Annotated in this window: 62 protein-coding genes, 2 pseudogenes and 1 other annotated feature (2 of these 65 only partly in view); of the genes and pseudogenes, 43 read left to right on the forward strand and 21 right to left on the reverse strand. The window is 37.0% G+C overall.

Annotation, left to right across the window (positions count from 1 at the left end):
- A protein-coding gene (locus ILT06_RS00955; RefSeq protein ID WP_000558876.1) for a BaiN/RdsA family NAD(P)/FAD-dependent oxidoreductase crosses the window boundary here: on the reverse strand, window positions 1-767 show its 5' portion. The gene continues 505 nt to the left of window position 1, outside the view; 767 of the gene's 1,272 nt are visible here — the first part of the coding sequence; its start codon is at window positions 765-767; its stop codon lies off the left edge, out of view.
- A gap of 265 nt (window positions 768-1,032) precedes the next feature.
- Between ILT06_RS00955 and ILT06_RS00960 the strand changes: the two genes are divergently transcribed.
- Window positions 1,033-2,685: a putative polysaccharide biosynthesis protein gene (locus ILT06_RS00960; RefSeq protein WP_222654767.1), complete on the forward strand. Its 1,653-nt coding sequence runs from the start codon at window positions 1,033-1,035 to the stop codon at window positions 2,683-2,685.
- A gap of 41 nt (window positions 2,686-2,726) precedes the next feature.
- On the forward strand, window positions 2,727-3,455 hold the full coding sequence (locus ILT06_RS00965) for a pseudouridine synthase (protein ID WP_001234944.1): 729 nt from the start codon (window positions 2,727-2,729) through the stop codon (window positions 3,453-3,455).
- Between the two features lie 81 nt (window positions 3,456-3,536).
- Here the strand turns inward: ILT06_RS00965 and ILT06_RS00970 are convergent, their stop codons facing one another.
- Complete coding sequence (locus tag ILT06_RS00970; protein WP_000805512.1) at window positions 3,537-3,758, reverse strand: DeoR family transcriptional regulator; 222 nt, start codon at window positions 3,756-3,758, stop codon at window positions 3,537-3,539.
- Between the two features lie 357 nt (window positions 3,759-4,115).
- Between ILT06_RS00970 and pepV the strand changes: the two genes are divergently transcribed.
- The 4 genes from pepV (at window position 4,116) to ILT06_RS00990 (ending at window position 9,591) form a co-directional block, all read left to right on the forward strand.
- Complete coding sequence (gene pepV, locus ILT06_RS00975; protein ID WP_064474539.1) at window positions 4,116-5,522, forward strand: dipeptidase PepV; 1,407 nt, start codon at window positions 4,116-4,118, stop codon at window positions 5,520-5,522.
- A 219-nt stretch (window positions 5,523-5,741) separates the two neighbouring features.
- Window positions 5,742-6,287, forward strand: a complete 546-nt coding sequence (thpR, locus tag ILT06_RS00980) for an RNA 2',3'-cyclic phosphodiesterase (RefSeq protein ID WP_064474540.1) — start codon at window positions 5,742-5,744, stop codon at window positions 6,285-6,287.
- A gap of 137 nt (window positions 6,288-6,424) precedes the next feature.
- Window positions 6,425-8,566 (forward strand): type I pullulanase, encoded by a 2,142-nt coding sequence (gene pulA, locus ILT06_RS00985; RefSeq protein WP_064474541.1) that lies wholly within the window; start codon window positions 6,425-6,427, stop codon window positions 8,564-8,566.
- 227 nt (window positions 8,567-8,793) lie between these two features.
- Entirely contained in the window at window positions 8,794-9,591 is a 798-nt protein-coding gene (locus ILT06_RS00990) for a phosphotransferase family protein (protein ID WP_002008769.1), read from the forward strand.
- A 3-nt stretch (window positions 9,592-9,594) separates the two neighbouring features.
- On the opposite strand, the gene ILT06_RS00995 is transcribed toward ILT06_RS00990, so the two are convergent.
- Window positions 9,595-9,873: a YtzH-like family protein gene (locus tag ILT06_RS00995; protein WP_001122236.1), complete on the reverse strand. Its 279-nt coding sequence runs from the start codon at window positions 9,871-9,873 to the stop codon at window positions 9,595-9,597.
- Between the two features lie 228 nt (window positions 9,874-10,101).
- On the opposite strand from ILT06_RS00995, the gene trmB reads away from it, so the two are divergent.
- Both trmB and ILT06_RS01005 read left to right on the forward strand, forming a co-directional pair.
- Window positions 10,102-10,755: a tRNA (guanosine(46)-N7)-methyltransferase TrmB gene (gene trmB / locus ILT06_RS01000; RefSeq protein WP_063262108.1), complete on the forward strand. Its 654-nt coding sequence runs from the start codon at window positions 10,102-10,104 to the stop codon at window positions 10,753-10,755.
- A gap of 69 nt (window positions 10,756-10,824) precedes the next feature.
- Window positions 10,825-11,679 carry a YtnP family quorum-quenching lactonase gene (locus ILT06_RS01005; RefSeq protein ID WP_088047657.1) on the forward strand — a complete coding sequence of 285 codons (855 nt, stop codon included), beginning with the start codon at window positions 10,825-10,827 and terminating at the stop codon, window positions 11,677-11,679.
- 149 nt (window positions 11,680-11,828) lie between these two features.
- Here ILT06_RS01005 and ILT06_RS01010 read toward each other — a convergent pair whose 3' ends face one another.
- Window positions 11,829-12,140: a PepSY domain-containing protein gene (locus ILT06_RS01010; RefSeq protein ID WP_000118541.1), complete on the reverse strand. Its 312-nt coding sequence runs from the start codon at window positions 12,138-12,140 to the stop codon at window positions 11,829-11,831.
- 148 nt (window positions 12,141-12,288) lie between these two features.
- Here ILT06_RS01010 and ILT06_RS01015 point away from each other — a divergent pair, with 148 nt between their 5' ends.
- The 10 genes from ILT06_RS01015 (at window position 12,289) to murC (ending at window position 24,266) form a co-directional block, all read left to right on the forward strand.
- Window positions 12,289-13,362, forward strand: a complete 1,074-nt coding sequence (locus tag ILT06_RS01015; RefSeq protein WP_064475080.1) for a M42 family metallopeptidase — start codon at window positions 12,289-12,291, stop codon at window positions 13,360-13,362.
- A gap of 115 nt (window positions 13,363-13,477) precedes the next feature.
- Window positions 13,478-13,987: a DUF84 family protein gene (locus tag ILT06_RS01020; RefSeq protein ID WP_088047656.1), complete on the forward strand. Its 510-nt coding sequence runs from the start codon at window positions 13,478-13,480 to the stop codon at window positions 13,985-13,987.
- Window positions 13,988-14,070: 83 nt separating this feature from the next.
- Window positions 14,071-14,385 carry a thioredoxin family protein gene (locus tag ILT06_RS01025; protein WP_000838193.1) on the forward strand — a complete coding sequence of 105 codons (315 nt, stop codon included), beginning with the start codon at window positions 14,071-14,073 and terminating at the stop codon, window positions 14,383-14,385.
- Between the two features lie 78 nt (window positions 14,386-14,463).
- Window positions 14,464-15,276 (forward strand): DUF1444 domain-containing protein, encoded by an 813-nt coding sequence (locus ILT06_RS01030; protein ID WP_000784602.1) that lies wholly within the window; start codon window positions 14,464-14,466, stop codon window positions 15,274-15,276.
- Complete coding sequence (gene ytpR / locus ILT06_RS01035; RefSeq protein ID WP_001006767.1) at window positions 15,273-15,887, forward strand: YtpR family tRNA-binding protein; 615 nt, start codon at window positions 15,273-15,275, stop codon at window positions 15,885-15,887. The genes ILT06_RS01030 and ytpR overlap by 4 nt, the downstream gene beginning before the upstream one ends.
- A gap of 173 nt (window positions 15,888-16,060) precedes the next feature.
- A complete protein-coding gene (locus tag ILT06_RS01040) occupies window positions 16,061-16,405 on the forward strand; it encodes a thiamine transporter (protein ID WP_088047655.1) in 345 nt (114 codons plus the stop codon).
- Between the two features lie 40 nt (window positions 16,406-16,445).
- Complete coding sequence (locus ILT06_RS01045; protein WP_222654768.1) at window positions 16,446-17,402, forward strand: N-acetylmuramoyl-L-alanine amidase; 957 nt, start codon at window positions 16,446-16,448, stop codon at window positions 17,400-17,402.
- Between the two features lie 155 nt (window positions 17,403-17,557).
- A complete protein-coding gene (locus tag ILT06_RS01050) occupies window positions 17,558-21,523 on the forward strand; it encodes a DNA translocase FtsK (RefSeq protein WP_222654769.1) in 3,966 nt (1,321 codons plus the stop codon).
- A 61-nt stretch (window positions 21,524-21,584) separates the two neighbouring features.
- Window positions 21,585-22,703 carry a nicotinate phosphoribosyltransferase gene (locus ILT06_RS01055; protein ID WP_000658382.1) on the forward strand — a complete coding sequence of 373 codons (1,119 nt, stop codon included), beginning with the start codon at window positions 21,585-21,587 and terminating at the stop codon, window positions 22,701-22,703.
- Between the two features lie 252 nt (window positions 22,704-22,955).
- The gene (gene murC, locus ILT06_RS01060) at window positions 22,956-24,266 is read left to right on the forward strand and encodes a UDP-N-acetylmuramate--L-alanine ligase (protein WP_000219461.1); all 1,311 of its coding nucleotides are present in this window, start codon (window positions 22,956-22,958) and stop codon (window positions 24,264-24,266) included.
- A 54-nt stretch (window positions 24,267-24,320) separates the two neighbouring features.
- Here murC and ILT06_RS01065 read toward each other — a convergent pair whose 3' ends face one another.
- Window positions 24,321-24,983 carry a hypothetical protein gene (locus tag ILT06_RS01065; RefSeq protein ID WP_098101992.1) on the reverse strand — a complete coding sequence of 221 codons (663 nt, stop codon included), beginning with the start codon at window positions 24,981-24,983 and terminating at the stop codon, window positions 24,321-24,323.
- Window positions 24,980-25,324 (reverse strand): PadR family transcriptional regulator, encoded by a 345-nt coding sequence (locus ILT06_RS01070; RefSeq protein WP_064474551.1) that lies wholly within the window; start codon window positions 25,322-25,324, stop codon window positions 24,980-24,982. The genes ILT06_RS01065 and ILT06_RS01070 overlap by 4 nt, the downstream gene beginning before the upstream one ends.
- A 142-nt stretch (window positions 25,325-25,466) precedes the next feature.
- Between ILT06_RS01070 and ILT06_RS01075 the strand changes: the two genes are divergently transcribed.
- The 4 genes from ILT06_RS01075 (at window position 25,467) to ILT06_RS01090 (ending at window position 27,601) form a co-directional block, all read left to right on the forward strand.
- Window positions 25,467-26,015, forward strand: coding sequence for a GNAT family N-acetyltransferase (locus tag ILT06_RS01075; RefSeq protein WP_064474552.1), 549 nt, complete (start codon window positions 25,467-25,469; stop codon window positions 26,013-26,015).
- Window positions 26,012-26,503: a GNAT family N-acetyltransferase gene (locus tag ILT06_RS01080; protein ID WP_064474553.1), complete on the forward strand. Its 492-nt coding sequence runs from the start codon at window positions 26,012-26,014 to the stop codon at window positions 26,501-26,503. Before ILT06_RS01075 ends, ILT06_RS01080 begins: the two co-directional genes overlap by 4 nt.
- A 76-nt stretch (window positions 26,504-26,579) precedes the next feature.
- Window positions 26,580-26,984 (forward strand): PH domain-containing protein, encoded by a 405-nt coding sequence (locus ILT06_RS01085; protein WP_064474554.1) that lies wholly within the window; start codon window positions 26,580-26,582, stop codon window positions 26,982-26,984.
- Window positions 26,985-27,166: 182 nt separating this feature from the next.
- Window positions 27,167-27,601, forward strand: a complete 435-nt coding sequence (locus tag ILT06_RS01090; RefSeq protein WP_098111458.1) for a hypothetical protein — start codon at window positions 27,167-27,169, stop codon at window positions 27,599-27,601.
- 39 nt (window positions 27,602-27,640) lie between these two features.
- Here ILT06_RS01090 and ILT06_RS01095 read toward each other — a convergent pair whose 3' ends face one another.
- On the reverse strand, window positions 27,641-28,756 hold the full coding sequence (locus ILT06_RS01095; protein WP_000654739.1) for an aminopeptidase: 1,116 nt from the start codon (window positions 28,754-28,756) through the stop codon (window positions 27,641-27,643).
- A 187-nt stretch (window positions 28,757-28,943) separates the two neighbouring features.
- Here ILT06_RS01095 and ILT06_RS01100 point away from each other — a divergent pair, with 187 nt between their 5' ends.
- The 5 genes and pseudogenes from ILT06_RS01100 (at window position 28,944) to ccpA (ending at window position 32,534) form a co-directional block, all read left to right on the forward strand.
- Complete coding sequence (locus ILT06_RS01100; protein ID WP_081257212.1) at window positions 28,944-29,456, forward strand: DUF948 domain-containing protein; 513 nt, start codon at window positions 28,944-28,946, stop codon at window positions 29,454-29,456.
- A complete protein-coding gene (gene ytxJ, locus ILT06_RS01105) occupies window positions 29,456-29,782 on the forward strand; it encodes a bacillithiol system redox-active protein YtxJ (protein WP_046956174.1) in 327 nt (108 codons plus the stop codon). Before ILT06_RS01100 ends, ytxJ begins: the two co-directional genes overlap by 1 nt.
- 117 nt (window positions 29,783-29,899) lie before the next feature.
- Window positions 29,900-30,916, forward strand: coding sequence for a CamS family sex pheromone protein (locus ILT06_RS01110; protein ID WP_064474557.1), 1,017 nt, complete (start codon window positions 29,900-29,902; stop codon window positions 30,914-30,916).
- 60 nt (window positions 30,917-30,976) lie between these two features.
- Window positions 30,977-31,077 (forward strand): annotated as a pseudogene (locus ILT06_RS32365) (hypothetical protein); the annotation flags it as partial.
- A gap of 458 nt (window positions 31,078-31,535) precedes the next feature.
- Entirely contained in the window at window positions 31,536-32,534 is a 999-nt protein-coding gene (ccpA, locus tag ILT06_RS01115; protein WP_064474558.1) for a catabolite control protein A, read from the forward strand.
- A 34-nt stretch (window positions 32,535-32,568) separates the two neighbouring features.
- Here the strand turns inward: ccpA and ILT06_RS01120 are convergent, their stop codons facing one another.
- The 3 genes and pseudogenes from ILT06_RS01120 to dhp61 all read right to left on the reverse strand — a co-directional run bounded on the left by ILT06_RS01120 (window position 32,569) and on the right by dhp61 (window position 33,528).
- Window positions 32,569-32,931, reverse strand: coding sequence for a DUF4288 domain-containing protein (locus tag ILT06_RS01120; protein ID WP_064475081.1), 363 nt, complete (start codon window positions 32,929-32,931; stop codon window positions 32,569-32,571).
- Window position 32,932: 1 nt separating this feature from the next.
- Window positions 32,933-33,169, reverse strand: coding sequence for a DUF3949 domain-containing protein (locus ILT06_RS01125; protein ID WP_064474559.1), 237 nt, complete (start codon window positions 33,167-33,169; stop codon window positions 32,933-32,935).
- A 79-nt stretch (window positions 33,170-33,248) separates the two neighbouring features.
- Window positions 33,249-33,528 (reverse strand): annotated as a pseudogene (gene dhp61, locus ILT06_RS01130) (protein Dhp61).
- A gap of 149 nt (window positions 33,529-33,677) precedes the next feature.
- On the opposite strand from dhp61, the gene ILT06_RS01135 reads away from it, so the two are divergent.
- Window positions 33,678-33,950, forward strand: coding sequence for a DUF3917 domain-containing protein (locus tag ILT06_RS01135; RefSeq protein WP_000636592.1), 273 nt, complete (start codon window positions 33,678-33,680; stop codon window positions 33,948-33,950).
- Between the two features lie 48 nt (window positions 33,951-33,998).
- On the opposite strand, the gene mscL is transcribed toward ILT06_RS01135, so the two are convergent.
- The 3 genes from mscL to ILT06_RS01150 form a co-directional block, all read right to left on the reverse strand.
- The gene (gene mscL / locus ILT06_RS01140; RefSeq protein ID WP_064474560.1) at window positions 33,999-34,400 is read right to left on the reverse strand and encodes a large-conductance mechanosensitive channel protein MscL; all 402 of its coding nucleotides are present in this window, start codon (window positions 34,398-34,400) and stop codon (window positions 33,999-34,001) included.
- Window positions 34,401-34,528: 128 nt separating this feature from the next.
- A complete protein-coding gene (locus ILT06_RS01145; RefSeq protein WP_088047992.1) occupies window positions 34,529-35,455 on the reverse strand; it encodes a Gfo/Idh/MocA family protein in 927 nt (308 codons plus the stop codon).
- 136 nt (window positions 35,456-35,591) lie between these two features.
- Window positions 35,592-36,272, reverse strand: coding sequence for an ankyrin repeat domain-containing protein (locus ILT06_RS01150; protein WP_088047993.1), 681 nt, complete (start codon window positions 36,270-36,272; stop codon window positions 35,592-35,594).
- Between the two features lie 315 nt (window positions 36,273-36,587).
- On the opposite strand from ILT06_RS01150, the gene ILT06_RS01155 reads away from it, so the two are divergent.
- From ILT06_RS01155 to ILT06_RS01165, 3 genes are all read left to right on the forward strand, one after another.
- The gene (locus ILT06_RS01155) at window positions 36,588-38,042 is read left to right on the forward strand and encodes a sensor histidine kinase (RefSeq protein ID WP_088047994.1); all 1,455 of its coding nucleotides are present in this window, start codon (window positions 36,588-36,590) and stop codon (window positions 38,040-38,042) included.
- 1 nt (window position 38,043) lies between these two features.
- Window positions 38,044-38,733, forward strand: a complete 690-nt coding sequence (locus ILT06_RS01160; protein WP_064474563.1) for a response regulator transcription factor — start codon at window positions 38,044-38,046, stop codon at window positions 38,731-38,733.
- A 124-nt stretch (window positions 38,734-38,857) separates the two neighbouring features.
- Window positions 38,858-39,127 carry a hypothetical protein gene (locus tag ILT06_RS01165; protein ID WP_088047995.1) on the forward strand — a complete coding sequence of 90 codons (270 nt, stop codon included), beginning with the start codon at window positions 38,858-38,860 and terminating at the stop codon, window positions 39,125-39,127.
- A gap of 66 nt (window positions 39,128-39,193) precedes the next feature.
- Here ILT06_RS01165 and ILT06_RS01170 read toward each other — a convergent pair whose 3' ends face one another.
- From ILT06_RS01170 to acuA, 4 genes are all read right to left on the reverse strand, one after another.
- Window positions 39,194-40,054 carry an alpha/beta fold hydrolase gene (locus ILT06_RS01170; RefSeq protein WP_222654770.1) on the reverse strand — a complete coding sequence of 287 codons (861 nt, stop codon included), beginning with the start codon at window positions 40,052-40,054 and terminating at the stop codon, window positions 39,194-39,196.
- A gap of 121 nt (window positions 40,055-40,175) precedes the next feature.
- A complete protein-coding gene (gene acuC, locus ILT06_RS01175) occupies window positions 40,176-41,342 on the reverse strand; it encodes an acetoin utilization protein AcuC (protein ID WP_081257162.1) in 1,167 nt (388 codons plus the stop codon).
- The gene (locus ILT06_RS01180; RefSeq protein WP_000634568.1) at window positions 41,339-41,983 is read right to left on the reverse strand and encodes an acetoin utilization AcuB family protein; all 645 of its coding nucleotides are present in this window, start codon (window positions 41,981-41,983) and stop codon (window positions 41,339-41,341) included. The genes acuC and ILT06_RS01180 overlap by 4 nt, the downstream gene beginning before the upstream one ends.
- A gap of 17 nt (window positions 41,984-42,000) precedes the next feature.
- Window positions 42,001-42,633 carry an acetoin utilization protein acetyltransferase AcuA gene (gene acuA / locus ILT06_RS01185; protein WP_063222474.1) on the reverse strand — a complete coding sequence of 211 codons (633 nt, stop codon included), beginning with the start codon at window positions 42,631-42,633 and terminating at the stop codon, window positions 42,001-42,003.
- Window positions 42,634-42,809: 176 nt separating this feature from the next.
- Here acuA and acsA point away from each other — a divergent pair, with 176 nt between their 5' ends.
- The 6 genes from acsA to tyrS all read left to right on the forward strand — a co-directional run bounded on the left by acsA (window position 42,810) and on the right by tyrS (window position 48,080).
- Window positions 42,810-44,528, forward strand: a complete 1,719-nt coding sequence (acsA, locus tag ILT06_RS01190) for an acetate--CoA ligase (RefSeq protein WP_154131656.1) — start codon at window positions 42,810-42,812, stop codon at window positions 44,526-44,528.
- An 85-nt stretch (window positions 44,529-44,613) separates the two neighbouring features.
- On the forward strand, window positions 44,614-45,171 hold the full coding sequence (locus ILT06_RS01195) for a maltose acetyltransferase domain-containing protein (protein ID WP_088047999.1): 558 nt from the start codon (window positions 44,614-44,616) through the stop codon (window positions 45,169-45,171).
- A gap of 66 nt (window positions 45,172-45,237) precedes the next feature.
- The gene (locus ILT06_RS01200; RefSeq protein WP_064474569.1) at window positions 45,238-45,693 is read left to right on the forward strand and encodes a hypothetical protein; all 456 of its coding nucleotides are present in this window, start codon (window positions 45,238-45,240) and stop codon (window positions 45,691-45,693) included.
- Entirely contained in the window at window positions 45,674-46,219 is a 546-nt protein-coding gene (locus tag ILT06_RS01205; RefSeq protein ID WP_098101986.1) for an RNA polymerase sigma factor, read from the forward strand. The genes ILT06_RS01200 and ILT06_RS01205 overlap by 20 nt, the downstream gene beginning before the upstream one ends.
- Window positions 46,200-46,445: a hypothetical protein gene (locus ILT06_RS01210; RefSeq protein WP_088048001.1), complete on the forward strand. Its 246-nt coding sequence runs from the start codon at window positions 46,200-46,202 to the stop codon at window positions 46,443-46,445. The genes ILT06_RS01205 and ILT06_RS01210 overlap by 20 nt, the downstream gene beginning before the upstream one ends.
- 77 nt (window positions 46,446-46,522) lie before the next feature.
- Window positions 46,523-46,752 (forward strand) — a binding site (T-box leader).
- A gap of 71 nt (window positions 46,753-46,823) precedes the next feature.
- Window positions 46,824-48,080 (forward strand): tyrosine--tRNA ligase, encoded by a 1,257-nt coding sequence (tyrS, locus tag ILT06_RS01215; protein ID WP_000512075.1) that lies wholly within the window; start codon window positions 46,824-46,826, stop codon window positions 48,078-48,080.
- A 79-nt stretch (window positions 48,081-48,159) separates the two neighbouring features.
- On the opposite strand, the gene ILT06_RS01220 is transcribed toward tyrS, so the two are convergent.
- The gene (locus tag ILT06_RS01220; protein ID WP_088048002.1) at window positions 48,160-48,462 is read right to left on the reverse strand and encodes a YjdJ family protein; all 303 of its coding nucleotides are present in this window, start codon (window positions 48,460-48,462) and stop codon (window positions 48,160-48,162) included.
- 150 nt (window positions 48,463-48,612) lie between these two features.
- Between ILT06_RS01220 and ILT06_RS01225 the strand changes: the two genes are divergently transcribed.
- The gene (locus tag ILT06_RS01225) at window positions 48,613-48,741 is read left to right on the forward strand and encodes a hypothetical protein (protein ID WP_000050944.1); all 129 of its coding nucleotides are present in this window, start codon (window positions 48,613-48,615) and stop codon (window positions 48,739-48,741) included.
- 54 nt (window positions 48,742-48,795) lie between these two features.
- On the opposite strand, the gene rpsD is transcribed toward ILT06_RS01225, so the two are convergent.
- On the reverse strand, window positions 48,796-49,398 hold the full coding sequence (gene rpsD / locus ILT06_RS01230; RefSeq protein WP_000135322.1) for a 30S ribosomal protein S4: 603 nt from the start codon (window positions 49,396-49,398) through the stop codon (window positions 48,796-48,798).
- Between the two features lie 399 nt (window positions 49,399-49,797).
- Between rpsD and megL the strand changes: the two genes are divergently transcribed.
- Complete coding sequence (gene megL / locus ILT06_RS01235; RefSeq protein WP_222654771.1) at window positions 49,798-50,976, forward strand: methionine gamma-lyase; 1,179 nt, start codon at window positions 49,798-49,800, stop codon at window positions 50,974-50,976.
- A gap of 62 nt (window positions 50,977-51,038) precedes the next feature.
- Here megL and ILT06_RS01240 read toward each other — a convergent pair whose 3' ends face one another.
- Entirely contained in the window at window positions 51,039-51,518 is a 480-nt protein-coding gene (locus ILT06_RS01240; protein ID WP_098101984.1) for a GAF domain-containing protein, read from the reverse strand.
- Window positions 51,519-51,665: 147 nt separating this feature from the next.
- On the opposite strand from ILT06_RS01240, the gene refZ reads away from it, so the two are divergent.
- Window positions 51,666-52,304 (forward strand): forespore capture DNA-binding protein RefZ, encoded by a 639-nt coding sequence (gene refZ, locus ILT06_RS01245; protein WP_000814940.1) that lies wholly within the window; start codon window positions 51,666-51,668, stop codon window positions 52,302-52,304.
- An 11-nt stretch (window positions 52,305-52,315) separates the two neighbouring features.
- Here the strand turns inward: refZ and ILT06_RS01250 are convergent, their stop codons facing one another.
- Window positions 52,316-53,260 carry a DMT family transporter gene (locus ILT06_RS01250; RefSeq protein WP_000358804.1) on the reverse strand — a complete coding sequence of 315 codons (945 nt, stop codon included), beginning with the start codon at window positions 53,258-53,260 and terminating at the stop codon, window positions 52,316-52,318.
- A 124-nt stretch (window positions 53,261-53,384) separates the two neighbouring features.
- On the opposite strand from ILT06_RS01250, the gene ILT06_RS01255 reads away from it, so the two are divergent.
- From ILT06_RS01255 to ILT06_RS01265, 3 genes are all read left to right on the forward strand, one after another.
- Window positions 53,385-54,227 carry a LysR family transcriptional regulator gene (locus ILT06_RS01255; RefSeq protein WP_064474574.1) on the forward strand — a complete coding sequence of 281 codons (843 nt, stop codon included), beginning with the start codon at window positions 53,385-53,387 and terminating at the stop codon, window positions 54,225-54,227.
- 207 nt (window positions 54,228-54,434) lie between these two features.
- Window positions 54,435-56,147, forward strand: a complete 1,713-nt coding sequence (gene ezrA, locus ILT06_RS01260) for a septation ring formation regulator EzrA (protein WP_064474575.1) — start codon at window positions 54,435-54,437, stop codon at window positions 56,145-56,147.
- Window positions 56,148-56,375: 228 nt separating this feature from the next.
- On the forward strand, window positions 56,376-57,061 hold the 5' portion of the coding sequence (locus ILT06_RS01265; RefSeq protein WP_098101983.1) for a cysteine desulfurase family protein. Its footprint extends 457 nt past the window's final position; 686 of the gene's 1,143 nt are visible here — the first part of the coding sequence; the start codon lies at window positions 56,376-56,378; its stop codon lies off the right edge, out of view.

The following is a 57,061-nucleotide window of genomic DNA, read 5'->3' on the forward strand; positions in this document are numbered from 1 at the left end:
ACGAATTGGCTACAACGAAGAGCGGCAGGACCGGATAGGCCGAAATGAGTGAAGAGCATGTCCATTTTGTGAGAAATGATAGCTTTTCCTTTCGGGTTTAATACGCTTAAGTTTACATCGCGTAAAGCAAGACCTTGTAAGGAGCGGTCACGAATAAATGGTTCGTTTGAAAGGATTGGTACTTCTGTTGGGAATAGTTCTGTAATTGTGTGACCAGCTTTTTCAGCCCAAGCATATCCATCTCCAGTAGAACCAGTTTGAGGAACAGATTTTCCGCCAACAGCGATAACGACGTGATTCGTTTCTAACACTTCACCAGTTTGTAGTACGACTGCTTTCGTTTGACCGTTCTCATATTCAATCGTTTCAACAGGTGTATTTGTACGGATTTTTACACCTAAGTCTTTTAATCGTGTTAAAAGTGCGTCTACTACTGATTGTGCTTTATTTGATACAGGGAACATGCGACCATGATCTTCTTCTTTTAGTTGCACGCCAAGCTTTTCGAAGAATGTAATAATATCTTCATTATTGAAAATAGAAAAAGCGCTGTATAAGAAGCGACCGTTTCCTGGTATATGTTTAACGATTTCATCAAGTGGTAGACGGTTCGTTACGTTACAACGACCACCACCAGAAATCGCAAGTTTACGTCCTAGTTTATTTCCTTTATCAAGAAGTAAGACACTTGCGCCTTCTTCTGCAGCACCGATTGCAGCCATTAGCCCAGAAGGCCCGCCGCCGATGACAATAACATCATAATGCATAATATATCGACCCCATTTTCTACATTTCCTGCCTAAAAGAATAGCATGTTTTCCCTTAAAAGAAAAATAGAGTGAAGTACTGCTTAAGGAGAGAATTGTGGTACAATACAAAAGTTAGAGTTCAGCACTATCCTGCTATTTGTGGGCAATAAGACTAAAACCTTAAGATATAAGAGAAATAAAAAGGGTATTTGGTAGCCTGTAAATACTCGAATAGTTCAACTAATTATAGTTTCACTTTATGTAGATGTAGGAGGATTTTTGTATGTCCGATTCGAAATTTCTGCGCGGAACGCTTATTGTTACGTTAGGGACATTTTTAGTAAAGTTCTTAGGCATGATTTACGTCTTTCCGTTTCATGCATTAGTAGGTACAGAAGGCGGAACGCTCTATACATATGGATACATTCCATATACGATCTTTTTAAGTATTGCAACGGCAGGGGTGCCGCTTGCTGTTTCCAAATTTGTTTCCAAATATAATGCGCTTGGCGATTATAAAACGAGCCGGAGAATGTTCCGCTCGGGAATGGTTATGATGATAGTAACAGGAATTCTTTCGTTCCTAGTTCTATACATGACAGCGCCACTGTTTGCAGAAGCAATGCTTGGTAAACAAAGTATACACAGTAATGTAGAAGAAGTTACGACGATTATTCGTCTTGTAAGTTTTGCACTTATTGTTGTACCAGCAGCGAGTTTAATTCGTGGTTATTTCCAAGGTCACCAATCGATGGGACCGACTACTGTTTCGCAAATTATTGAACAAATTATTCGTATTGTCTTTTTATTAGCGGGTAGTTTTATCGTTATTAAAGTACTTGGCGGTACAGTTGCAACAGCAGTTGGGGTAGCGACATTTGCTGCGTTCGTTTCAGCAGTTGGAGCGCTCGGTGTACTCATTTGGTACTGGTTAAAACGTAAAAAACATTTGGATCAATATTTAATTGAACAAACTGTACCAGAATCGACAGTGAGTACGGTTCAGTTATTTAAAGAATTATTTGCATATGCGATTCCTTACGTTGTAATTGGGTTAACAATTCCTTTATATCAACAAATTGATACATTGACATTTAACTCAATTATGCAAGCGATTGGCCAAGGTGATATCGCAGAGCGAGCGCTTGGTATTTTCACAATGTGGACGCATAAATTAATTATGATTCCTGTATCGCTTGCAACAGCGTTTAGTTTAACGCTTGTACCAGCGATTACAAAATCATTTACTGAAAAACAATACCGTTATTTAAAGTTACAAATTACACAAACATTCCAGGCAAATATGTTCTTAACATTGCCAGCAGTTGTCGGTATTTCAACACTTGCATATCCAATCTATACTGCGTTCTATGACTCAGATCCACTAGGTGGACAAGTATTAATGTGGTATGCACCGGTTGCGTTGTTATTCGCTTTATTTACAGTAACAGCAGCAATTCTGCAAGGAATCAATCAACAAAAACATGCGATTGTCGCGCTTATTATGGGTGTTATTTTGAAATTCGTATGTAACGTAATCTTTATTCGTTATTTCGGTACGGTTGGAGCGATTTTAGCAACAGCGGTCGGATTCTTAGCTTCCGTATGGTATACGAATCGACAAATCAAAAAACATGTACACTATTCGTTTGGTGTTGTATATAAGAGAACTTTCCAAATTGCAGTATTAACACTTGTAATGGTCATTGCTGTAAAGTTATCACAATGGATTCTGTCCTTCATGATCTCGTCTGATGGCCGAATGGGTGCTCTTATTACAGTTGTGGTTTGTGCAGGTATTGGTGGTCTTGTGTACGGATTGTTAGCAATTCGCACAGGAGTACTTGAACGAGTGTTTGGCGGAGAAGCGTTAGAGAAAATCCAACGTAAACTTGGCAATAGATTCAAAATAAAGATGAAATCAAAAGGGGCGTAATTACGTCCCCTTTTCTATGATAAATAAAGAAGGTGAAAAACGTGAGATTAGATAAATTATTAGCAAATATGGGATATGGAAGTAGAAAAGAAGTAAAGAAATTATTGAAAGACGGCGTTGTAAAAATTGACGGAACGCCAGTGAAAGATGCGAAGGTTCATGTAAATGTAGAAGAGCAAGAAGTTATGATTCACGGAGAAGTTGTGGAATATAAAGAGTTTGTTTATTTAATGTTGCATAAACCACAAGGCGTTATTTCAGCGACGGAAGATGATAATCATGAAACGGTAATAGATTTATTAGAGTTAGAAGATGCAATCTTTGATCCGTTCCCAGTTGGACGACTTGATATTGATACGGAAGGTTTCTTATTAATAACAAATGACGGGAAGTTATCACATCAATTGTTATCTCCGAAAAAGCATGTGCCGAAAAAATATTATGCACACGTTGCAGGAGTAGTAACAGAAGAGGATGTAAAAGAGTTTGCTAAAGGTGTTATTTTAGATGATGGCTATGAAACAAAGCCAGGTGCACTTACAATATTAAAAAGCGATGAGATTTCTGAAATCGAGCTTGTGATTACAGAAGGAAAGTTCCATCAAGTGAAGCGTATGTTTGAAGCGGTAGGGAAAAAAGTAGTCTACCTAAAGAGAACAGAGATGGGACCATTAGTATTAGATGAAGAGCTAGAACTTGGACAATACCGAGAGCTATCAGATGAAGAAGTAGAAATGTTAAAAACATATCAAGTAGATACTGAGAAATAGTGCTGTTTTTGGCGCAGAAAAGACCCCTTTCTAATGAGTTAGAAAGGGGTATGTATTTATTTACATACAATTATTTTTTCATTATGAGGTCATTCTCACTTTCTTTCCTGTTGTTGTCCACTTACCGCGGCAAGGGCTATACACGAGTTCATTAAACTGCAACACATTTAGATCACGTTGTATCGTTCGCGGTGTGATCCCGAACTCATCTACAAGGTCTTTCGTCGTTACCGTTCCGTTTTCATTGATGTACATATAAATTGATTTAATGCGTGTTAGCATACGAGTAGTTGTAGGTTTCAAGAGAAAACCACTCCTCTACTAGTTTTTTTGACCCCATTCAGGAAAGAAGGTCGTTACTACCATTGTACTCTACATGATAAAATTCATGCTTTAATCTACTTAAATTTTACAAAAGTTTAACAAATATTCATATAGAAAAATATTGGTAGTTGACATTGTATATATGGTCAGTCAACTAAATCATAAAATTCTACGTAAAACGCCAAATTCCTGCAAATTTTTTTGAAAAAATAAAAGAAAAACTAATGAGAAATATCTGAAATATTACAATTGTTCGGTATTTAGTTTTCGTGTATGGCATAAGAGATTTCGGTTTGTTATGATGAAAGAAACAATATAGTGAAGGATGGATGCGTGATGTCAGCGATTAATTGGACAGAAGAAGTTGCAAAACGAAAAGATGATTTAATTCGTGATACGCAACAATTTTTACAAATTAAAAGTGTATGGGAAGAAGAATCGGCGAAAGAGGGCGCACCATTCGGTGAAGGTGTAGAAAAAGCTTTATCTTTCATGTTACATAAAGGGGAAACTGAAGGTTTTACTTCTAAAAATTTAGAAGGATATGCAGGTCATCTTGAAATGGGACAAGGAGAAGATTTACTAGGTATTCTTTGTCACGTTGACGTTGTACCAGAAGGAGATGGCTGGACGACTCCTGCATACAGTGCAGATATTCGCGATGGAAAGATTTTTGCACGTGGTGCAATTGACGATAAAGGCCCAACGATGGCAGCTTATTATGCGATGAAGATTGTGAAAGAATTAGGTTTACCTCTTTCAAAACGCGTTCGTATGATTTTAGGAACAGATGAGGAAAGCAATTGGAAATGTGTAGATCACTACTTTAAAAACGAAGAAATGCCAACAATCGGTTTTGCGCCAGACGCAGACTTTCCAATTATTAATGCAGAAAAAGGAATTTCTGATATACAAGTTGTGCAAAGTGGTAGTGAAGAGAAGAAAGGTACATATGAACTTGTTTCATTTGAATCAGGTCGCCGTTTAAATATGGTTCCTGATTTTGCAGAAGCGATTATTACAGGAGAAGATGTAAATGCTCTTACAGTAGCATATGAAGAGTATTTACAAACTGCTAAAAAAATAGGTGAAGCAATTGTAGAAGGTAATACGGTGACGTTGCAAATTAAAGGGGTTTCAGCTCACGGATCTACTCCGGAGAAGGGCGAGAATGCAGGTTTATTACTGGCAAACTTCTTAACGAAAGTCGCTCTTGATGGAAAAGGTGCTTCGTTTGCATCGTTTGTAACAGAAACATTTACAGGAGATATTTTAGGAGAGAACGCTGGTATTTCTTATAAAGACGATATTAGCGGACCATTAACAGTGAATGTTGGTCGACTTTCTTATACGAAAGAAAAGGGTGGTAATTTAGGATTAAATGTACGTTATCCAGTTACGACTAACTTTGAAGAAATGATCACGAAGTTAAAAGGATATGTTGGTATTCATGGATTTGCAGTAGCAGACTATTCGAACTCTCGCCCGCATCACGTTGATAAAGACCACGTATTAATTCGTACGTTGCAGCGCGTATACGAAGAACAAACAGGTGAAAAAGCAGAGCTATTAGCGATTGGCGGCGGTACTTACGCTCGTTCATTGAAAGCTGGCGTTGCATTTGGTCCGTTGTTCCCTGGAAAAGAAGAACTTGCACATCAAAAAGACGAGTACATTGAAATTGAAGACTTATTAAAAGCGACAGCAATTTACGCGCAAGCAATTCATGAATTAGCGAAGTAATGGATATATAAATAAGAAGAGGCCGTCCCAATACATGTTTTGGGACGGTTTTCTGTTACGCATCGTTTGTTGTTAAGTCGATATTCCTTGTCGAAATGTCGATATAATTTCATTTATTAACGCGACCTTAACTTGGTTAGACTTTTAGAGAAGTTTGATTCTTTTTAATTGAATGAGATAAGAAAGAAAAGCAACAATAGAAAGAAGGAGAAGATGTACATGGAGCTGCATTATTTTGTCGCGATTAAGTTACCAAATCATATAAAAGAAGTGCTGTCTAACTATAAAGAAGAAATGCAGGAGGAATTACCATTTCGTTCATGGGTACATAAAGAAGACTATCATATTACCCTTTCATTTTTAGGTAGTGCGACAGAGGAACAATTAGAAGGAATAAAGAATGGATTACAAACACTTACAGAAACGAAAGAACTATCGTTCACATTACAAGGATTTTCAACGTTCGGTATGGAAGATAGGCCACGTATTTTTTGGTCGAAGGTAAGCGAGAATCCCGATTTGTTCCAGTTACAAAAACAAGTACATGCTATTTGTGAAGAGAATGGATTTTCTTTAGAAACGCGCCCGTATCATCCACATATTACTGTTGCTCGCAAATGGGTAGGAGAAGAGAAGTTTGATTTAGAACATATAAAGGAAGTGCCTGAAATATCATTTCAAGCGGATACGATTACTTTATACGAATCTCACGTAAAGGAGACACCGAAGTATAAAGCGATTGCTGAAATAAAATTACAAAAATAGAATGTATGAAAACGTTTTTTATACAGGTGAATATACTATAGAGAATAATGTGTTACTGTATAGAGCCTTACTGATAAGAAAAGCCTTATCATTTGCAGCTCGTTTCATTTAACTTTAAGAATGATGGTGATTTTTTTATGTTGAAAGTAAAACGTCCATTTGATGCCTATTTAGATGAAATGAATAAAATTACAATTTTGCTCCCACATGCGTATGGAACAAGCCGGACATTTCGTTTGCAAGAAGGAAGTAACGTGAAAGATTTACCGATTTCTCATACAATTGCGCTTCCGGATGCAACGAAGTATGAGTGCTTTATAGAAGAGCCGCTAGATGTGGGGAAGTATTATACAGTACGAGATGAACGGAATGAAGAAACAGATTTACAAATAGGTGCTGTCATAAGAACAGTGATTTTCGATGAAAAGTATTATTACGAAGGTACAGATTTAGGAGCCGTGTATCAAAAAGAAGCAACGACATTTAAAGTATGGGCTCCAACTGCGAGGCTTGCGAAAGTAAGGATTTATAAAAGTGATAAAGAATATACCGATCATGAAATGCATAGAGGAGAAAATGGGGTTTGGACTCATACATTACAAGGCGATTTAGCCGGAGCAAAGTATACATTTCTTGTTTGTATTAATTTAATATGGAATGAAGCGGTGGATCCTTACGCAAAGTCAGTGACTGTAAATGGGAAGTACGGCGTTATTATTGATTTGGAAAAGATAAATGTAACAAAACGAGAGCAATTACCACCATTACAGGCAATGACAGATGCCATACTGTATGAACTGCATATTCGTGATGCTACGATTCATCAGGGCAGTGGAGTGAGTAAAAAAGGAACGTATAAGGGGCTAATGGAAGAAGGAACAACAGGGCGAAATGGGACGTTAACAGGCTTGTCCTATATAAAAGATTTGGGTGTTACACATGTTGAATTATTGCCTTTATATTGTTTCGGTGGTGTAGATGAGGCGAATCCTTCCTCTGCATATAATTGGGGTTACAATCCGTTATATTACAATGCGCCAACGGGATATTATGCTACAGACCTCTCTGATCCGTATAACAGGATAGTAGAGTGTAAAGAGTTGATTGAAACATTTCATGAGCACGGCATTAGGGTAATTATAGATGTTGTATATAATCATGTGTATGAAAGAGAGCTATCATCATTTGAAAAGCTTGTCCCAGGATATTATTTTCGTCATGGTGAAGATGGTATGCCTTCTAATGGGACTGGAGTCGGAAATGATATAGCATCTGAACGGAAAATGATGAGGAAATTTATTGTAGAGTCTATTTTATATTGGCTTACTGAATACAATGTTGATGGATTCCGATTTGACTTAATGGGAATTTTAGATGTTGATACAATGAATATAATAGAAAAAGAAGTGCGAAACATAAAGCGAGATGCATTGTTATTAGGAGAAGGGTGGGAGCTACAAACACCACTTCCTGCTGAAGAAAAAGCAACGTTAAATAATGCAAAGAAAATGCCGCATATTGCGCAATTTAATGATCAATTTCGTGATGGGATAAAAGGGAGTACCTTTCATATAAATAAGCGTGGTTTTGCATTTGGTGGGCATGTAGACTGTAATCATTTGCAGTATATAGCATCGGGAAGTCTTTTGAGTATGAAAGAAACAGGTCTGTTTCTAGAGCCTGTGCAAAGCATTAACTATGTAGAATGTCATGACAATATGACGATGTGGGATAAACTAATGCGGAGTAATGAAGAGCCAGAAGAGATTTTGAAAAAACGTCACCTTCTAGCGAGCGCAATGGTGATTCTTTCGCAAGGCATTCCTTTTTTACATGCTGGGCAAGAGTTTTATCGTACGAAGCAAGGAAATGAAAATAGTTATAATGCAAATGATGAAATTAATCAATTAGATTGGGATCAAAAAGAGGAAGAGATAGAGACCGTTAACTATATAAAAGGTTTAATTGCGATTCGCAAAGAGCACAGAGCATTCCGATTACAAAACGCAGACCTTATAAAAAAACACATGACTTTTTTGCAAACATCTCCAGAAGTACTTGCATATCACCTAGAGCATGCAGAATCATTTGGACCGTGGAAAGAGATTATAGTTTTATTTAATAGCGGTTTAGAAGCTAAAACGGTGCAACTTCCGAAAGAAGAAACGTGGCATGTGTTAGTAAACGAAAAGCAAGCGAAAATAGAGCCAATTTCTTCATTTAGAGGAAAGGAACTTAGGCTCGCTCCGATTAGCACGTATATATTGACGATAATGTGACAAATCGCTACTTGACGATGAGAATGTAATAAATGTAGAATTGACAAAGGTGACGATTTTGATAAGTTGTCATTCTATGACTGGTTTTGTAAAATAAAATAGAGAATTTTTGGCTTATGCCAAGTTTTCTTTTCATTTACAGTAAAATATATGAATCCACAACATGTGTAGAAATGTTGCGGTTTTTCTTTTCATAACTATAAAAGATAAGGATTTGTTAACGGGTAATGAATATGGAATGGTTGGAACAATTATTAGGAAAAGAGTGGAGTCTTGTACCGGCTGGTGGAGTAACGGGCGATGCGTATATTGCGCAAAACGGACAACAGAAGTTATTTTTAAAGCGGAATACATCGCCCTTTTTAGCGGTATTGTCAGCAGAAGGAATTGTTCCAAAATTACTTTGGACAAGAAGGGTAACGAACGGTGATGTAATTTCTGCTCAAAAATGGCTTCCGGGACAGAAGCTAGAGCCAGAGGATATGAAACTAGAACGTGTTGCGAAACTTTTGAAGAAAATACACTCCTCTAAAGCACTTGTACAGATGATTCAAAGACTTGGGAAGCAGCCGCTTCACGCACAAGAGTTATTACAACAACTGCAACTTGTTTTAAGAGGAGATATAAGGGATGATGAAACAATTCAGCAAGGCCTTCAATATTTAATGGATTCATTAAAAGATATTGAATACAATGAATTCGTTGTATGCCATTGTGATGTGAACCATAACAACTGGATATTGTCGGATGAAGATGAGTTGTTTTTAATTGATTGGGATGGAGCCGTAATTGCTGACCCAGCTCTAGACCTCGGTATGTTATTATATTGGTACATTCCGCGCCATGAATGGAGCGAGTGGCTCGAATATTATGATATTGAAATGGATGAATCGCTGCTTAGGCGTATGAGATGGTACGTAATAGCACAAACGATTTTGTCTATGCAATGGCACACAACAAAAAAACAGCAAGCAGAAGCTGAATATTGGCATCAATATTTACAGCAACTACTTGCTTCAGAGTAATACTTAAGAAAAATTGTCCATTCCAGCAATCCACTGAGTAAGTTGTTCTTGATTATTGGAAATGTGGTTGTCCAAATTAGAGGAAGATTTACCCGATTGACTATAAGAATATACATCGTTTAGCATTGCTTTAGCGTCACTACTTATACTATCGTTTGCGAGTAACGATTGAATGAGACGCTCTAATTGCTCGCATTCAGAAACTGTCCCGCAACAATCACTTTGGTGATTGACTAAAATATCTTTCAGCACTTCTAATTGATGTTGTTGATTAATTGGCATGAACGGATCATCCTTTCGATTGTTTTTCTCTTCAAATGTACGAGAAAAAGCTGTTTCGTCATGGAATGTTTAATGCTGTATGTAGTTTTTATCAAAATGGTACATCTTATACTTGAAAGAAACGGACCGAGTGCTCGTACGTACTTGGTTTTTTGTTTGGGAGATTGATTAAAACAGAGAGAAGGAATTATTCCTTTAAAATAGCTATGTAAAGAGAGGGAGACATCTATGCGTTTAAGACATAAACCATATGCAATGGATCGAATTAATGAGTATTCACATATCGTAATCGGAAACCCAGAGGAGCGCGCTGGTAACTGGAAAGAAGTATTTGGAAATGAACAACCAATTCATATTGAAGTAGGTACAGGTCGTGGCCGCTTTATGTATGATATGGCAAAAGCAAACCCACATATTAATTATATTGGAATTGAAAAATTCACAAGTGTTGTTGTAGATGCACTTGATAAATTAATTGAAGAAGAAGTACCGAACTTAAAGTTAATTAATAAAGATGCTGAAGATTTAACAGTTTTCTTTGCAAAAGGTGAGATTGATCGCGTTTATTTAAACTTCTCAGATCCATGGCCAAAGAAACGCCATACGAAGCGTCGTTTAACGTATAAAACGTTTTTACGCAATTATGAAGAAGTGTTAGTAGAAGGCGGAGAAATTCATTTCAAAACAGATAATCAAGGTTTATTTGAATACTCTCTAATGAGTATGGCTGAGTATGGTATGTTATTAACTTACCTGAGCCTAGATCTTCATAATAGTGATTATGAAGGAAACATTATGACAGAATACGAAGAGAAATTCTCAAGTAAAGGTCATCGTATTTACCGAGTTGAAGCAAAATATCGCACAGAGCCTATGCAGTAATGCATAGGTTTTTTGTAACTAAAATAATCGGAATTTTATGTTAATATTGAAAGGAAAGGGGGATGAAAAATGGAACAGTTACAAATTGGAGATATAAAAGTGACGTGGTTAAAAGGCGGGAACACACATTTAGATGGAGGAGCAATGTTTGGTGTTGTACCGAAAGTACTTTGGTCACGTAAATATAAACATAATGATACAAATCATATTTATTTACGAACAGATCCGTTACTTTTGCAAACGAAAGACGGTAATATGCTCATTGATTCCGGAATAGGGAATGGTAAATTGAATGAGAAGATGAAGCGAAATCAAGGTGTAACAGAAGAGTCATCGGTTTATAAATCATTAGAAAAACTAGATTTAAAACCTGAAGATATTCAGTACGTCTTAATGACACACCTGCATTTTGATCATGCATCTGGTTTAACGAAATGGGAAGGTGATCACCTTGTACCATCGTTTCCGAATGCAAAAGTGTATGTAAGCGAAACAGAATGGAATGAAATGAGGAACCCAAATATCAGGTCGCGCAATACATATTGGAAGGAAAATTGGGAGCCGATTGTAGATCAAGTTGTTACATTCCAGCAAGAAATAGAAATTACGGATGAAATAAAAATGGCGCATACAGGTGGTCATAGTGATGGACATGCAGTTATTGCTTTAGAAAGCAAAGGTGAAACGATGCTTCATTTAGCAGACCTATTGCCGACGCACGCACATCAAAATGTACTATGGGTGATGGCCTACGACGATTATCCGATGACATCGATTGAAAATAAGCAAAAGTGGATGAAGTACGGCGCTGAAAACGATGCTTGGTTTACGTTTTATCATGACGCATATTACCGTGCAGTAAAATGGAATGAGGAAGGGCATATTGTAGGAAAAATAGAGCGGAAAACGAGTGTAGAAGCATAAAAAAGGGGAGGTTGTTCCAGCAGTCTGTTGGAGCAGTCTCCTTTTCGTTTTTTGTCGGTAAGTCGATATATTCGGAAAATCGCCGATATAATTTCAATTACTATCCACAATTAAAAAATAAGAGGTTCACCTAATGGGAACCCTCCTTTTTATGCTGCTATAACCTCTAAAACAGTACCTGTTTTAGCATCAACTAAAAATTCAAATCGTTCTTGTATATCATCTAACATCGTTGTAAGACCGCCACGATAAACTTCGTATGCGACATCATATTTTTCAAATGTCTCTGGAACCATATGTACCCAAGAGCCAGTAATTTCACCTTTATGACTTAATGCTTGTTTCACCATTTTCAATGCTTTTTCTGAAGAAATATGGGATTGTTCTTGTACTTTGTTTGCAACAAGATAACCAGCTGCGAAACCAACGCCAAGACCTGCAACTAAACCTTTCCAGCTCATATATTCACCTCAATTCTATAAAATAAAAATAGTGTACCAATAATAATTATAAATCAAATACAGCTAAAAAAGAAGAAACTAGAAACATTTCGAAAATTTCGTTACAATAAAAGAGGTATTCTACTAAGGTTTGAAAGAAGGGGACTTCGTGAATAAAGAGACATTACATTTATTTCGTACGTTAACAGAATTACAAGGTGCATCAGGATTCGAACATGATGTACGCCGTTTTATGAAGCAAGAATTAAGCAAATATGCGGATGAAATTGTGCAAGACGGTTTAGGTAGCGTATTTGGTCTGAAAAAAGGGGACGAAACTGGCCCACGTGTTCTTGTAGCTGGTCATATGGATGAAGTAGGTTTCATGGTTACGCAAATTACGAAAAACGGGATGCTTCGTTTTCAAACGTTAGGCGGCTGGTGGAGTCAAGTGTTATTAGCGCAACGTGTACAAGTTATGACGAAGAATGGTCCTGTTATTGGGGTTGTTGGTTCTATTCCTCCTCATTTATTAAGTGACGCGCAACGTGCAAAACCGATGGATATAAAAAATATGTTAATTGATATAGGTGCAGATAGCTACGAAGATGCGATTGAGATTGGTGTAAAACCAGGACAACAAATCGTGCCAATCTGTCCGTTTACGCCGATGGCAAATGAAAAGAAAATTATGGCGAAAGCTTGGGACAACCGTTACGGATGTGGCCTTGCAATCGAATTATTAAAAGAATTAAAAGACGAAACATTACCAAACACATTATACTCTGGTGCGACTGTACAAGAAGAAGTTGGTCTTCGCGGTGCACAAACTGCTGCAAATATGATTCAACCAGACATTTTCTATGCGCTTGATGCAAGTCCAGCAAACGATGCATCTGGTGATAAAACACAGTTCGGTCAATTAGGAAAAGGTGCTCTTCTTCGTATTTATGATCGTACGATGGTAACGCATAGAGGAATGCGCGAATTCATTTTAGATACAGCAGAAACACACAACATTCCGTACCAATACTTTATTTCACAAGGTGGTACAGATGCGGGCCGTGTACATACAAGTAACTCAGGTATCCCATCAGCAGTAATTGGTGTTTGCGCACGTTACATTCATACACATGCTTCTATTTTACATGTTGATGATTATGCGGCAGCAAAAGAACTTATTACGAAGCTTGTAAGAGCAACGGATAAAACGACGTTAGAGACAATTAAGAATAACGCGTAGAGAAGAAGGGCTGAAGAGCCTTTCTTTTTTTTATCGATGAGTGGTGGCCGTGCTCCCATGTATAAAGAGTAATTTGATTAAGGTAAGATGATGAATGTATATAGAGGTGAACGAAATGAAAGTAGTAGTTGGATCGAAGAATAAAACGAAAGTTGGTGCTGTGGAGAAGGTTTGGAAAGATGCTACAATTACATCTCTTTCTGTTCCTTCAGGGGTAGCAAACCAGCCGTTTACAGATGAAGAGACGATGCAAGGAGCGGTTAATAGAGCGAAGCGAGCGCTACAAGAAGGAGAAGCTCAAATTGGTATTGGATTAGAAGGCGGCGTAATGAAAACGGAGCATGGTTTATTTATGTGTAACTGGGGCGCGCTAGCAACAAGTGCCGGTAAAATATTCGTTGCAGGCGGTGCACGTATTACGTTACCAGATGATTTTTTAGCACCTCTTGAAGAGGGCAAGGAGTTAAGTGAAGTGATGGAAGAGTTTGTACAGAGAAAAGATATTCGTAGTCACGAAGGTGCGATCGGTATTTTTACAGATGATTATGTCGACCGCACGGAATTATTTGTACACGTTGTTAAGTTACTTGTTGGGCAATATAAGTATGATGAAAAGCAAGCATAAACCTTGCACCATACGCGATGTATGGTAGTATAAAAGAAAGATTATAACATGAAAAAAAGCACTCGTTAGAGGAGGAAATATAGATGAAATCATTAGAAAGCATGGAGCAATTCCAACAATTGAAAAATGAAGAGAATGTAGTCTTTATGTTCTCAGCAGAATGGTGCCCAGACTGCCGTTTTGTAGATCCATTTATGCCAGAAGTAGAAGAAAAATATAGTGATTTCTCATTTTACTATGTAGATCGTGATGAGTTTATTGATCTATGTGTAAAATTAGACGTATTTGGCATTCCGAGCTTTGTAGCGTACAATAAGGGTGAAGAAACAGGTCGCTATGTAAACAAAGATCGTAAAACACAAGAACAAATCGAAGAGTTTATTGAAGGTTTAAAATAAGGCAATTTGCCAATTGAATTGTAAAACAACCTCTACCTTCGCGGGGGAGGTTATTTTTTTGGAAGGGAGGAAAAAGAGATGAAGATGACAAGTAAAAAGATGAAAGATGAGTTAATGAAGAAATTATCTCGCCCAGAATGGGACTTTCAGTATGATAGCGAGAAAGAAGTTCTACGTATAGAACAGAAAGACTCGAAAAAGGGTATTAACGTATCGCTTCCAGGAGTTGTGGCAAAATGGGAAGTGAATAAAGAAAAAGCAATTGAAGAGGTTGCCTATTACGTACAAGAAGCGTTAATTGCGATGCATAAAGAAGAAAATAGCGCAGCGAAAATTTTACCTGTTATTCGCTCTACTTCTTTCCCGAAACAAGCAGAAGAAGGAAATCCGTTTATTATGACGGATCATACGGCGGAAACACGTATTTACTACGCATTAGATTCGAATAAAACGTATCGACTCATTGATGAGCGTCTATTACAAAAATTAGAACTTACAGAGCAACAAGTGCGTGAAATGGCATTATTCAACGCTCGCTCATTAGGTTATGAATTTAAACAAGAAACAGTAGCAGGGAATACATTCTACTTTTTAAACACAAATGATGGGTATGATGCGACGCGTATTTTAAACGAATCGTTACTACAATCGATGCGTGAAAAGATTTCTGGTGACATGGTTGTTGCTGTTCCTCACCAAGATGTATTAATTATTGCTGATATCGTCAACGAAATCGGTTATGATATTATTGCACAAATGACAATGAAATTTTTTGCCGAAGGGCATGTTCCGATTACATCACTTTCATTCGTATATGAAGATGGGGACTTTGAACCAATCTTTATTTTAGCGAAAAATCGGAAGAAGACAGATGGAAAAGAGAAAGGATGAACGAAGTGAACGTTTTTTACAACCTTGAAGGAATTGGTGACACTCTAATTGTTGCCTTACAAGATATTACTTTAGAGAACCGTACTTTTGATCGCAAAGGAGATGTTGCACGCGTATACGATCGTGAAAGCAATGTAACAGCAGGGTTCAACATCTTTAATGCGTCTTCTTACTTAGAAGTAAAAGAAACAGGTAACCTAACATTAACGAAAGAATTTGTAGAAAAAATCAATGGAATTTTAGCGAAGAACGGCTTTGAAGAAACAGTAGAAGCAGATCTTTCTCCAAAATTTGTTGTAGGCTATGTAGCTGAAAAAGAGAAGCATCCAAATGCTGATAAGTTAAACATTTGTAAAGTAGAAATCGGTACAGAAACATTACAAATCGTATGTGGCGCACCGAACGTTGATGCAGGACAAAAAGTTGTCGTTGCAAAAATTGGCGCTGTAATGCCAAGTGGTATGCTAATTAAACCAGCTGAACTTCGCGGTGTTCCTTCTTCTGGAATGATTTGCTCAGCACGTGAATTAGAGCTTCCAGATGCTCCACAAGAAAAAGGTATTCTAGTATTAGAAGATAGCTTTGAAGTTGGACAAGAGTTCAAATTTTAATTGATGTAAGAAAAGAGAGGTTGTCCTTTTAGACAGCCTCTCTTTTCTGTTGAATCGTGGATATATTCAAAAAATCGTTCATATTATAAGGATGTCACCTTTTTTCTCAAAAACTATATTGTATTTTATAGACAAACTAGTTAAAATTTAGAAAAATAGAAGGGGATAGACGTATGAAACAACAACTAAAAATTGCAGAACTTCTGAAACGAATTGAAACTTCAAAACAACAAGATATCGAGTTAGGTTCCTATGAAATATATGTGTTTAGCGAAAATGAATTAGAAAAAGGACAAATCGGTTACCGATATGATAAACATAAAAATTCATTAATAAGTGAAGAAAGTGGAAAATGGAAAGAGGAATGGATTGTTATCGGATATGAAACAGATATGGGGGATCCAGTTTTCGTAAATGTAGCTGATGATGCTTATCTAGTTTATACTGCAGAGCGTGGTACAGAAACGTGGCAACCCGTTCATATTGGAAATATGGATGAGATTATAAAACAATTATAAGAAAAACTTTGAGACCGGTGCAAAGTGACGGGAGAAAAACATGAAGTATATAAAAATAATGAGCATGATTGCATTCATTGGAATGTATATGGGCGGCTGTTCGCAAGAAGAGCCGAAAAAAGAAGTAACATCTTCTATGAAGGAAACAAATAAAGATAACAAGGAAGACGCACCGGTAGAAAAGCAGCAAGAAGAACAAGAAAAGAAAAAAGAACCGCAAGCAGTTCAAACAAATGAGCAAGTGGAGCATAAACAGGAGGAAGTGCCGGCCGAGGAAAAGAAAGAGGAAGCTACGCCAGTGCAGCCAACTGAGCAACCGCGGCAAAATAATGAACAAAAAGTAGAGAGTAATGAAAAACAAGGAAAGTTTCTTGTTGTTATTGATCCAGGGCATCAACAAAAAGCAAATTTAAATTTGGAGCCGATTGGGCCAGGAGCAACGACGCAAAAATATAAAGTGACAGATGGTACAACTGGTGTTGTGACGAAAAAAAGAGAGGCTGTTCTCGTATTAGAAATGGCTTTCGTATTAAAAGAACAGTTAGAAGCAAAGGGAATCCAAGTATTAATGACGAGAACGTCACAAGATGTGGATATAAGTAATAAAGAACGCGCGACATTTGCGAATGACCATAAGGCGAATTTGTTTTTGCGTCTTCATGCAGATGGTTCTGAAAATCCGAATCAAAGTGGATTTGCTGTATTAACGCCGGCAGAAGGAAGTCCGTACACGAAAGAGATTTATGCTGAAAGTCTTCAAATCTCTCAAACGATTGTAAATAAAATAAGAGAGAATCAGCAGGTGAAAGTAAATGGAATTAAATTCAGGGAGGATCTTTCTGGATTTAATTGGGCAAAAGTTCCTGGCGTATTGTTAGAACTTGGGTTTATGTCAAACCCTGAAGAAGATAAAAAATTATCTGACCCACAGTATGTAAATTCTTTATTGCAAAGTGTAACGGATAGTGTAGAGGAATATCGGAAGAGCAAAGCTTAAACGCAGTCTTACATGTAAGGCTGCGTTTTTCTATATGAAAACACTCGTAAATTAGAATATTATGGATAAATATGACATGCTTAATTTTACCTGCACTTTTTGCCGAATGCTGATACAATAAAGGATGTTACTATTTAGTAGAAAGAGTGGTAAGCATGTTAGATTGGATGAAAAAGCTGTTTAACAAAGAGGAAGAACAAACAGCGATAAATAAAGAAGTACCAAAGCAAATCGAAAGTCAGCCGAAGATCCCTCGTGTAAACCACTACACTGAAGCAAGAGAAGCACAAATGGCAAGTCGGAATGCAGGTAAATGCCGTTTTCCATTAGTACCGGATAATGGGTTCGATGAAGAGGATGTTATAGCAACAGGGCATTTTGAAGAACAACCTGTTCAAGTTGTAACATATGAAAATCAGCCTACTCAAAGAGGGGTCAAAGTGGAAAGAAGTAGACGACAGTATGTGGAAAAGGTAGTTTCTACATATGAAGAGCCGGAAGTACAATATGAACCGGAGAGAGAGCCTGTCGTAAAGAAAGCATCTGCACCTTCGCAAGAAAGTAACCGTAGACCATTTCGTCCAACAGAAATGATCTCGCCAATTTACGGATATAATCGTCCTTCTGTAGAGAAAAAGGTAGAAAAGCAGGAGGAAAAAAAGGAAAGAGAAGATCTTGAAATATCTGTAGAGGGCAAATCAGTCGTTGATGCATGGTTAGAGAAAAAAGGATATACATTATCTGATTTCTCAGAAGGACAAGCAACGAATTCTTCCAGTCATGAAGGCATTGATCAGCGAGATCAACAAAATAAAAAGGAAGAAAAGTCAGTTGTCGATCGATGGCTAGAGAAAAACGGTTATGAAATTGAAAGCCAAGAGCCTATAGTAGAAGAAAAAGAAGTGGTTCAAGAAATTAGTGCACAGCAGGCAGTTCCAGCGGGTGAAGTACCTCATCAAACAATTGCTGAGCGTATGGAAGATGCTAAGCAAGAAAGTGATGTAGTGGCCCAAAACATTCTACAAACGGAATTAGTAGATTCTAAAGTAGAGCACGAGGATACAATATTATCAGAAGAAACTAAACGTAATACAGAAATAGAACAACCTACTATTGAAGTAGAAAAGCAAGCTCCAGAAGAATCAGTGATTGTCAAAGCAGAAGAAAAACTTGAAGAAACAATCATCGTGGAAATACCAGAAGAAGTGGAAGTAATTGCGGAAGCAGAAGAGCTAGAAGAAGTGGAAGTAATTGCGGAAGCAGAAGAGCTAGAAGAAGTGGAAGTAATTGCGGAAACAGAAGAATCAGAAGAAGTGGAAGTAATTGCGGAAGCAGAAGAGCTAGAAGAAGTGGAAGTAATTGCGGAAGCAGAAGAGCTAGAAGAAGTGGAAGTAATTGCGGAAACAGAAGAATCAGAAGAAGTGGAAGTAATTGCGGAAGCAGAAGAGCTAGAAGAAGTGGAAGTAATTGCGGAAGCAGAAGAGCTAGAAGAAGTGGAAGTAATTGCAGAAGCAGAAGAGCTAGAAGAAGTAGAAGTAATTACGGAAACGGAAGAGCCAGAAGAAGTGGAAGTAATTGTAGAAGCAGAAGAGCTAGAAGAAGTAGAAGTAATTACGGAAACGGAAGAGCTAGAAGAAGTGGAAGTAATTGCAGAAGCGCCAGAAGAAGCAGAACCTGTAGTGCTTGAGGAAACACAGCAAGAAATGGTTTTAAATGAAGCGATTGAACAAACGAATGAATTCATACATGTTGCTGAGGCTGATGAACAAACGAAAAAAGATGTTCAAAGCTTTGCAAATGTTTTAATTGCAGAAGAACAACGAGTTGTAGAAGAAGCACCGATTGCAGAAGAACAACGAGTTGTAGAAGAAGCACCGATTACAGAAGAACAACGAGTTGTAGAAGAAGCACAGATTGCAGAAGAACAACAAGTTGTAGAAGAAGCACCGATTGCAGAAGAACAACGAGTTGTAGAAGAAGCACCGATTGCAGAAGAACAACGAGTTGTAGAAGAAGCACCGATTGCAGAAGAACAACGAGTTGTAGAAGAAGCACCGATTGCGGAAGAGCAGCCAGTTGTAGAAGAAGCATCGATTGCGGAAGAGCAGTCAGTTGTAGAAGAAGCACCGATTGCGGAAGAACAACCAATTGTACAAAAAGAAGAACCAAAACGTGAGAAAAAGCGTCATGTACCATTTAATGTTGTTATGTTGAAACAAGACAGAACGCGATTAATGGAAAGACATGCGGCTAGAGCGAATGCAATGCAATCTTCTATGAGCGAACGAGTAGAGAATAAGCCTGTACAACAAGTAGAAGAAACACCAGTGCAACAAGTAGCAGTGGAACCACAAGTGGAAGAGAAACCAATGCAGCAAGTAGCAGTGGAACCACAAGTGGAAGAGAAACCAATGCAGCAAGTAGTGGTGGAACCGCAAATGGAAGAAATACCAATGCAACAAGTGGCAGTAGAACCACAAGTAGAAGAAACACCAGTGCAACAAGTAGTGGTAGAATCACAAGTGGAAGAAACACCAATGCAACAAGTGGCAGTGGACCCACAAGTGGAAGAGAAACCAATGCAGCAAGTAGTGGCAGAGCAAGTACAAAAGCCAACTTCGAGTACGGAAGTACAAGAGAAAGCATATGTTGTAAATCAAAGAGAGAACGATATGCGAAATGTATTGCAAACACCACCGACATATGCAATTCCGCCATTAACATTGTTGTCAATTCCGCAGCAGGCAGCGTTAGATAATACGGAATGGTTGGATGAACAGAAAGAATTATTAGATACAACATTTAATAATTTCCACGTTGGTGCACATGTTATTAACGTATCGCAAGGTCCAGCGGTAACTCGTTTTGAAGTGCAGCCAGACCCAGGTGTGAAAGTAAATAAAATTACAAATTTAAGTGATGATATTAAACTGAGTTTAGCAGCGAAAGATATTCGTATTGAAGCACCGATTCCAGGGAAGAGTGCGATTGGAATCGAAGTTCCAAATAAAGAAAGTAAGCCAGTATTCCTTCGTGAAATTTTACGAAGTCCTGTGTTTACAAAGAGTGAATCACCGCTTACAGTTGCGCTAGGACTTGATATTTCAGGCGATCCAATTGTAACGGATATTCGAAAAATGCCACATGGACTTATTGCGGGTGCAACGGGTTCTGGTAAAAGTGTGTGCATTAACGCAATTTTAACGAGTATTTTATATAAAGCGAAACCGCATGAAGTGAAGTTAATGTTAATCGATCCGAAGATGGTTGAGCTTGCACCATACAATTCTGTTCCACATCTTGTAGCACCTGTTATTACGGATGTAAAAGCAGCGACAGCTGCATTAAAGTGGGCGGTTGAAGAAATGGAGCGTCGTTATGAATTGTTTGCGCACGCGGGTGCTCGTGATTTAACTCGTTATAATACGATTGTAAGTGGGCGAGAAATTCCAGGAGAGACATTACCTTATATCGTTATTGTCATTGACGAGTTAGCCGACTTAATGATGGTTGCTCCTGGTGATGTTGAGGAAGCGATTTGTCGTATTGCACAAAAAGCTCGTGCTTGTGGTATTCACTTATTAGTTGCGACGCAGAGACCATCTGTAGACGTTATTACAGGTTTAATTAAATCAAACATTCCAACGCGTATTGCGTTTACAGTATCATCCCAAGTTGATTCGCGTACGATTATCGATATTGGGGGCGCGGAGAAATTACTTGGTCGTGGTGATATGTTATTCTTAGGAAACGGTACGTCTAAACCGGTTCGTGTACAAGGTGTATATGTATCGGATGATGAGATTGAGAAAACAGTTGATCATGTGAGAAAGCAAATGAAGCCGAACTACTTATTTAAGCAAGAGGATTTATTAGCGAAAACAGAACAAGCTGAGTCGGAAGACGAATTGTTCTTTGATGCATGTCAATTTGTTGTAGAACAAGGGGGAGCGTCCACATCTTCTGTACAGCGAAAATTCCGCATCGGTTATAATCGCGCGGCACGTCTCATTGAAGAGATGGAATCGCAAGGGATTATTTCTGAAGGAAGAGGAACGAAACCGAGAGATGTCCTTATTTCTGAGGATGAATTCGCTGCTATGCAGGAAACAAATGTATAGGCAACGGTTTTGCTGTATACTAATAGAAAATGTTGGATAGTAAAGTAGGGAGTAAAGCGACATGAAAGAAATTGAATTAAAATTAAAAGGTGAAATAAATAGACTAACAAATAGAACATTTAAATTTGACGAACGTGTTGGAGAAGGTTGGTTCTCTGCCGTTTACTTTTTAAAGACTAGAGAAATCATTGAAGAATTTCGCCCGAAAAGTGTTGTGACGATGCAATTTTTCCAAAAGGAAAATGCAGTTCTTTGCGGAACAGATGAAGTGATTGCATTGCTACAAACATTCGCAAAAAATCCTGAGGAACTTGAAATTAACTCTTTAAAAGATGGCGATAATATTAGTCCGTTTGAAACAGTGTTAACAATTCATGGTCCTTATGAAAATTTCGGATTTTTAGAAGGTGTCATTGATGGGATTTTAGCCCGTCGTACATCAGTTGCGACAAACGTATATAACGTTGTCCAAGCTGCACGTAGTGTAGATAAAGAAAAACCAGTTATTTTCATGGGAGATCGTGACGATCATTATACGCAACAAGCTGGTGACGGTTATGCAGCATACATCGGAGGTATGAGCGCACAAGCGACGCATGCGATGAATGAATGGTGGGGCAGAAGTGGTATGGGGACAATGCCTCACGCATTAATTCAAATGTTTAATGGTGATGTTGTGGAAGCGGCAAAAGCATATCATAAGAAATTCCCAGAAGATGAATTAGTTGTATTAATTGATTACAACAATGATGTCATTACAGATGCACTTCGCGTAGCGCGTGAATTTGGATCAACATTAAAAGGTGTACGTGTAGATACGTCGCGCACGATGATTGATCAATACTTCATTCGCCACCCAGAAGTACTTGGAACATTCGATCCACGTGGTGTAAACCCATCGCTTGTATTCGCACTTCGTAAAGCACTTGATGAAGAAGGATTCCAGCATGTAGACATCGTTGTAACTGGTGGATTTGATGAGAAGCGTATTCGTGAATTTGAAGCCCAAAACGTACCTGTTGATATATACGGAGTAGGAAGTAGCTTATTAAAAATGAATATTGGCTTTACTGGTGATAACGTAGAATTAAATGGAAAACCAGAAGCGAAAGCTGGTCGTAAATATCGTCCAAACCCACGTTTAGAGAGTGTTCAATTAGAAAAAAGAGAAGATATGTAAAAGAGAGAAAAACTGATAGGTGATTGACCCTATCAGTTTTTCTGTTATCATAGTATAGCGGCTTCTTTTTTGCTATAATGGATTTGTTATGGACATAAAAAAGAAGTACGTACGAGTTTATCCTGATAGGTGAAGGGAAGAATAACTTCACTACATCAAAAATGTATGATGATTACCAAAATAAGAAAAGATTCATATACTGTCTTATAGATAGGCCGTTGTATTAGTTCGAAATGTTGGAGGTTCTTTAAGATGACAGTTTACCATTTTGTAGGAATTAAAGGAACAGGAATGAGTTCATTAGCTCAAATTCTTCATGACATGAAGCATACTGTTCAAGGGTCTGATTATGAAAAGCGTTTCTTTACACAAACAGCGTTGGAAAAGCGTAATATCTCGATCCTTCCTTTTGATAAAAATAATGTAAAAGAAGGACAAGTGATTATTGCAGGAAATGCATTTCCTGATACGCATGAAGAAATCGTAGCAGCAAAAGAATTAAACATCCCAGTACATCGTTACCATCACTTCTTAGGTGATCTTATGAACCAATACACAAGTGTTGCTGTAACTGGTGCACATGGAAAAACATCAACAACTGGTTTGTTAGCCCATGTAATGCAAGGTGCACACCCAACATCTTACCTTATTGGAGATGGAACAGGGCATGGGGTAGAAAATAGTAAGTATTTTGTATTTGAAGCTTGTGAGTATCGTCGTCATTTCTTGTCTTACAATCCAGACTATGCAATTATGACAAACATTGATTTTGATCATCCAGATTATTTCTCAGATATCAATGATGTATTCAATGCATTCCAAGAGATGGCATTGCAAGTGAAAAAAGGCATTATTGCATGTGGAGATGATGAAGAACTTCAAAAAATTCAAGCGAAAGTACCTGTTATTTTCTATGGATTTGGAGAAGATAATGATTTCCAAGCACGTAACATTCAAAAGAGAACAGATGGTACTATTTTCGATGTATTCGTTCGTAATACGTACTATGACACGTTCAAAATTACAGGATACGGCAATCACAGCGTATTAAATGCATTAGCAGTAATCGCGCTTTGCCATTATGAAAACGTTGATGTAGAAGCAGTTAAGCATCAGCTAACAACTTTTGAAGGCGTAAAACGTCGCTTTAATGAAAAGCCAATGGGAGAGCAAGTTATTATCGATGACTACGCACACCATCCGACAGAAATTAATGCAACGATTGAAGCAGCTCGTCAAAAACACCCAGAGCGTGAAGTTGTCGCTGTATTCCAGCCACATACATTCTCACGTACAGAAAAATTCTTAGATGAGTTCGCTGAAAGTCTAAGCAAAGCTGACCAAGTATACTTATGTGATATTTTCGGATCAGCACGCGAAAACAAAGGTGAATTAACAATTGAAGATCTGCAAAAGCGTATTGACGGTGCAGAACTAATTACAGATACAACAACGGATGTATTAAAGAAACATAAAAACGGCGTTCTAATTTTCATGGGCGCAGGCGACATCCAAAAATTCGAAGCAGCTTACGTAAAAGAAGTTCAAGTTGCAGAGAAGTAAGAAAAAAGACGCATAGCTGTGGCTGTGCGTCTTTTTTGTTGTGTTCGATATATTTTAAAAAGCGTTGATATGTTGATATTGTTTATTCTTTTTGTAGAGTTGTTTTAATAAAACGATATAAATTAAACTAAAAAGTACATATCCAATTAAATAATAGAATGAAAACATATCGAATTGTTTTGTTATCATAATTCGAATCGCGAAAAATGCAAATGGAAGAGCGATTAAAACGCTAGTACTAAATGAAATCACTGTTTTTAAAAATTTTAATTGCTTTGTATTCCAATGGTTTTCTCTATAGATGAACCAAATGTTGCTTGTGATAAAGGCTAATAAAAATGGTAAATTAGCTGAAATATTTATAAAGCCCAGTGCGATAGGTACTGATAAAGCAACGAGTGGAGCAACAGATAGTCCTGTAAAGTATTTAATAAATGTATTTGTAGATTGCTGTGCATCTTGAATAACGTCTGTATATTCTCTGGCAATTTCCTGTGCTAATTCTTTTGGAGGAAGAAATTCTTCAATCACTTGTGAAGGGATGCTTGCTAATGGTATCCCTTCACTTTCTTTACTTAATGCATTTTCATATAAATCAGATTTGATTTCTAGCACATGTTGTTCTCTTGCGGAGATAGGTAAGTTCATTAAACCTTTGTCGAAATCCTGTAAGAAAGAAGCAATGAGTTCATTTGAAAAGAATTGTTCCTTGTTCATTCTTTATCCTCCCCTTTAGCTAGTAACATTAGAGCTTGATACACTGCATCATAATCATGTAAGCGACTATGTAAAATTTCTCTCCCTTCATCTGTAATTTGATAGTATTTTCTTTTTGGACCATCACCGGACTCTTCCCAATAGGAAATAGCCCAATTGTTCTTCGTGATTCGATTTAATATAGGGTAAATCGAACCGTTCGGGATATGAAACACAGGGATATTTTGTAAGGCACTTGTAATTTCGTATCCGTACATAGGTTGTTTACTTATTAAAGACAAAATAGCGAGATCAAAAACACCTTTACGTAATTGAATTATAAAATTATCATTTTTTTCCATACTTTAACTATATATGATTCATATCTAGCTATCAATCATATATAGTTGTTATTCTTATATTAAACCGAAAAAAGTGTTAATATTTAACATTTTGCATCTGTAAGTGTTAGAATAATAAGAAAAATAAAAGGGGCTAAAAAGCATGTTCACACTTCGAGTAGATGACGAAATCGAATTACAGTTATTAGAGAAGCATTATAAAGAGGAATTATATGAATTATTAGATCAAAACCGTAACCATTTAAGAAGATGGCTTCCTTGGGTAGATGGGATGAAATCTGCTGGTGCGTATGATGAAATTTGTCCGATGTGGTTAAAGAAGTTTGCAGAGGGAGACGGTTTTGAAAGTGGTATACGTTACAAAGGAAAGCTCGTTGGGATGGTAGGTATTCATCCGGTAAGCTGGGGAAAGAAAGCGGCGAGTCTCGGATATTATCTGGCAGAAGACGCTGGTGGGACAGGTATTATGACGCGTAGCGTAAAGGCTGTACTTCACTATGCATTTGAGAATTTAAAATTAAATAAAGTGGAAATTAGATGCGGTGTTGAAAATGTGAAAAGCCGCGCTATTCCAGAGCGTTTAGGTTTTAAGTTAGATGGTATTTTAAGGGATGAAGAATGGTTATATGATCATTTTCACGATATCGCTGTATATAGTTTACTAGCTTCAGAGTGGAAGGAGATCCGATGAACGAGAAGATACGCATTATTCCGTATGAAAGTACGTTTCAAGATGAAGTAGTAGATCTTATCGTTCATATTCAGCAAAAAGAGTACAATGTTCCCATTACGAAAGAAGAGCAGCCAGACTTACTTGAAATAGAAACGTTCTATCAAAGGGATTATGGAAACTTTTGGATAGCAACTTATGATGATAAAGTAGTTGGAACAGTAGCTTTATTAGATATTGAGAATCGGCAAGTAGCGCTAAGAAAAATGTTCGTAAAAAAAGAATTTCGCGGAAAAGGGTGGGGCACATCACATAAGTTGCTCCAAACAGCAATTTCGTGGGCTGAGAATAAAAAGCTGAAAGACATTTACTTAGGAACGACAGTGAAATTTTTAGCGGCCCATCGCTTTTATGAAAAGAATAATTTCCAAAGTGTGAGTATAGACGAGTTGCCAAAAAGTTTTCCAGTGTTACAGGTAGATAAGAAATTCTATAGGTATATCGTTTAAGAAGGTCATTCAGAAATGGCCTTTTTTCATGACTAAAATGGAAAAAGTGGTATAATTTAGGTTAGGTGGTGTAGGTATGGACTTTCCGATTCAAAGAAGTAAGTCAGTAGTAATTTTCGTTTGTCTCACGTTAGTTTTTATGTTCGTATATCCACTTGTCATGATTATCTCAAATAAAGAGCAGTGGATGTCAGCGTTAATTGGAATGGGTTTATGCTTCCTTGTAAATGTGCCACTCGTTTGGGAAGTATTTATTAAAAAGCATAAAGTAGAAAATGGTGTATTAAAGTACGGCATTTTAAATGACGATATCGTATTGAAAGAGATAAGAATCATTCGTCAAGTTGGGAAATACCTTGAAATTACGACGAATGCATACAAAGTACATATGGTTGCGATACCGCAAGATATGAATGAATTTTTGGCGCTTATCGAGAAAGAGAATCCAAATGTGAAAATAGAAATGGTAGGTAAGAAATGAAATATGTAAAACCGTTGTTTTGTTTGTGCTTGTTGGTTGCACTAGAGTATATATGAAATGGGATCTGCCCTTATATGTACCAATATTAATAGGTACTATTGCAGTGGCGCTTTTATATTATTTTCATTTTGAGCAAACAAAAAGTAAGAAAAGTAGTTCTATATAGTGCAGGAGGATTAGAGATGAAAAAAATCTGTATGTTGTCTCTATTTTTGCTAACAGCATCATTTCTTATAATAGGGTGTAGTGCGAAGAAGGAAAAGGCAGATATGAACTTAGAAAAGGCACAAAAGGTTGAGATTGAATCACTTACGGATTCAAGTGATAAAAAAGTAATTACTGATAAGAAAGAAATTGAAAAGCTGTTTGAAGTCATGAAAATGGATAAGTGGGAAATGCAGTCGGCTCCTTTAGATACTCCGCAAGGGAAAACATTTAAAATGTACCAAGAGGATACAAAAAAAATATCGGAGTCGAGTAATGATAAAAAAGAGTTACATGAAATTGATACTATGACAGTATATAAAGATGTTCCGTATGTTGAAGTTGAAATGAAAAATAAGAAGATGAGTTTTAAAGTGCCAGAAGATGTGGCGAAAGATTTATTAAATTATTAATAAAAAAACGCTCGGAGAACATTCCGAGCGTTTTTATTATTATTTTAAGTTCTCTGGGTTTAAAGCTTCTAATTCAGGTACAACGAAGCGTCCATCTTTACGGATTAGTACGTCGTCGAAGTAAATTTCGCCGCCGCCGTATTCAGGGCGCTGGATGCATACTAAATCCCAGTGAATGTTCGAGTTGTTGCCGTTCCATGCATCGTCGTAAGCTTGTCCAGGAGTGAAGTGGAAGCTGCCATCGATTTTTTCATCGAATAGGATGTCTCCCATAGGATGTAAGATGTATGGATTTACGCCGATTGCGAACTCACCAACGTAGCGTGCGCCTTCGTCTGTATCGAAGATTTTGTTAATGCGCTCTGTATCGTTTGCAGTTGCTTCAACGATTTGACCGTTCTCAAACTTAAGTTGTACATTTTCAAATGTATAACCGTTGTAAGGAGATGGTGTGTTGTAAGAAACTGTACCGTTAACAGAATCGCGAACTGGTGCAGAGTATACTTCACCGTCTGGAATGTTTAAATGACCAGAGCATTTAATAGCTGGAATGTCTTTAATAGAGAATGTTAAGTCAGTTCCAGGACCAGTTAGGCGAACTTTATCTGTTTTATTCATTAATGTAACAAGGCTATCCATCGCCTTATCCATTTTACCGTAGTCTAAGTTACAAACTTCGAAGTAGAAGTCTTCGAAAGCTTCTGTGCTCATTTTAGCAAGCTGCGCCATAGAAGCATTTGGGTAGCGAAGAACAACCCATCGCGTTTTCGGAACGCGGATGTCTCTATGAACTTTCTTACCAACTGTTTGACCGTGAATTTGCATTCTTTCACTTGGCACGTCAGCTTGTTCGTTAATGTTATCGCCAGAGCGAAGACCGATATAAGCGTCCATATCTTTCATTACGCTTGCTTCATATGCAGCGATTTGTTCGAAATGTTCTTCAGTAGCACCCATTAATAAAGAGCGATCTACTTGATGATCTTTTAGAGAAACGAATGGGAAACCACCAGCGGCATATGCTTCTTTTACAAGTGCAGTTACAAGTTCTTTTTGTAAGCCAAAGTTTTCAATTAATACTTTTTCGCCTTTTTGTAAGCGGATAGAGTAGTTAATTAAATTGTATGCTAACTTTTCAATGCGTGGATCTTTCATATGTAAAGCCTCCCTACTAATTATGTATCCTCTCCTATTGTAACCTACTTAGTGGAATTTGTTGAATCATTTATGTTAAAGTTAACGAATAAGTATGAAAATTCTAATGAAAAGATAGGGATTAGAACGAAACGGAAAATGATTGTATAATAGGGGAAAGTATGAAAAAGATAAAGGAAGTGATGAAATGCAAGTTCTTTTATATGTAAGTGCAGCTATTATCGCGGTTGCTTTCGCTGTATTAGTAGTGTATGTATGCAGAACGTTGTTATCGGTTCAAAAGACGTTAGAAAACGTTGCAAGCACGTTAGAAGGTTTAGAAAAGCAAATGCAAGGGATTAGCGTAGAGACGGAGCAATTATTACATAAAACAAATGCGTTAGCTGATGACATTCAACAGAAGTCACAATCATTAAATAAAGTAGTATCGGGTGTAGATGGAATTGGAACAACAATCCATTCTTTAAATACGAAACTTCGTAATGCATCAGATTCTGTTACGGACGAAATTGAAAACAATGCAGATAAAGTAGCGCAAGTTGTACAGTGGAGTAGCGCTGCAATTGAAGTATACAATCATTATCGTGCGACAAGACAAGAGAAAAAGGTTGAAAAAGAAGAGCGTAAATTAGAAAGACTTGAGAAAAAAGCTGAAAAGAAAGAGAAGCGCTCTAGACTTCGCATGAGAGGTGAATCGTGATGAATATGACAAAAATTGAAGCAATTGAAGAGCTTGAAGTATTAGTAGAAAAAAACGAGCCTTATGTTCTTTTTAAACATAGTACGACATGCCCGATTAGTCATGGTGCATATACAGAATTTCAAGCGTATTGTAGTGAAGAACGAGCAGTACCAGCGTATTACTTATACGTACAAGATGCGAGAGATGTTTCGAATCGTGTTGCAGAACAGTACAGCATTAAACATGAATCTCCGCAAGTGTTATACATAAAAGATGGGATGGTAGTATGGAATACGTCTCATTGGAACATTAAAAAAGACGCTTTAGAAGAGAATATTAAGTAAAAAGAAGCAAGCTAAAGGTGCTTGCTTCTTTTTTTTGTTTTTGTTGAAATATATTTAATGGTACACTGTTATTAGTTCAAATTAAATAATTAGATTGTTGAAAGTAGGTTTTAAGTAATGAAGAAAATGGCATTATCCTTCGCGGTCGTAAGTTTATTACTAGGAGCTTGTAGTAATGATACGATTAGTAAGAAGGATGAAGTTATACAGAAGGATACGAAAGAAAAAAGCATGATTCCGAGAACTGCTGTTTCTAAAGATTATTATAGAACTGTAATTCCTTTAAAAGAACAAAAGGTTATAAATACAGCTAATATAAAAACAAATTCTAAATTAGATTTAGCAGAGTATGAAAATGGTTTAATGAATATTGCAAAAGAGCAATTTGATACAGAGAATCATGTACTACAATTAAATCAGTATATTCCGGAGAAGTTAGTTGATGAACTAGTCGCAAAAGTAGAAGCACCAGTTTTGACGAATATTATAGAACAAGACTATTTCGGAAAACAGAATTCAAACGAACTAAGTTTATCTGGTGTTATGATTGGTTTAGCTATGTCTTCAAGTGTATCGAATGAAGAAGCTATGTCTAAAGGTACTGAAGTTGCCAAGCAACTTATTGAAGCGATTAATAAAAATGACAAGTATAATAAGTCTCCAATTACGTTCGCTATCTTTAAGCAAGAAAATACAAGTTCTTTAAAAAATGGTACGTATATTGCTAGTGCTACCGTTCAAAAGAATGATACGAACCTTGGAAATTGGAGCACGATCGATGAACAAGCATTTTCATATCCTTCTGATGAATTTACAAAAGCACATGGAGAAGATAATACCAAAATAACTGAATTTGCTGATGCAATGAAAGGTTTTTCTCCGGCAGATTTTATCCCAGTCAATGCTAAAGTTTCTTATAAGAAAAACCAGATGGATACATTAAATATGAATATCGTTATTAAATACAATGGTAAAACAGAATTAATGGCTCTTACCCAAATGGCTGCTCAAAGTATGTTAGAAAAATTACCTAAAGATGCGAAAGTACAATTGCAGATAAAGTCCGAGAGTAAAATCGAGGCAATTATTATAAAAGAGAAAAACAGCGAAAAACCGTTTGTTTCCTTCTTATAAAAAAAGACAGTGTTTAAACTGTCTTTTTTTATTGTAAGTGAAAAGGTACGAGGGGGAAGAGCGACGCGTAATACGCTTCCTATATCCGCTGTGCCGATTTTAAAGAAAGCAACACATGTTTACCTGTCGTTGCCGATGTAACGCATTCTACAGGGCGCCGCGTACCTCCAAATCCAGCGCATCAAATGACTACCATTGTCGTTTTCTGTCGGTAAGCCGATATATTTAAAAAATCGCTGATATAATTGGAGTTGTGGTCGATATATTTGGAAAATCGTTCATATATTTCGAGTTGTGATCGATATATTCGAAAAATCGCCGATATAAATTTCATTTACTATCGTACTGCTTAAAATAGGGTCTTTACTTATGAGATATCTATTTTTTTACAAAAAATGCCCTTTTTTTCATGAAAAATACGAAAATACGAGAAAAGAAGCGAATTTTTTCGAAACTTTTGCGGGAAAATATTGTATGAGCCTGCGTTTTTATCGTATCATTAGTAAAAGGAAGAACTCGGGACGATTGGTGGCATCTGCAAATAGAGTTGATGTCTTTTTTTCATTCAAGTAACCGATACATAAAATAGATAACAAAAATAGAAGGAGTGTGCGATGAGATGAACGTAACAATTTATGATGTAGCGCGTGAAGCAAACGTTTCAATGGCTACCGTATCTCGTGTAGTGAACGGTAATCCAAATGTAAAGCCTACAACAAGAAAGAAAGTATTAGAAGCAATTGATCGTTTAGGGTACCGCCCAAATGCGGTAGCACGTGGACTAGCAAGTAAGAAGACAACTACAGTAGGTGTTATTATTCCTGATATCTCAAATACGTTTTATGCAGAACTTGCTCGTGGAATTGAAGATATCGCAACAATGTACAAATATAACATCATTTTAAGTAACTCTGACCAAAACAAAGAGAAAGAGTTCCATTTATTAAATACGATGCTTGGAAAACAAGTGGACGGAATTGTTTTCATGGGTGAAGATATTACAGACATTCACATTGAAGAATTCAAAAAGTCTCCAGTACCAATCGTATTAGCAGCGTCATTTGATGAGCAAAATGAAACGCCATCAGTAAATATTGATTATACACAAGCAGCTTACGACGCAATGAAGCACTTTATTGAGCAAGGACATACGCGTATCGGTTTCGTCTCTGGTCCTTTCATTGATAAAGCGGGAAGCGCCAAGAAGTTACACGGTTATAAAAAAGCTTTAGAAGAAGCAGGTATTTCATATGATGAAAATCTTATAATCGATGGAGATTACACATATGATTCAGGTATCGAAGCATTCGAAAAGCTTTGGAGCAGTGATGAAAAGCCAACAGCAATCTTCGTATCTTCTGACGAAATGGCACTAGGTGTAATCCATGCAGCACAAGACGCTGGATTAAACGTACCAACTGATGTAGAAGTACTTGGTTTCGATAATACACGCCTTGCATTAATGGTTCGTCCACAACTTTCAACAGTTGTACAACCAATGTATGATATCGGTGCAGTAGCAATGCGTCTATTAACAAAGTATATGAACAAGGAAAAAGTGGAAGATCACACTGTTATCTTACCTCACCGCATCCAATTTAGAGATTCAACGAAGTAAGTATAAAAAAGCTCACAGCAATTGCTGTGAGCTTTTATTCGTATTCAGGATAGTATGTTTTAACTACTGTATCTACCGTTTCATTTTTCTTAACGTGTAAAAATCTTGCATACAATTCTTTTCCTGTTTCAAATGGTGTATCGTCTAATTCAAACACATGCAATACTTTTCGAAACGTCCACGTTACTTGCTCATCATACATGTTATTGTATGTATCTTCAGATTGTATCGCGATTTTTTTTCCTAGTTCGTGAGCTTCTTCTAAACTGTTTGCTTTAACAAGAATAATACTTTCTTCAAAAAGTGTATCGTGATTCTCTTCATAATGCTCATCAATTTTCGTAGGATGAGGCTCACCAGAATGAACAGATTCAAATAATAATTTTATAGCGTACATATTATGCTGCATGTTTCACTCTATAAATAATACTTGCGACAAGCGAAGCAGGTATTGTAAATACGTTACTTTGATAATGATAATGTATTTGGGATTCTTCATAAGACATGTTGTTATATAGTTCGTTTTGTGACACGTTCATTTTTTTCTGTTTTGTCTTGAGCATCTTCATATAGTTATATTGTATTGGGACGAGAATGATGAAATAGGCTAATACGATTAGTGAAATCCAAATCATTATGAACACTCCCTTGTAAAGAATAGTTGTATATGGTAATTATATCAATTTATATGAATGATATCCATTTTTAAAGTGGTCAATTTCCTTTCCAAAATGCAAAAAGTTCTTCAGGACTCTGTAAATTATGTTCAAGGCATGCTTGTGCAGTGCGCTTAAAGCTTTGTATTAAATGTTCTAACCGAGAAGGTTCATATTGTTTTACATTGCCAGCAATAATAGTTTCATCCTTGTCTAAGTTAAGTGATATTTGTTTCTAATTGTACAACTTCGATATAAAAAAGATTTTTGTCTAAGTCGATTGTAATATAATCGAATCGCTCTACTTGTTTAAAATATCCTACAATATCATCTTTCAATTGAAATCCTCCTAAGTATGCGTCCTATTGGTGACTTCGCTACAAAATTGGTATTATTCCTTGTTATATGTCACATAAGTGCAAATTTAACTATTATAGGGCAATGTCATGTATAATAGAAAGAAAAGGCTTGTGAGGGGGGAGAAAAGATGATCGTTCTTTGGATAATTACGCTTTGTATGACTGCTATTTTTGCATATATGACGTTAAAACAAAATGGTTTAAAGCGATTTGTTCCAGGAAGTATTCTTGCAGGAATTGCCCTTATCACGTATGTAATTTCTATTTTTATTGAAAGTGTATCAGTGGACATGAGCACAAGTTTAATGTTCATGGGTATTACACTATTTGCAGGTAGTATTATGGTACTTATGGTTGCAGGTATTATTTTATTTATTCATATGAATTCGGAAACGTTATAGCATATAGAAAAGGCATGTCCCGAGGGGCATGCCTTTTTATCCGTTCAATTATGCTCTATCTTTAGAAGAATTTTGTTGTTTTAATAAGTCACGAATTTCGCTAAGAAGAACTTCTTCTTTCGTTGGCTCTGGAATTTCTTCTGTCTTTTCTTCTTCTTCTCTTTTAGATGTTAGTTTGTTGAACACTTTAACGAACATAAAGATAGAAGCTGCAATAATTAAGAAATCAAAAATAGTTTGGATGAAGTTACCATACATAATAGATGATTTACCGAATGTAAGTTTTAAATCTGTAAAGTTAACGCCGCCCAGTACCATACCAAGTAATGGTGTGATGATATCTTTTACTAAAGAACTAACGATTTTACCGAATGCAGCACCGATTACAACCCCGACAGCTAAATCGATTACATTCCCTTTGAATGCGAATTTTTTAAACTCGTTCCACATGTGTTAATCCCATCCTTTCCACGATTCAATATGAAATTTATAATTCCTATCAACATATTCTATAGAAATTTGTGATAGAAATAAAGAGGAAATGGGAATGAAAGTAAATTCTGAAAAATGTATCCGTTTTAATTTTTGCTTACAGCTTGCAGTAGAGATTGGAGCATTTGTTGAGATTTTAATCCTTCTAATCCATCTACAATAGGCTGTGTATCACCTTGTACACATTGGATAAAATGATGAACAGCATCTTCAAATCCGCGCTGCTTTAACGTTGTCTCCCATGATGGTGAACCACTTTGTGAAACGGAGTTTTCTTGCTCAATTTCAAATGTGTTCATATTTTTTACGCGAATGATTTTACCTGCCGTTACAAGTTCAATTTGTTCTAAATTTGTACCTGCATGGCGGTGCATCGCCGTAGAAAGTAAAAGTCCATTTGCAGTTGTATATGTATGATGTCCGTAAAGAAGTTCGTTCTTTTCATTGATTTGCATCATATTATGAACGATGTTAAGGTCATCGTTAGCTAACCAGCGAGCAGTATCTACAATATGTAAGTAATCATCTAACATAGTAAAGTCATACGTATATGGCCCCACTTTATTTGTGCGGTGCTTTTCAATTCGAACCCATGAAATATTATGAGCTTGCTCTTTTGCAGCAACATACATAGGAACGAATCTGCGATTAAATCCGACCATTAACTTTCGGTTATACTTTTCACTCATTTCAACTAGCTTCTCTGCTTGCTCAGTAGTAGCAGCTAGCGGCTTATCAACATAAACATCGATTCCTTTTTTCAGAAGTTCAGAAACGATTTCATAATGTGTAGCAGTTGAACTATGAACGAAAGCCGCATCACATTCTGAAGCGAGTGCCTGAAGGTTAGCAAAATCTTGAATACGATATTGCTCGCAAATTTGTTTTCTTTTATTAACATTAGGTGTAAACGCTCCCACAAAAGTCCAATCAGTTTCCTTTGTCAGTGTTGGAAGGTAAGCCTTTTGTGCAATACTACCTAATCCAATCATTCCAATACGAGGTTTGCTCATGTTTTTTTCCCACCCTATTATAAATATATAAGTTGTCTAGCTGTATAGCTATGTGACGAAATAACTGTAGCATAGACTGGGGAGAATGGCAAAAAATAGATTTGAAAATGATACGTTTTTTATAGGAAATGAGCTTTTATTTATTTGTCGCTAACAAAATCTTCTCTATCTCTTCAAAGTTATGAACACGGGCATGCTCTAGCGGGGTAACACCATCGTTGTCGGGAATATTTACATCTGCACCGTGCTCAATAAGAAGCTGAATGACTTGTTGCTGTGTTTCGTTTCCATTACTTAGTACGATGGCTTCCATTAAAGCGGTCCACCCGAGATTATTTACATGGTTAACATCAATAGTTGTTCGCGTAAGGAGTTCTTTAATAACATCAATATAGCCATGTTCTGAGGCGGGGATAAGAGCTGTTCCGCCGTAACGATTTGTAAGCGATGGATCTGCACCGGCATCAATCGTTAGTTTTAAAATATCAAAGTAACCTTCTGCACCGGCGTATAGAAAGGGATTATTTTTCATATCGTCTTGGATATTTACGTCAGCCCCTGCTTCAATAAGCACTTTTGCAGTTTTTACATCATTTTTGTATGTAGCAATCATAAGAGAAGTACGTCCTTTATTGTCCGTTATATTTATGTCAGCCCCTTTTTTGAGTAATGATATAACAGTATTCGTTTCTTGTTTCTCAGTAGCTGTTAGTAGTGCTGTCTCCATGTTTGTCATCTCCTTTTTAACTTCTTGTTCTTGTGAGCATCCTTGTAAAAAAATTACGCAACATATCATGCTTACTGTTTTTTTGAACATGGAATTTCAACCTCCTTTTGCAAGCAATTCGGTATCCTAATTTAAACTGTAAAATAGGAACATTAAATTTTTATAAACTGACGCTAAAATTACTATAAAATCGCTTGAGTATTTGAACATATATTTTTATGCTTATGAGTAATAAGGTTTGGTAAAGTGAAACTTTAATCAGTGGGGGGGGGCCCCACTGATTATTAGTTGAACCAATCGGGCTTTTATGGGCAGTTGATTCCTACCTAACTTCTTTGCTTTCTCTGGATTTTGAGGTGGGGGTCTTACTGCCCGTTAATGCGGGGTAAAGTGAGGATGTAACATATGTCTATTAAAACAAGATTTTTATTCTCTTATATTGCTGTTATTCTCGTTTCCATTACGCTCATATTAGTCGCGGGATTTTTAATTGTTTTTTCCATAACAGGAGACTTGGAATCAGTGAAAAATTTCTATAAAAGTTCCTATATTCAAAAGCCGCTTACGCCAGAAGAAGAGAATACGTATATTGAATTGAAATTAGCGGCAAAGAAAAATCAATCTCAACTATTAGATGAATCGTTCGTTTCAACACTTGAAAAAGAAGGTGTGAAAATAGTTGTAAGAAAGGGAGAAACCATTTCTTATGCTACAAAAGTATTTGAAAGTGTATCTTTAAAAGAAGCCCTTCCGAAATTTGAATCAGCAAATATTAATAGTCGTGGTACAACGGAACTAGGCGATACATTTTATCGATATGTAAAATTTGATTTTTATTTTCCTGGGGATGAAGAAGGGAGTATATTTGTACTAAAAAGGCAAAGTTCATTTGTCGATCTTACACAAAAGTTATTTCCGATTTTGTTCGGAGCGCTTTTACTGTTAGCCATTTTACTCATAGGGCTATTAAGTTATTTCGTCTCAAGAAGTGTGATAAAACCAATTTTTGTACTGAAAGATGCGACTGGGAGAATTAAAGAAGGGGATTTAGATTTCCAAATTCCAGTTACATCCCATGATGAGATTGGGCAATTAAATCAAGGATTTGAGGAAATGAGGAAGAGATTAAAAGAGTCGATAGAGATGCAAACGCAGTATGAAGAAAATCGAAAAGAGCTCATTTCAAACATATCTCATGATTTAAAAACACCGATTACATCTATTATTGGATATGTAGAAGGCATAAAAGATGGAGTCGCAAATACGCCAGAAAAAATGGATAAGTATTTAACGACCATTCATACGAAGGCAAAGCATATGGATACACTCATTGATGAGCTCTTTTTGTTTTCAAAGCTTGATTTGAATCGAGTTCCTTTTCAGTTTGAAACGATAGAGTTAAACGTGTTTATGCAAGAATTATTAGAAGAGATGCAGATGGATTTAAGTGAGGAAGGTATAGAAGTTTATTTACAATTGCATTCATCACCACTATATGTAACGGCCGATTGTGAAAAGATAAATAGAGTGATATCAAATTTAATTCATAATAGTGTGAAATACATGGATAAAGAAGCGAAGAAAATTACTGTAACAGTATTAAGTGATAACAATACAGTCATTGTAAAAGTGGTGGACAATGGATCAGGTATAGAAGCTGATACGCTGCCGTATATATTTGAGCGGTTTTATCGTGCAGAGCAATCGCGAAATTCTAGCACAGGTGGAAGTGGACTTGGCTTAGCGATAGCGAAGCAAATTGTTGAAGAACATGGCGGAGAAATTTGGGCGGAAAGTAAGCTTGGAGAAGGTACAAGTATTTTCTTCTCATTGAAAAAAGTACAGGAATGTGGTGAGTAGAATGAAGAGAATTTTATTAGTAGAAGATGAAATAAGTATTGCAGAATTACAGCGAGATTATTTAGAAATTAGTGATTTTCAAGTCGATGTAGAACATACAGGAGAAGTAGGTCTACAAATGGCTCTTCAGGAAGATTATAATCTAATTATTTTAGATATTATGCTTCCGAAAATGAATGGTTTTGAAATTTGTAAACAAATACGTGCTATAAAAGACATTCCGATTTTACTTGTTTCAGCAAAGAAAGAAGATATAGATAAAATTCGCGGACTCGGTTTAGGGGCGGATGATTATATAACGAAACCGTTTAGCCCGAGTGAATTAGTAGCAAGAGTAAAGGCGCATATTTCTCGTTATGAAAGATTATCAGGAAATGTGAGTAAGCAACGCGATACGTTATATATTCATGGGATTTCTATCGATCAGCGAGCGAGAAAAGTGTTTATAAACAATGAAGAAATTGCGTTTACAACGAAGGAATTTGATTTACTAACATTCTTTGTAACGCATCCAAACCAAGTATTAAATAAAGAACAGTTATTTGAACGTATTTGGGGACTAGACTCAGCTGGCGATTTAGCCACTGTCGTTGTTCACATTCGAAAGCTACGTGAAAAAATTGAAAGAGATCCTGCTCACCCGCAATATATTGAAACAGTGTGGGGAGCTGGTTATCGCTTTAACGTGTAATGTACCTGCCGAGTAATTGGCAGGTTTTTTATTGTTATCTGGACTAAAAGGGAATAATAGGTAATTTATGTTAAGATATAAAGAGAGATAAAACATAGGAGAGCATGAGAGGGCGTGCTACATTTTGGGAGATACATTAAAAGATAATAAATTAAACAAGACTTTAAAGATTGGAACGAATATCGTACTTATCTTATTAATTATCGGTGCAATACAAATGTTTTATGATGGAGATTCTACGAATGATCATTTCGGTGGGTTATTTATGATGGTCTTTTTTGGAATTAAAATAATTTCTAGTTTTATGATGAGTATAAAAGAAGGAGATAAAAAGGCAGTATTACTTGATGTAGGCTTAATGATTTTTTTGTTCTTCTTGTTGTTTCTAGTGTGAAATACTTCTTTTGAAAAAAGCTCATATTCTTATAGAGACTGTGAGCTTTCCTTAATAATAGCGGTACTAGTGTAACGATTTATAAAATATTTGAGTAGTAGAAGTAAACTGAGCACATTCTTCTAAAAAAGGATAATGGTTACTCTCCTCAAATATCACAAAGATAGAATTACGTATGCCATCATGCATCTCAATAGAATACTGAATTGGGCACTGTACATCATGTCTTCCGCATATAATAAGTGTCTTTGTTTGGATGGAAGGTAAATGCTCTCTTAAATCAAATGAAGGATATTCATTTGAAAAAGCGTTCATCCGGCTAGCGGACATAGTTTTTTGGATTGGTTTACAAAAATAAGAGTTGTAGTTTTCTGGTTTATACAATGATAATTTTGTTCTCTTAGTAGATAGCTCTTTCCGTTCTTCACTTGTAAGGAGAGGGCTTTTTAAGTTTTCGATGAGTTGTTGCATATAATGAAACTGAGGATGTGCTGGGTGATAAATGCAAAAGGGTGTTTCGGTATAGTTACTTGCTGCGGCTCCAACGACGACTAATGATTGTAAGGAATTTGGATATGCAATCGCATATAAAAGTCCAAGCATACCACCTGTTGAATGGCCAGCGAAATGCCATGTTGGGAGTTGTAAAGCTTCTCGTATTGCTTCTAAGTCGTGAACGGTTTCAATCATACTTAATTCTTTTTCTGAATTGGCTTTTGCTGAGTTACCAGCGTTTCGTAAATTAATGAGCAATACACGATGCGTAGCAGTGAAAACATCCGCAAAGTAATCGCCAGTTTCATTAAATTGTGAATAGTGATGTGTAATGCAAAGTGGTTCGCCATTTCCTTTTGTAAAGAGTTCAAATGTGCCACGTTTCGTGCTAATTATTTGTAGTTTCCACATAATATCACTACCTTTTCTCATAAAAGTTGGACCAGTTAATTATGAAATAAAATATATCAGCGCAACTCGAAATATAGCGACTTACTGACAAAATCAGACAATAAATAAAAGGAGGCTATTCAAAAACGAGCCTCCTTTTCGTTTAGTACAAAGATTTTGTCATATTATTCCGAATAATTTCAAGGGATTTCGTTACAGTTAATGCGTTCTTTTCTTCAATTTCTGGTTTACGGGGGATCGGTTTATACATGTTGTTTGGATCTTCCCATGTGAGGGGAAGTTCTGTTTCAGCTTGTCCTTTCCAAGCGTCAATCCATTCTGGAGGGAGATAACCTGAGATGTTTTGGATGTTGTTCATTTCGAGCCAAATGAGTGCCCAAGCTCTTGGGACGACGCGCCAATGGTCATAGCCACCACCGCCGACAGCGATCCAGCGACCTTCGCAATATTCATTAGCGATTTCGCGAGCGAGCTTCGGTATTTCACGGTAAATATTCATCGTTGCGCAAAGGTGTGTAAGTGGGTCGTAATAATGTGCGTCAGCACCATTTTGCGTTAAAATAATATCCGGTTTAAAGTATGCGGCAACTTCTTTTACGACAGTTCGATATGAATCTAAAAACGATTCGTCTTCTGTAAAGGCATCGAGTGGGACGTTAAAAGAATAACTATAGCCATTACCTTGTCCGCGTTCATTTACAGCGCCAGTTCCAGGGAATAAATAGCGCCCAGTTTCATGTAATGAAATGGTGCATACGTTAGGATCATCGTAAAAAGACCACTGTACACCATCACCGTGATGAGCATCTGTATCAATATATAAAACACGTAAACCGTATTTTTTCTGTATATATTTCATTGCGATGGAACTATCGTTATAAATACAAAATCCAGATGCCTTGCCGCGGAAGCCGTGATGTAAGCCGCCGCCTAAATTAAGCGCGTGTTTTACTTTTCCGGAAAGGACAGCATCGACAGCAGTTAACGTACCGCCAACGAGTAATGCACTTGCTTCGTGCATATTTGGAAACATCGGTGTATCTTCTGTTCCAAGTCCATATGTCATCGCAATTGATTTTTCTAACTTACCTTCTCCAGCACGTTTTACCGCATTTATGTACTCCTCTGTATGAACGTAGGCGATTTCTTCATCTGTAGCCATTCGTGGTGAGATGATTTGGGAGGGAGAGATAAAACCGCCCTTTTGTAATAAATCATACGTGAGTGTGACGCGCAGTTGGTTAAAAGGATGATCAGGACTAAACGAATAGCCCCGAAAGTCATCCGAATAAATAAACGCGCTACTCATGCTTGCATCCCCATAATATTCGGCCATAATACGCGGTAGCCTTCTGCTTCAAGTGCATCAATCACTTTTAGCGGATTCATCGTTTGAATGCGGAAAACGAGTACTTTATCATTCTCATCTTTTGCTGGGTAGACGAGAACGCTCACGATATTGATTTGTAACTCACTAAAAATGGCAACGACTTTTCCGAGAATACCAGGTTCATTTTTTACTTGAATTTCAATTTGTGAACTCGGTTGATGTGCTCCTGTTAATTTCACTAACGTGTGCAGTACAGTAGATTCAGAAATGATTCCAACTAGCTTGCCAGCCTTTGTAACAGGGAGACAGCCAATTTTATTTTCAAAAAATAAAGTAGCAATTTCTTCAACGAAATCGAGAGGATGGCAAGTCATAACAGGATGTTTCATAATAAGTTCAAGTGGTTGCTTCAGCATATCGAGTGAAACTTGTTCATCTAAAATAGACGGACTTGCATCTCTTACATCCCGATCAGAAATAATGCCTACGACATGATTATTTTGATCGACAATTGGAATGTGCCGAATGCCTTTCGTGCGTATCGTTCGGATTGCTGTTTCGATTGTATCGTTTGGATGTAGTGTCACTACATCTTGATTCATAATTTCTTCTACAATCATTCCAGTTGCCCCCTTTATTAATACATAAAACGATTGTGAAAACGTAGACGATCAAATGCTTGAATAGAATCTGTATCAACGCGTTTACCGATGCGGACCATTAAACAGTTAGCGGGATGCGAACAAATTTCAGGATCATCTGTAGCCATCCATTGTAAGCCACCGGCATTCATCATCTTTTCCATTACTTTTCGGTATTCCCAAACATTCAAGCCTGTTTGTTTTAAATCCCAGTGCCAATAATATTCAGTCGTCAATATAATGTAATCTTCCATATAATCGTCCATCATTGAAACTTCTAATAAGTTCTTTCCGACAGCGCAACCGCGGAAGGCTGGGACAACTTCAATCGCCCCGAGTTCAATTAAGTTTTCAATCTTTCCTTCTGACCATCGTTCAAGTGGATCGGGATATAAGTATGTAACATATCCAACAATCGTTTGGTCATGTCTAGCGATAATGAGACGAGCTTCTGGTAATTTAGAAATTTCGACAATTGCTTTATATTGCTGCTCGGCAGGACGAAACGCAACTAAATCGGGATGAAATTCATACATTTCTAAGTTATGTGTAGAGACAGGACCTTCAATAATTAAAGTGCCTTTCGCTGTTTTTAAGTTTCTAGCATTATATATTTTTTTATGAATCAATGTATTACTCACCACCTTGAGGGTTTGTGAATCTATTAATATCGTACTTTATAATATATGCGATGTGAATCGAAATTTGTCATTAAAAATTTGTCTAAAAATCAACAAAAATACTGAAAATTTTAAATAATGTCATTATAATAGATAATAGAATACATAGGAGGGGGATGTAAAGTATGAAAGTAGAAACGCTTCCTGTCATTAAAGGAGAAAATAATTTGCCGAATTATGATGAGGCATACGCGAATTTTAACTGGGAAGAGGTTAATAAAAACTTTACTTGGAATGAAACAGGCCGAGTAAATATGGCGTATGAGGCAATTGATAAGCATGCGAAATCCGATCGTAAAAATAAAGTAGCCCTTTATTATCAAGATGGATCGCGAAAAGAGAAGTATACATTTAAGGAAATGAAGGATTTTTCTAATAAAGCAGGAAACGTCCTGAAAAATTATGGCGATGTAGAAAAAGGCGATCGCGTTTTTATTTTTATGCCGCGTTCTCCAAAATTATATTTTGCCCTTCTTGGTGCAGTGAAATTAGGGGCAATCGTTGGTCCGTTATTTGAAGCATTTATGGAAGGCGCAGTTCGCGATCGTTTAGAAGATAGTGAAGCAAAGGTATTAATTACAACACCTGAATTGTTAGAGCGCGTACCATTAAATGATTTACCTGCTTTAAAAACAGTCTTCCTTGTTGGAGATAATGTAGAAGAAGGCGGTAAAACAGTAGCGTTCAATCCTTTATTTGAACAAGCTTCAAAAGAATTACATATTGAATGGTTAGGCCGTGAAGACGGTTTGATTCTACATTACACGTCTGGTTCTACTGGTAAGCCAAAAGGTGTGCTTCATGCGCAAAATGCAATGGTGCAGCACCATCAAACGGCAAAATGGGTGCTAGATTTAAAAGAAGATGATGTATATTGGTGCACAGCTGATCCGGGCTGGGTAACTGGAACGGCTTACGGTATTTTTGCACCGTGGTTAGTCGGAGCATCCAATGTTATTTTAGGTGGGCGATTTAGTCCAGAAGCGTGGTATGAAACGCTACAAGATTACGGTGTAACAGTTTGGTACAGCGCACCAACAGCGTTCCGTATGTTAATGGGTGCTGGACAAGACGCAATTAAAAAATACGATTTATCACAAGTGCGCCACGTATTAAGCGTTGGTGAACCGTTAAATCCAGAAGTAATTCGCTGGGGTATGAACGCATTTGGACTTCGTATTCATGATACGTGGTGGATGACAGAAACAGGTGGACAAGTTATTTGTAACTACCCTTGTATGGAAATTCGTCCAGGTTCAATGGGTAAACCAATTCCAGGTGTGAAAGCAGCGATTGTTGATAATGAAGGAAATGAAGTGCCTCCGTACACAATGGGTAACTTAGCAATTGGTAAAGGTTGGCCAGCGATGATGCGTGGAATCTGGAATAACCAGCAAAAGTATGAATCTTACTTTATGCCGGGAGATTGGTACGTATCAGGTGACTCTGCTTATATGGATGAAGATGGATACTTCTGGTTCCAAGGGCGTATTGATGATGTAATTATGACGTCAGGTGAGCGCGTTGGTCCGTTTGAAGTAGAAAGCAAATTAATCGAGCATGCGGCTGTTGCAGAGGCTGGTGTAATTGGTATTCCAGATCCGGTTCGTGGCGAAATTATTAAAGCATTTATCGCGCTTCGAGCAGGATACGAACCATCTGATGAATTAAAAGAAGAGATTCGTCAATTTGTAAAGAAAGGCCTAGCAGCTCATGCAGCGCCAAGACAAATTGAATTTAGAGATAAATTACCGAAAACGAGAAGTGGTAAAATTATGCGCCGCGTATTAAAAGCGTGGGAGTTAAACTTACCAACAGGTGACTTATCAACGATGGAAGATTAAGAGAGGAAGGTCTGAACGAAATAACGTTCAGACCTTTTTTTTATGTTATTATAAACTTATATATATAAGTTGAAGGGGCAGTAAAATGAAAACAGAAAAAGAAAAGATGATACATGGGGAAATGTACATCCCGGCTGATCCAGTTTTAGTACAAGAGAGGGAGCAGGCTCGTATTTTGACGAGAAAATTAAATGATACGCCAGAAGTACAATTAAAAGAGCGTAGCGAAATCGTAAAAGAACTATTCGGAACGACTGGAGATAACATTCATCTTGAATCTTCTTTTAGATGTGATTACGGTTATAACATTCAAGTTGGTGAAAATTTTTACGCGAACTTTGATTGTACAATTTTAGATGTATGCCCGGTGACAATCGGAGTGAACTGTATGTTAGCTCCAGGTGTTCACATTTATACAGCAACACATCCGCTTGATTCAGTAGAGCGCATAAGCGGATCAGAATACGGAAAACCAGTTACAATTGGCGATAACGTATGGATTGGTGGAAGAGCGATTATTAATCCAGGTGTAACGATTGGAGATAATGCGGTTATCGCATCTGGTGCTGTTGTAACGAAAGATGTGCCGGACAATGTAGTAGTTGGCGGAAATCCTGCAAAGATTATTAAAAAAATAAAATAATATTTGAACGAAGTGCCTTCCTCGTCTGTATACATTTATGAAAGAATAGATGAGGGAGGCTTTTTTATGTCTAATAAATTACTTCTTACTTTTGCTGTAATTGGAATTATAGTTGTATTTTCTTGTGGTTTGCTATTACCGATGCCAATCGGATTTAAAGTATCAATGATTACAGCTGGGGTCATGATGATTGTTATGTTTTCAATCATTATCCCATTTGATAGAAAACATATAGTACGGAAAAATGGATATAAAATTGATTTTACAAAAACAAAAGTTTATTTTCGCTGGAATGTATTTGATACGATTTCGGCTTGTCTTGCAGTGTATGCATGCATATGTGTGCAAGCATTAAATATTTTAGTTTCAACCGGACAGACAATTCAAAACCCGTATGTTCAATTTTTTACGAATCAATCACAAGTATGGATTATTGTTGCTAGTTGCTATTTAATTTCCCGCATTTCGTTAACGTTAAAAGGAATAAAGGAGATCAAAAATCATGGCGCAGATTGGGATTGAGGAGGAACTCATGCTTGCGTATCAAAGTGGAGATAAACAGGCGGGAGAAAAACTATATGTTTTAATCAAACCAGCGCTATATACATTTTTGTATCGATTTAACCGAGATGAACAATTAAGTATCGATCTTGTGCAAGATACGTTTTTGATGTTAGAACGAAAGAAACATATGTATGAACTTGAAAAAGGCAAAATAAAAACGTATTTATTTCAAATTGGTTATCGTCTTATGATTAATAAATTAAATAGAAGAAAAAAGTGGCGTACGCTTTTGCCATTTTTAGTGCCGATTCAGGAAAAAGAATTTTCTCACGAAGATCGGCTCACAGTAAGAGAAGCGATTTTGAAAGTTCCTGAAGAACAGCGAGCTGTCCTCATTCTTTCTTATTATCATGATATGCAGCAAAAAGAAATTGCAGAGATATTAAACATTCCAATTGGAACGGTGAAGTCGAGACTTCATAACGGGATAAAGAAATTGAAACAATTACTGGAGGTGGATGAAATTGAGCGAAAATCCCTTTAAGAATGAATATAAATTACAGCAACATTTAGATAGTGACCATGTAGAAATACCAGATTTTCCAAAAACGGTAAGTCGCTTCGATCGATTAATCGGATTTCTTGGTTCTCCAGCGAAAGATCCTGTGGAGGCGACGATTGGGAATGATTTATCGGTTGTGTTTCATGTGTCGTTATTAGTTGGGGTTCCAATTCTTTCTCTTATTACGATACTCTTTGCGACGTTGTAAAGGATTGGTAAGAAGAGAACACCTACCTCTATTTGACACGCCTATATAAATGATGGTATAAAGAAAAGTATATGAATAATTGAGCGTGGAAAGGGAGAAGTAGTGATCATTTCCCTGTTTTAGAGAGCTGATGGTCGGTGAAAATCAGCACATAGATGATCGCGAATTACGCCCCTAGAGCATCTTTTTTCGATTGAATTGTATTCAAAAGGGAAAAGACGGTGCTAAGCCGTTATGTAAATAAGGTGGTAGGCTTTTTTTGGCCTGCAACTAGGGTGGTAACGCGATAATCAAAATCGTCCCTTATTTAAAGGGGGCGATTTTTTTATGTTTTCAACCTTCACGCCAGTAATGAACTTAAAGGAGAGTATGTAGGATATGGGTATTTTACAAGATCTTGAATTTCGCGGTCTAATTAATCAGCAAACAGATGCTGAGGGACTTGAGCAATTATTAGAAAAAGAAAGCGTTAAATTATACTGTGGTTTCGATCCGACAGCAGATAGCTTACACATCGGTCATATGTTACCAGTATTAATGTTACGTCGCTTCCAATTAGCTGGTCACCAACCAATCGCACTTGTTGGCGGTGGTACTGGTATGATCGGTGACCCAAGTGGTAAAAAAGCAGAACGTACATTAAATACGAAAGATACAGTTGCTTACTACACAGAAAGCATTAAAAACCAACTTTCAAACTTCTTAGAGTTTGAAAACGTGGACAACCCAGCAACAATGGCTAACAACTATGATTGGCTTGGTAACTTAGATGTCATTTCATTCTTACGCGATATCGGTAAAAACTTCGGTTTAAACTATATGTTAGCAAAAGATACAGTAGCATCTCGTTTAGATACTGGTATTTCATTCACTGAGTTTAGTTATATGATTTTACAATCATACGACTTCTTAAACTTATACCAAAACCATAATTGCCGTCTACAAATCGGTGGTAGTGACCAATGGGGTAACATTACAGCTGGCCTTGAATTAATTCGTAAATCAGAAGAAGATGCGAAAGCATTCGGTTTAACAATTCCACTAGTTACAAAATCTGATGGTACGAAGTTTGGTAAAACAGAAGGCGGCGCAATTTGGTTAGACCCAGAGAAAACAACTCCTTACGAGTTCTACCAATTCTGGATTAACACAGATGACCGCGACGTTGTTAAATACTTAAAATACTTCACATTCTTATCTCATGAAGAAATTCTTGAGCTTGAAAAGCAAGTAGCTGAAGCTCCGGAAAAACGTGCAGCACAAAAAGCATTAGGTTCTGAAATGACAAAACTTGTTCACGGCGAAGAAGCATTAGAGCAAGCGATTAAAATTTCAGCTGCATTATTCAGCGGCTCTGTAGCAGAACTGACTGCAAGCGAAATCGAGCAAGGATTCAAAGACGTACCATCTGTAGAACGTACTGCAGAAGATACAGTATTAATCGACTTACTTGTAGAAAGCAAAATCTCTCCATCAAAACGTCAAGCACGTGAAGATGTAACGAATGGTGCAATCTACGTAAACGGTGAGCGTACACAAGCATTAGACTACGTTGTAACAGAAAACGACCGCATCGAAGGTAAATTCACAATCATTCGCCGCGGTAAAAAGAAATATTTCTTAATTCGTTACTAATCAGAAACGAATATAAAACAAATAGTACCCCGAATTGTAGGATGAAAAGTCTATAATTCGGGTTTTTTTATGTATGAATTTAGATTGTCTCACCAGTTCTTGTAAATAGAATATGAAGAATTAATACGATCATATAAAGTAAGCTAATGAGCATAACAATAAATGCTGTTGGATAAAATTTTGCCGCATATATAAAGAAATCGATTTGATAAATATCTTGGTAATTTGAAACGGTGCCTTTAAAGTAATTCGTAAACTTAGCGCTATATTTCCATTCATCGGGATAGTCTATTAAATTACTTCCCTGATACCAATTAATAAGCGCGGAAGTAATAAAAAGCATACATGCACTACCTAATTGAACCATTTGGTTTATTTTCAAAATGAATCAACCTCCTATTTTATGGTTATTATAGCGTGCATTCATATTCCTGTAACCTTTTTGTTGTAATCTCCTTTTCGAATTCATACGGAAATCACATGTAAGCGGTATGATAAATGTATAACAAATAGAAAGGAGTGGTAAAACAAAATGTCACTAGAAGCGCTCATTATTTTTTCTTTGCTAAATGCGGGTCAGCTTGCAGAGAATTCGAAGGTTGATGTACATAAAGAGCAGAAAGATGCTTATGTATATGTGCAGAAAGAGGAAAATAAATAATTTTATTTTATATATAAACGAAAAAAGCCAATCCAGAGGATTGGCTTTTTGTCATTAACGAGAGTAGAACTCTACGATTAATGCTTCGTTGATTTCAGCTGCTAACTCAGAACGCTCAGCGTGACGAGTGTAAGTAGCTTCTAATTTATCAGCATCGAAAGTTAAGTATTCTGGTACGAAGTTGTTAACTTCGATCGCTTCTTTAACAACAACAAGGCTGTTAGATTTTTCGCGAACGCTGATTGTTTGACCAGGTTTTACACGGTAAGATGGGATATCTACGCGAGATCCATCAACTGTGATGTGGCCGTGGTTTACTAATTGGCGAGCTGCACGACGAGTGCGAGCTAAGCCCATACGGTAAACTAGGTTGTCAAGACGAGCTTCAAGAAGGATCATGAAGTTTTCGCCGTGCTTACCAGGCATTTTACCTGCTTGGTCAAATGTGCGACGGAATTGACGCTCAGTCATGCCGTACATGTGACGAAGTTTTTGTTTCTCTTGTAATTGTAAACCGTATTCTGAAAGTTTCTTACGTTGGTTAGGACCGTGAGGACCTGGTGCGTAAGGGCGTTTTTCTAATTCTTTTCCTGTGCCGCTTAGAGAGATTCCAAGACGACGAGACAGTTTCCAAGCTGGACCTGTATAACGAGCCATAGTTGACTCCTCCTTTAAAAATGTTTTTATTTACGTAAAATAAAAACAGACGTAATCGATATTTACGGGCATTTTGTTTTCATGTACCTTCGCTCCAGCAGCAGGGAGTTACGAGATACACCTCCGTAGAGGAACAAAATACAAACGATAAACTCACATTACAAGGCTGCCTTTTTATTTTACACAAACGCTATTATATCTTTTACCTAGAGTTTCGTCAAGCGGGTACGTTTTTGTTTTATGCATATAAATTTTGGAAATTAATAAGAAGGAATTTAAAACGATATACAAGAAGTGATAGAAACACAAATAAAACGCTTACATAAAATGTAGTAAAAAATGTTCATTAATTTTTTGTTGATGAATATGCGGTATAAAAACATAAAAGGGGATGTTTTTATGAAAAAGAAGCATATGGAGACAGCGTTAATTCATCACGGTTATACATCTGAGGAACATAAAGGAAGTTTAACACCACCGCTATTTCAAACGTCTACATTTACATTTGAGACTGCGCAGCAAGGAGAGGCGAGTTTTGCGGGAGTGGATCCATCTTATATTTACTCAAGACTTGGAAATCCAACTGTAAAATTATTTGAAGAACGTATGGCGGTGTTAGAAGGAGGAGAAGAAGCACTTGCTTTCGGATCCGGTATGGCAGCTATTTCCGCAACGTTAATTGGTTTTCTAAAAGCTGGAGATCATATTATTTGTTCAAATGGATTATATGGGTGCACGTACGGATTTTTAGAAGTGTTAGAAGAGAAATTTATGATTACGCATTTGTTTTGTGATATGGAGACAGAGGCTGATATTGAAAATAAAATCCGTCCAAATACGAAGCTTATTTTCGTTGAAACGCCGATTAATCCAACGATGAAATTAATTGATTTAAAACAAGTAATTCGGGTTGCGAAGCGAAATGGTTTACTTGTCATTGTTGATAATACGTTTTGTTCACCTTATTTACAAAGACCACTTGAGCTTGGTTGTGATGCAGTTGTGCATAGTGCGACAAAATATATTGGCGGTCACGGCGATGTTGTGGCGGGTGTAACGATTTGTAAAACGAAAGCGTTAGCTGAAAAAATTCGCCCGATGCGAAAAGATATCGGCGGTATTATGGCGCCGTTTGATGCATGGTTATTGTTACGCGGATTAAAGACGTTGGCGGTAAGAATGGACCGCCATTGTGATAATGCAGAAAAAATTGTATCGTTCCTGAAAAATCATGATGCGGTAGAAGGTGTTTGGTATCCAGAAGGTGAGTTAGCATCTCGCCAAATGAAACGGGGCGGCGGTGTGATTTCTTTTTCAGTAAAAGGCGGAAAAGAAGAGACACAAGCGTTTATCAATGACCTTCACTTTATTACAATTGCCGTAAGTTTAGGGGATACAGAAACGTTAATTCAGCATCCGGCAACGATGACGCACGCTGCGATTCCGGCTGAGCTAAGACAAGAAATGGGCATTTACGATAATTTAATACGTTTATCTGTCGGTTTAGAATCATGGGAGGATATCGTTTCTGATTTAGAGCAGGCATTAAAGAAAATATCTACTGTTAGTAATCAATAAAAAAGAGTGAGCTATCGGTTTCGTACGTGATGTACGCAATCGATAACTCACTCTTTTCTTTTTTAAATATGTTTTAGGAGTGTTTCCACAAACTTTTCTAAATAGCGCTGATCTACTTCATCAAAACGATTTTTTTCAGGGCTATCAATATCAAGTACACCAATGACAGTTCCTTCTTTCACGATCGGTACAACGATTTCTGAATTAGAAGCACTATCGCAAGCGATATGTCCTGGGAATTGGTGAACGTCTGCTACAAGCTGCGTCGTTTTTGTTTCAGCTGCTGCGCCGCAAACGCCTCGTCCAAATGGAATGCGCACGCAAGCAGGCATTCCTTGGAAAGGTCCAAGAACAAGCTGATTTCCTTCTGTTACATAAAAGCCAACCCAATTCACACGATCTAAAAATTGATTTAATAATGCGGACGCATTTGATAAGTTTGCGACTACGTTCGGTTCGCCAGTTAATAATGCATCCAGTTGTTTAATTACTGTCTCGTATTGTTCTTCACGAGAACCTGCATAACTTTCTTTTGTAAACATGGAAACAACTCCCTTTTTATCGAGATGTGTAAAATATTAGCAAAATACGATGTATTTCACATGACTTTGTCGATAGAAAATTAAAGGAATTTGTCTTAAAAGTCAAGAAATTTAAACTATAGCTGTTCAGTGAGAGGAAGTGAGCGCATGAAACAGACGAAACAAAAAGTAATTGATGCGGCAATATCGTTGTTTAACACGAAAGGTTATGATGGAACGTCGGTGCGAGAAATTGCAAAGCGAGCGGATGTGAATGTAGCGAATATTTCATATTATTTTGCTGGAAAGCAAGGTTTATTAGAACAGCTTATTACTGACTTTTTAGAAGGATATATTCATGTGATTGAAACGTCCTTTGAACAGAGAGAATATTTGTCGGCTAAAGATATGATGGTGCAAATGGTGCGTGGGATTTTACGATATCAATTTGAAAATAGGGAATTGACACGTTTCTTTTACCGAGAGCTTTCGCTTGATACGACATTAATTCGCGAAGTGATGACCATTTACTTTTCTAAAGAAAGATATTATATAGAGCAAATTATAAAGCATGGACAAATGAAGCAAGAATTTAAAAAGGTATCTTTTACAATGTTTATGACGCAATTAAAAGGCATGATGAATATGCCGTTTTTATATCCGCAATATATATCAGAAGTGCTGCATTCTTTTCCGTCTGAGACATTTTTCATAGAAATGTACACGAAAGAAATTGAACAATGGATGGAACACACATTATGTATAACGAATATATACTATGAATTACCAAGAGCTGTTCATATGTGAAGAATCCCCACCTAACGAACTGAGGTGGGGATTTTTGTGCTTTCTTTCCTTTGCCATACATTGTTGCATAATAGCGCGATAATTGTTAATGAGGCTCCGGCAATTTCAATTTTGTCGACTGTATAACCTCGAAAGATGGAACCGATAAGTGCAAGTACAGGAACTAAATTCATAAATAATATGCCGTTAATAGATGAAATATAGCGATTTCCTGTGTTCCAGCAAAATACAGCGATAACACCTGCAACAATCGACATATACAAGAGTTCAAAACGAACGCTCATAATGGTACGAAGTGACGGCATAGTAACGATGTTTGTGTAAGTGAAGAAAGTGACGATAACGATGAGTGAAACCGAGCCGAATAAACAAGTTAACGTCGTATATCGAAGTGGTGACCAAGATTGAAAACGAGCACCACCGTTCGTATAAATGACCCAGCAAGTAACGCCGCATAGCATAAGTATATTTGTTGAGAGGTGACTGGCAGCTCCAAATAAAAAGTGAATATTTCCTTTTGAAATGACAAGCATAACACCGAGCAATGCAACGAACATACAAAGGAATGTGTAGTTTTGTGGGCGTTTGTTTTTTGTTATCCACTGCAATAATAAAGCGATGAGCGGCATAAGAGATTGAATCATTGCAGCATGAATGGCCCCAGAAGGCCCGGCAAGTTGTTGGCCGTAAAAAATGAGAAAACCATATCCAGCGAAACCGACTGTTCCGTAAAAGAATAACGAAAGTGTTCTTTTTTCTAAGTGGAGTGAAGTTTTTCCTTCAGTAATGAATAGCAAAATAAGAAAAATAATAGCTGCTGATCCGTATCGGATAGTTGTGAAGAAGAACGGATCGATAAACTGCAGAGCATTTGCCATGACAGGAAACATAAATCCCCAAGCCGTTACGGCAAGTAAGCATAGGAGGGATCCGAGTAGCATTTGTTTTTTGTCCAAGAGTATCTTTCCCCTTTTCATTTCGTTATAGTAAGTTGATGAAATAAGTATAAAGAGTAATTGTTTATAGAGGGAAATATCGATTTTTTATGACAGTTATAACTTTTTGTTAGAGGTGTGTACGATGGATTTGGAAGCAGTACGATCGTTTATTGAAGTGAAGAATACGCGAAGTTTATCAAAGGCGAGTAAGCTTTTACATATTTCTCAACCGGCGCTTAGTAAGCAAATTCAAAGGTTAGAAGCGGATTTAGAGGTTACTTTACTGAAGCGTTCCGCGCAAGGAGTGGAATTAACAGAAGCTGGAGAGTTATTTATAACAAGAATGTTACCGATTTTGGAACACATCCATGAAGTGAAAGCCGAAATGAAGAATTTTCAAGAGAAGCGGAAAATTTCTATAGGCATATTGCCAAGTTTAGCAGCGCATTATATATCAAAATGTAAAGATGTATTAGGTGAAGAATTCGAAGTAGAATGGAAAATTGAGCATACGAAAGTACTAATGGGACTCTTTAAAGAGCGGAAGATTGAAGCGATGTTCGTCGATTCAGTAGTAGAAGACGCTACGTGTATAAAAGAAATGCGAGAAGAAAAAATTGTTTGTGTAGTTTCAAGTGATCATCTTTATAAAGAGAAAATAGTAATCCGAATGGAAGATTTGCAAAATGAAAAGTTAATCGTATATCCAGAAATTTGTGATGTAAGGAAAATGATTACGAATATGTTTCAAGGGATAGGTGCGAAACCAATCATTGCATTTGAAACTTCTTATGCAGAACCGATGCTTGCAATGGTCGGAGCTGGACTTGGTATTACGTTACTTCCAGAAATGGCAGTAGAGCAAGCGGTAAAGCAAGGAAATGTGCATGCGATTTTAATTGAGCCACCACTTGTGCGCAAAATTTATTTCGTATCTCATATGAAAGAGAACCTGTTATTACAATCATTTGATGATGGGAGATAATCCAAACAGAAGATTGAGAAAGATTACAATTGCATTGAAAGAAACATGAAATTTTAAAAAAAACTAGGTCAAAAACAAGCCATTACATGGTATGATTAGTACATTGTTAGTTGTTAAATATAGGGGGATTCCCTTTTTATACATAATGCCTTCCATTTCATAAACGGAACGGACAAAAAAAGAGATATAACTAGGAGGCTTTTTTGCATGGATTCTATCCTGACGATCGTTATCATTGTAGTAAGCTCTATTCTAGTGCTGCTCATGATAGAGCTTGTGATAAGAAATCGTTCATATAAAGATATTGAAGCACTGGAGCAGTGGAAACAAGAGATAAAAGATAAGCCTGTGGCAGATGAACTAAAACGGGTGAAAGACTTAAATATGACAGGTCAAACAGAAGAACTGTTTGGTAAATGGCGTGAAGAATGGGATGAGATTGTATCAACAACCCTTCCGAAAGCAGACAAAGATTTAGCGCAAGCGCGAAAATTCGCCTCGCAATTCTCCTTCCGAAAAGCAAAGCATGCGATGAATGAATCCATAAGTGGTTTAGATGACGCTGATAATCGTATTACAGACATTTTAAATGAATTACAGCAATTGTTAGAAAGCCATGAAAAAAATAGCTCGGAAATTGAAGGGTTACGTGATACATATCGTAGTATGAAGAAGAGTGTTCTTGCTCATAGACATATGTATGGAGCAGCAGAGCAGAAAATCGAAGAAATGCTAGACGCTGAATCTAATAAGTTTAAAAGCTTTGAAGAGGCAACAGATAATGGCGACTATTTAAAAGCGAGAGAAATTGTTATTAGTTTGGAAGAAGGTTTGGCAAACTTAGAAATCATTATTCACCAAATTCCAGATTTATTGGTAGAGTGTCAAGCGACGTTACCAGTTCAGCTGGAAGATTTATTACACGGACATAATGATATGGTAAGACAAGGTTATGTATTAGAGTATTTGGAAGTCCCTAAAGAAGTTCGTGATATGACGACACAACTACAAACATGTTTAATGGATATACAGGAGCTTCATATAACGGAAGCAGCTGAAAAAGTAGAAAACTTAAAAACGCGTTTAGATGGCTTCTATGATCAACTGGAACAAGAAGTACATGCGAGACATTATGTGGAGCAAAAAACACTTTCTGTTTATGAAGACTTAGAAGAAATTCGCATTGAAACGATTGAAACAAAAGCAGAAACACAACTAGTGAAACAAAGTTATCAGTTACAAGATAAGGACATTGAGTCTCAAAAAGTAATTGAAAAGCAAATGCACATTTTGATGAAACGTTTTGAAATGCTGCAATTACGCGTTGCGGAACAAGATATTGCCTTCTCTATTATTCGTGAGGAACTAGAAGAGGTTTATGAGCAATGTGAAACGTTAAAAGTACTTCATGCAGAATATAAAGAAATGTTGCAAACGATGCGTAAAGAAGAATTTGAAGCGCGTGAGAAGTTACAAGAAATGCGAAATATCATTTTTGAAACGAAACGTTTTATGAAAAAGTCGAATTTGCCAGGTCTTCCAGAAAGCATTATGGAAGATTTAAAAAGAGGACAAATGGCAATGCAAGCTGTATATGAACAGTTAGAAGTGAAACCGTTAAATATGAACGCTGTAAATAGCAGTTTAGAAGAAGCGTACACAACTGTTAATGGTGTAGCTGAAATGACAGAAGAGTTAATTGGACAAGCGTATTTAGTTGAAAAATTAATTCAATACGGTAATCGTTACCGCAGTCATGATGAGAACCTTGCAGAGAGCTTAAATTATGCGGAGAAATTATTCCGTGAATATCAATACGATGCAGCTTTAGAACAAGCGGCTTCTATACTAGAGCAACTTGAACCTGGCGTTGTTCAAAAAATAGCTGAATATGTAGACAATGAACAAACCCTTTCATAAGGGTTTGTTTTTTTGTGTAATTTTGGGGACGATGTTGCTATAATGAATAGCGGAATACAGTAAGGTTATTCGTTTTAAAATATAGTGAAACTGTAGTCAGTAGGGTCATCCTCGCTAATTATCGGCCTTCACAATCGGGATAAAATGGAACCTTTGAGTAGTCTTAGCGTAATTACACGTATTTGTGATATGATTATATGATGTGATAGCGCTGAAAGGGGAAGAACGATGATCTATTTTGATAATAGTGCGACGACGAAGCCATATCCAGAAGCCCTTCAATCGTACGTAACGGTTGCTGGAAAATATTTTGGAAACCCTTCTTCTATTCATTCGCTTGGGGGAGAGGCAGAGCGTCTATTAACACAATCAAGAACGATTGCAGCGCAGCTTCTTCATGTTAAACCTTCTGAGGTTATTTTCACATCAGGTGGAACGGAAGGGAATAACCTTGCGATTAAAGGAATAGCGATGAGGAATCGTTCGCGCGGTAAACATATCATTACAACAAATATTGAACACGCGTCTGTGTTTGAAGCATATAAACAATTAGAAGATCTCGGTTTTGATGTAACATATTTACCGGTTAATGAGCATGGTGTTGTATCGGTAGAGGATGTAAAACGAGCACTTCGTGAAGATACGATTCTTGTGTCAATTATTCATGTGAACAACGAGACTGGAGCAATTCAGCCTGTTGCTGAAATTGGAACGTTATTATCGAACTATCCGAAAATAAGATTCCATGTGGACCATGTACAAGGGATAGGAAAAGTACCGCTTGATTTATATGCTTCTCATATTGATCTTTGCTCAATATCTGGACATAAATTCCACAGTGTAAAGGGAACGGGTCTTCTTTATGTACGTGATGGCGTAAGGTTAGATCCAATTTTATCAGGTGGTCAACAAGA

It is taken from the genome of Bacillus sp. 17RED48 (genome assembly GCF_019837545.1).
GTDB lineage: Bacteria > Bacillota > Bacilli > Bacillales > Bacillaceae_G > Bacillus_A > Bacillus_A wiedmannii.

Bases quoted from the DNA above. Each gene is read 5' to 3' on its own strand.
- ILT06_RS00960 (WP_222654767.1), top strand. From the start codon at position 1,033: ATGTCCGATTCGAAATTTCTGCGCGGAACGCTTATTGTTACGTTAGGG.
- pepV (WP_064474539.1), top strand. From the start codon at position 4,116: ATGTCAGCGATTAATTGGACAGAAGAAGTTGCAAAACGAAAAGATGAT.
- thpR (WP_064474540.1), top strand. From the start codon at position 5,742: ATGGAGCTGCATTATTTTGTCGCGATTAAGTTACCAAATCATATAAAA.
- pulA (WP_064474541.1), top strand. From the start codon at position 6,425: ATGTTGAAAGTAAAACGTCCATTTGATGCCTATTTAGATGAAATGAAT.
- ILT06_RS00990 (WP_002008769.1), top strand. From the start codon at position 8,794: ATGAATATGGAATGGTTGGAACAATTATTAGGAAAAGAGTGGAGTCTT.
- ILT06_RS00995 (WP_001122236.1), bottom strand. From the start codon at position 9,873: ATGCCAATTAATCAACAACATCAATTAGAAGTGCTGAAAGATATTTTA.
- trmB (WP_063262108.1), top strand. From the start codon at position 10,102: ATGCGTTTAAGACATAAACCATATGCAATGGATCGAATTAATGAGTAT.
- ILT06_RS01005 (WP_088047657.1), top strand. From the start codon at position 10,825: ATGGAACAGTTACAAATTGGAGATATAAAAGTGACGTGGTTAAAAGGC.
- ILT06_RS01010 (WP_000118541.1), bottom strand. From the start codon at position 12,140: ATGAGCTGGAAAGGTTTAGTTGCAGGTCTTGGCGTTGGTTTCGCAGCT.
- ILT06_RS01020 (WP_088047656.1), top strand. From the start codon at position 13,478: ATGAAAGTAGTAGTTGGATCGAAGAATAAAACGAAAGTTGGTGCTGTG.
- ILT06_RS01025 (WP_000838193.1), top strand. From the start codon at position 14,071: ATGAAATCATTAGAAAGCATGGAGCAATTCCAACAATTGAAAAATGAA.
- ILT06_RS01030 (WP_000784602.1), top strand. From the start codon at position 14,464: ATGAAGATGACAAGTAAAAAGATGAAAGATGAGTTAATGAAGAAATTA.
- ytpR (WP_001006767.1), top strand. From the start codon at position 15,273: ATGAACGAAGTGAACGTTTTTTACAACCTTGAAGGAATTGGTGACACT.
- ILT06_RS01040 (WP_088047655.1), top strand. From the start codon at position 16,061: ATGAAACAACAACTAAAAATTGCAGAACTTCTGAAACGAATTGAAACT.
- ILT06_RS01045 (WP_222654768.1), top strand. From the start codon at position 16,446: ATGAAGTATATAAAAATAATGAGCATGATTGCATTCATTGGAATGTAT.
- ILT06_RS01050 (WP_222654769.1), top strand. From the start codon at position 17,558: ATGTTAGATTGGATGAAAAAGCTGTTTAACAAAGAGGAAGAACAAACA.
- ILT06_RS01055 (WP_000658382.1), top strand. From the start codon at position 21,585: ATGAAAGAAATTGAATTAAAATTAAAAGGTGAAATAAATAGACTAACA.
- murC (WP_000219461.1), top strand. From the start codon at position 22,956: ATGACAGTTTACCATTTTGTAGGAATTAAAGGAACAGGAATGAGTTCA.
- ILT06_RS01065 (WP_098101992.1), bottom strand. From the start codon at position 24,983: ATGAACAAGGAACAATTCTTTTCAAATGAACTCATTGCTTCTTTCTTA.
- ILT06_RS01070 (WP_064474551.1), bottom strand. From the start codon at position 25,324: ATGGAAAAAAATGATAATTTTATAATTCAATTACGTAAAGGTGTTTTT.
- ILT06_RS01075 (WP_064474552.1), top strand. From the start codon at position 25,467: ATGTTCACACTTCGAGTAGATGACGAAATCGAATTACAGTTATTAGAG.
- ILT06_RS01080 (WP_064474553.1), top strand. From the start codon at position 26,012: ATGAACGAGAAGATACGCATTATTCCGTATGAAAGTACGTTTCAAGAT.
- ILT06_RS01085 (WP_064474554.1), top strand. From the start codon at position 26,580: ATGGACTTTCCGATTCAAAGAAGTAAGTCAGTAGTAATTTTCGTTTGT.
- ILT06_RS01090 (WP_098111458.1), top strand. From the start codon at position 27,167: ATGAAAAAAATCTGTATGTTGTCTCTATTTTTGCTAACAGCATCATTT.
- ILT06_RS01095 (WP_000654739.1), bottom strand. From the start codon at position 28,756: ATGAAAGATCCACGCATTGAAAAGTTAGCATACAATTTAATTAACTAC.
- ILT06_RS01100 (WP_081257212.1), top strand. From the start codon at position 28,944: ATGCAAGTTCTTTTATATGTAAGTGCAGCTATTATCGCGGTTGCTTTC.
- ytxJ (WP_046956174.1), top strand. From the start codon at position 29,456: ATGAATATGACAAAAATTGAAGCAATTGAAGAGCTTGAAGTATTAGTA.
- ILT06_RS01110 (WP_064474557.1), top strand. From the start codon at position 29,900: ATGAAGAAAATGGCATTATCCTTCGCGGTCGTAAGTTTATTACTAGGA.
- ccpA (WP_064474558.1), top strand. From the start codon at position 31,536: ATGAACGTAACAATTTATGATGTAGCGCGTGAAGCAAACGTTTCAATG.
- ILT06_RS01120 (WP_064475081.1), bottom strand. From the start codon at position 32,931: ATGTACGCTATAAAATTATTATTTGAATCTGTTCATTCTGGTGAGCCT.
- ILT06_RS01125 (WP_064474559.1), bottom strand. From the start codon at position 33,169: ATGATTTGGATTTCACTAATCGTATTAGCCTATTTCATCATTCTCGTC.
- ILT06_RS01135 (WP_000636592.1), top strand. From the start codon at position 33,678: ATGATCGTTCTTTGGATAATTACGCTTTGTATGACTGCTATTTTTGCA.
- mscL (WP_064474560.1), bottom strand. From the start codon at position 34,400: ATGTGGAACGAGTTTAAAAAATTCGCATTCAAAGGGAATGTAATCGAT.
- ILT06_RS01145 (WP_088047992.1), bottom strand. From the start codon at position 35,455: ATGAGCAAACCTCGTATTGGAATGATTGGATTAGGTAGTATTGCACAA.
- ILT06_RS01150 (WP_088047993.1), bottom strand. From the start codon at position 36,272: ATGTTCAAAAAAACAGTAAGCATGATATGTTGCGTAATTTTTTTACAA.
- ILT06_RS01155 (WP_088047994.1), top strand. From the start codon at position 36,588: ATGTCTATTAAAACAAGATTTTTATTCTCTTATATTGCTGTTATTCTC.
- ILT06_RS01160 (WP_064474563.1), top strand. From the start codon at position 38,044: ATGAAGAGAATTTTATTAGTAGAAGATGAAATAAGTATTGCAGAATTA.
- ILT06_RS01170 (WP_222654770.1), bottom strand. From the start codon at position 40,054: ATGAGAAAAGGTAGTGATATTATGTGGAAACTACAAATAATTAGCACG.
- acuC (WP_081257162.1), bottom strand. From the start codon at position 41,342: ATGAGTAGCGCGTTTATTTATTCGGATGACTTTCGGGGCTATTCGTTT.
- ILT06_RS01180 (WP_000634568.1), bottom strand. From the start codon at position 41,983: ATGATTGTAGAAGAAATTATGAATCAAGATGTAGTGACACTACATCCA.
- acsA (WP_154131656.1), top strand. From the start codon at position 42,810: ATGAAAGTAGAAACGCTTCCTGTCATTAAAGGAGAAAATAATTTGCCG.
- ILT06_RS01195 (WP_088047999.1), top strand. From the start codon at position 44,614: ATGAAAACAGAAAAAGAAAAGATGATACATGGGGAAATGTACATCCCG.
- ILT06_RS01200 (WP_064474569.1), top strand. From the start codon at position 45,238: ATGTCTAATAAATTACTTCTTACTTTTGCTGTAATTGGAATTATAGTT.
- ILT06_RS01205 (WP_098101986.1), top strand. From the start codon at position 45,674: ATGGCGCAGATTGGGATTGAGGAGGAACTCATGCTTGCGTATCAAAGT.
- tyrS (WP_000512075.1), top strand. From the start codon at position 46,824: ATGGGTATTTTACAAGATCTTGAATTTCGCGGTCTAATTAATCAGCAA.
- ILT06_RS01225 (WP_000050944.1), top strand. From the start codon at position 48,613: ATGTCACTAGAAGCGCTCATTATTTTTTCTTTGCTAAATGCGGGTCAG.
- rpsD (WP_000135322.1), bottom strand. From the start codon at position 49,398: ATGGCTCGTTATACAGGTCCAGCTTGGAAACTGTCTCGTCGTCTTGGA.
- megL (WP_222654771.1), top strand. From the start codon at position 49,798: ATGAAAAAGAAGCATATGGAGACAGCGTTAATTCATCACGGTTATACA.
- ILT06_RS01240 (WP_098101984.1), bottom strand. From the start codon at position 51,518: ATGTTTACAAAAGAAAGTTATGCAGGTTCTCGTGAAGAACAATACGAG.
- refZ (WP_000814940.1), top strand. From the start codon at position 51,666: ATGAAACAGACGAAACAAAAAGTAATTGATGCGGCAATATCGTTGTTT.
- ILT06_RS01255 (WP_064474574.1), top strand. From the start codon at position 53,385: ATGGATTTGGAAGCAGTACGATCGTTTATTGAAGTGAAGAATACGCGA.
- ezrA (WP_064474575.1), top strand. From the start codon at position 54,435: ATGGATTCTATCCTGACGATCGTTATCATTGTAGTAAGCTCTATTCTA.